The organism is Shewanella sp. TC10 (assembly GCF_009663145.1).
Lineage (GTDB): Bacteria > Pseudomonadota > Gammaproteobacteria > Enterobacterales > Shewanellaceae > Shewanella.
In genome coordinates this window covers 1-49,854 of the sequence record NZ_VKHR01000041.1, presented here as the reverse complement: position 1 = coordinate 49,854, position 49,854 = coordinate 1, and the positions used below count along the sequence as shown (strand labels likewise).

The window sequence follows — 49,854 nt, the reverse complement described above, 5'->3', positions numbered from 1 at the left end:
TACAAAYCGTAACAGATCCGTTAACGGAATTAAAAAATAGGCTTTACCTTAYTCAGAATACTTCGCTGMTAATGCAAAASGCTAAGCAGTCCGATAAGGCTTTAAGCTTGTTGATGATTGATATTGATAAAAAACTCAACTCAGCAAGCAACGGGCAGTTTACCCATTGATGTGCAAACCGAAGGTGTATCGGTTTCAAAAGAAGCATCGGTTGAGTTATTAAAGCTCGCGTTAACCTCAAGTGATGAGCGCTTTGATGAGATTTATTTAAGTAACTACGGCACCATTAATATTGAGTCTGCCCTCAAACGTATCCCTGGTGTTGGTCGAGTCCGTAATACGGGGTCGCGTAGTTATTCAATGCGGGTTTGGTTAAGGCCAGACACGATGGCGGGGTACGGCTTAACCACTGCTGATGTGATCAATGCGGTTAAAGCGCAAAATAAAGAGTCACCAGCAGGCTCTATTGGTTCACAGCCAAACAGTGATTCGTTGAGCATGACGCTACCTATTACAGCCGCAGGGCGCATGAGTAGTGTGCCGCAATTTAAAGAAATTATTGTGCGTGCCAATAATGATGGCTCAATCATTCGTTTGCGTGACATTGCACAAATTGAACTGGGGTCATCGGCTTATACTTTGCAATCACAGTTAAATGGCGCCAATGCGACCATTTTACAGGTTTATCTGTTACCCGGCGCAAATGCACTAGAAGTCACCAAAAACGTTAAAGCTGAGATGGCCAAACTGGCTGAAAAATTCCCCCAAGGAATGAACTGGGAAGTGTTTTTTGACGCATCAGTATTTATCGAAAACTCCATTGATGAAGTAGTGAAAACCTTAGTAGAAGCACTAATACTAGTGATTTTAGTGGTATACCTGTTTTTACAAAATGTCCGCGCGACGTTAATCCCCGCTATTGCAGTACCTGTATCATTAATCGGCACTTTGGCTGCCATGTTAGCGTTTGGCTTTACCATTAATACTGTTAGTTTGCTGGCCTTGGTATTAGCCATTGGTATTGTGGTCGATGATGCCATTGTGGTGGTCGAAAATGTCGAACGTTTGATGAATGAAAATGGCTTATCGCCAATGGATGCTACGCGCTCTGCGATGAAGGAGTTGTCAGGTGCATTAGTGGCGACAAGTTTAGTGCTTGCTGCTGTATTTGTACCTGTGTCATTCCTTTCAGGGATCACCGGTATTATGTACCGTGAGTTTGCGGTGGCGATTACTGTGGCAGTGTTAATTTCAACCATAGTTGCGTTAACCTTATCACCAGCATTATGTGCATTACTGCTTAAACCTGGTGATAAACCCACTTCAGGTTTTTTCAAATGGATGAACGATAAACTTGATGTCAGTACCACCAAATATACAGCATTAGTGGCGCTCACCACTAAGCATGCTAAACGAAGCTATCTTTTGTTTGCGTTAATGGTGGGCGGCGTTTATTTCATTATGTCTACATTGCCGTCAAGCTTCATGCCTGATGAAGACCAAGGCCGATTTTTTATTGATATGACCTTACCTGATGGTGCTACTGTTAACCGCTCTCAAGCTGTGCTTAAAAAAGCTGAAGCCTACGTGTTGTCTCACCCTGCGATTGCTTATTCATTTACTTTAGCGGGTGAAAATAAACGTTCAGGTTCCAACCAAGCTAACGGTCAATTTGAAGTGATTTTAAAACCTTGGGCTGATAGAGCTGAAAGTGATGCAACAGTGCAAAAAGTGATGAAGGATATTCGATTATCACTGCACTCGATTTTAGAAGCTGAATTTAACTTGTACCTGCCATCAGCAGTGCCTGGGCTGGGTAATGGCTCAGGTGTTGAAATGGAGCTACAAGATACCTCTGGCACCAACTTTAAAGGCTTAATGGAAACGGCTGACGAGTTAGTTGAGGCAATGAAATTACAGCCAGAAATTGCATCGGCAAGTTTGTCTTTGCAAAGCGCAATTCCTCAATTACATCTCACCGTTGATGAAGCTAAAGCTATGGCGATTGGGGTTAATGTTGCTGATATATACAGCACTATTAAAACCTTTACAGACTCATCAACGGTCAATGATTTTAATTTATTTGGCCGTGTATACAGGGTAAAAGTGCAGGCAGAAGAGCAATATCGCCAATTCCCTGAACAAATCAAGGATTACTATGTTCGCTCAGCAACTGGGGCCATGGTGCCAATAGGTGTATTAGCTAAATACGACTACACCGTTGGACCTGCTGCTGTGACCCATTACAACTTGTTCAGTAGCGCCTCGATTAATGCCACACCTGCGCAAGGTTATGCATCCGGTGATGTGATTAAAGCCATTGAACGGATAGCGAAACCAATGCTGCCAAATGAATTCAGTTATGAGTGGACAGGGATTACCTTCCAAGAAGTGCAGTCTGCTAATCAAACCAGTATTGCAGTTTCACTTGCGATGGTATTCGTGTTCTTATTTTTAGCGGCTTTATATGAAAGCTGGACGATCCCAATAGCTGTATTGTTAATCGCACCAATTGCGATGTTAGGCGCTTCACTTGGAACATTAGTGAGTGGCATGGAAAGTAATTTATTCTTCCAAGTCGCCTTTATTGCCCTTATCGGTATGGCTGCTAAGAACTCAATTTTAATTGTCGAATTTGCTAATCAATTACATAAAGAAGGCAAGAACCGAGTTGATGCCGCTTTAGAAGCAGCCACCATGCGTTTTAGGCCCATCCTAATGACATCGATGGCGTTTATATTGGGAGTATTACCGTTAGTGTTATCGGTAGGGCCTGGCGCTGTGAGCAGGCAAAGTATTTCGATTCCGATTTTGTGCGGCATGGTATTCGCCACTTCAATCGGTATTGTGATGGTGCCGCTATTTTTCGTCACCACGGCAGGTTGGCTTAAATCTAAAATATCAGCTGATGGCAATACTGATGATAGCTCTAAATCTGAGACTGAAGCTAAACCTCAGACTCAAGCAAAACCAGAGACTAAAGCCAAATCAGACAAAGCGCAGGAGGCAGGAAATGTTTAATTTTAAACTGACACCTTCGCATAAAATGACTCGATTCGGGGCTTCTGTGGGGTTAACTTTATTGTTATCTAGCTGTGCTATGGGCCCTGACTATGAACGGCCTGAAATGGAAGTGCCTGAACAATATCATCAAGACTTAGCTCAAGATTCACAAGCTAATCTTGGGCAAACTAAATGGAAAGCGTTTTATTTAGACCCTGATCTTCAAGTGCTCATATCACATGCACTATCGAAAAATTTAGATTTAGAGTCGGTTCGTTCACGCTTAATTGCCGCTCGCTCAAATGTCACTGTGGCAGATGCTGCTTTATATCCTTCATTAGGTCTTGAAGCTGGAGCTGAGCGTTCAATTGATAGTGCGATTACTAATACCGATCCTACTCACGGTAATGAATTCACCCTTGATGGTGTTGTATCTTGGGAGTTAGATATTTGGGGCGCTAATCGACGTCGAAGTGAAGCTGAATATGCTAATTTTATTTCTGCACAAGATGCGTTAAATCTTGCGGTAATTAGCCTTATTAGTGATGTTGCTAGTCGATATTATGAGTGGCTGGATATCGAACAACGTTATCAAATTGCTTTGAACACAGTAGAAATCCGTTTAAAAGAGCGAGACTTATCCCGATTACGTAAACAAAATGGTGTTATCTCCGGCTTACAAGTTCGTCAAGCTGAGGTGGAATATCAAAGTGCTAAGGTGACTCTGCCTGATTTGGATTTTGAACGCCAAGAAAAGTCTAATCAACTGAAAATCTTACTTGGCGAATTTAATTATCCTTTAGAGGTTAAAACGGGCACCGAGTTACTCAATGATATTCAGATGTTCCCTAATAGTTTTGCTGTTGGAGTACCATCGCAAATGCTGTCGCAGCGCCCAGATGTAAAAGCGGCTGAACAGACTTTAATTGCAGCCAACGCTAAGGTGGGCGTCGCTAAAACCGCATTTTTCCCGCAATTTACTATCAGCGGTAGCTACGGCACAGAAACAGACGATCTAAGCAGTATATTTGATAGCCAAGGAGTGACATGGTCACTGCTTGGGGGAATAACCGCACCTATTTTCAACGCGGGGAGTATTTCTGCTCAATATGATATTGCCAAAGAAGAGTATAAGCAGGCTAACCTTGCGTATCGCAGTACGGTATTACGCGCTTATTTTGAAGTAAATGATGCTATGAATAGTTTCAGGCGCTCTGAACTTGCTATTGAAGCTCAGCAAGATTTAGTTGCAGCATCAAAGGAATATACTCGTTTAGCCATGCTGAGGTACCGAAATGGTGTTTCTAGCTCACTAGATTTAATGGATGCTCAGCGAAGCTTATTCAATGCCGAGCTAACCTTAAGCCAAGTGAGGCGTGACCGCTTGCTATCAATGATTACCCTTTATCGCTCGCTAGGCGGTGGGGTACTTACAGAACAGGAGTTGCGAGATGTGCACAGCCCTGATGAAACCAGCACAAATATAGATTCAATTGCAGACTCAATGAATACCAGTGTTGTGAATAGCGACTCTTAAAAGCCAACTTAAATACTAGACATAAAATATCAGCTAGCAAATTTATCATTGCTAGCTTTTTATCGATATATAAAAATGAGTTTTAATTTACCTTGCTACAAAACCCCTCTCTAGTCGCCTTCTCTATTTCACGATATTTACTTCACCAGCTTACCCTTAGAGATGATTGTTGAAACTCGCTGATACATTTGGATGCAAATGTTGTGTTATTTGCCAGCTTTGATTGCAAATCAATAAACATTAGCTATCCATGTTTTTACATATTTTAAACAGTGACTGGAAAAAGTATTGAGATTCAGTATCACACATTGATATTGGGATCGTGATCGCTATGTGAAATATTCTTCATGGTAGACTCCCGCGCCATTAGAGATGAGATTAATTCCTATTAAGCTTTTATTAAGGTTAGCGTTGATGAAACCATTTTCAGTAAAATTAATTAGTGCAGCAATTACTGTTGCACTATCCCCTCAGGTTATAGCTGATGCTCAAGAAGTCGTGTCGAAAGATGAAATTAAACAATCCATCTCAAACTTCCATGAAGTGATTGTTATTTCAGGCTCTCGTATGGAGCAAACTCTTGATCAAGTTGCTGGCTCTGTTGTTGTCATTGATGAAGAAGCTATTGCTCGCAACATGAGTACGGACTTTTCTACCTTATTTAAAAACGAAGCCGCTGTAGATGTTAAGGGCGGAGCAGGTAAGCCAAGTTCGGTAACTATCCGTGGTATTGGCGGTAACCGTGTGATGATGGTGAAAGATGGTGTTCGTGTGAACAACCAATATGCTTCTCCATTAGGCCCAGGCGCTGAGGGGACTGGCCGTGGTTTAACCGAAGTTGAAGGCTTAAAACAAGTTGAAGTGTTAAAAGCTGCAGCATCGACCATGTATGGTTCAGACGCGCTTGGCGGTGTATTAGTGATGACATCAAAAGATGCTGATGACTATTTACGTGGTGAAGATTATTACTTCTCAGCTAATGCTGGCTATACCGGCATGAATGACGAGTACAGTGCTGGATTTACCAGTGCTTTCTCTGCTGGTAACTTCGATAACCTAGTTTCTTACCAACGCCGTGAAGGTGAAGAACAACAGAACTACAGCGAAACTTTACCTGACAGTGATTTAGTGACCGACAGCTTTTTAATTAAAAGTAAGTATCACTTTAATGATGACACTAACCTACAGCTGACTGTCGATTACATGAACCAGCAGTTAGACCGCTGGGAAAATAGCTTAGATAACTTAAGCTCAATCGATTACGACCGTCAAACACAGTCATTAAATACTTCGCTGCGTTTACGTTCTACTAAAGACCGTGTAATCCATGACAACGTAGATTTTGTACTTTACTACGGTAAGACTGACCAAACTGAAAAGCGTGATTATTATGATGGCGCGCAGGGCGGTGCACGTGATATTACCGAGCACAGAGATTACCAATTTGATGAATACCGTTTTGGTTTTGCCAGTACTTTTAGTAAGTCTTTATCGTTAACGGGTCACAACCACAACATTATCTATGGCGTGGATATTGAGCAGTCTGAAATGAGCCGTCCACGTGATTATCAAGTTGTTGATGACAATGGCAACTGGTCACCTTCAGATACAGATACTTTCTCGTTTGCAGATACTAAGAGTTTACGTGTTGGCGCTTTCATTCAAGATGACATTACTTTCTATGATGGCAAGTTAAACGCGATTTTAGGTCTGCGTTATGACTACTTTAAAAACACGCCAGATCAAAACCAAGCTGAAGAAGCGGGCCGTGACCCTGCCGATTTTGAAGAAATGAGCGATGGTTTTTGGTCGCCTAAGCTAGGCCTTGTATATCACATGACACCAAACGTTAATGTGTATGCTCAGTACGCTTACGGCTATAAAATGCCAACACCTGATCAAAAATGGGGCGAGCTAGAAGTGAAAGATGGCAAAATGCCATTTCCAGTAATGATCCAAGCAAACTATGACTTAGAGTCTGAATCAAGTCATACCATTGAGCTTGGTGTACGTGGTCATCATGGTGATACCCAGTATGAATTCACCACTTTCTATACCCAAGCTAATGATTACATCGATTGGGAGTTTGTTGGTTGTGGTGGCCCATTTGGTTGTGTGATCCCACAGTCTCTTGAATACCAATATATTAACTATGATGAAGTAACCTTATATGGCGCTGAAGCTTCATTCAGTCAGTGGTTTACTGATGAGATTGAACTTTGGGGTAACATTGCTTATACCCACGGCGAAGATCAAAACGGTGACTATTTAAATTCAGTCAGTCCGCTTAAAGGTAACGTTGGGGTTAATTATTATACTCATCTTGCCAATACAGAAATGGACTTTGGCTTAACAGTGCGTTTTGCAGACAGTATGGATCGTACGACTGACCTTGATATTTTCCCTCCTATGCCAGGTATGCCTGATATGGGCTTTAACGAGGTATTTAATACTGCTGGTTATGCCGTGGTTGATATCACCGCTAATTTTGTATTGAGCGATAATTGGACACTGCGTTCAGGTGTATTCAACGTACTCGACAAAGAATATATCGATTATGCCGATGTGGCAGGCCAATCTAAGTTCTTAATGTCTAACTTAGGCGTGACTGAAGAAACTTATAGTCAACCTGGACGTTACTTCAGCGTTAAACTGAACTATACGTTTTAAGCGTTATAATCTTAATCGCTATGGTTAATAAATCATTGCGAGTTTAAGCCTTGCTATGACAATTAAAAAAGCCTTACATTCGAGTGAATGTAAGGCTTTTTTATTTAGATTAATATGCTTTAGGAACTAGCTCATTTAAAGATTTATTAATCTAAATAACTACTCAAATCACTGCCAACAGCAATGACAACTTCTTGTTGTTTGCCATGGAATAAATAAGCTTCTTTATCGCCAACAAGGGTTAAGGTATCGCCGCGGCGCCAAAGGGCTGTGCCTTCCTGAATGCCAATTACTGGAGTGATTGGGTCAACTAAGGTGAACTCTAGTAAACGCTGCGCGCGAGTTTCACCATTATGGCCAGGTGCTTGGTAATTAGTGTAATGAGGATTGAGTTGGAAAGGGAGCAGCTTTAAACCTGTAAATGATGCTGGTTCAACAATAGGCATGTCATTCGTGGTACGAATGCTTAACCCTGTGATGTTTGAGCCTGCACTCCAGCCAATATAAGGCTTACCATTAGAAACTTGTTCATTAATTAAATGAATTAAATCGTAGCGGTATAGCTCGTTCAATAATTGGAAAGTATTGCCGCCGCCAACTAGAATTCCATCAGCGTCTTTTATTGCTTGTTTAGGATCGCTGTATTGATGAATGCTGCTCACGTCAATATTAAGAGGAGCTAAGCCTTCTATAACCATACTAAGGTATTGATCGTAATTAACACTCACGCCGGCATAGGGAATAAAGACCCATTTTTTAGCATGAGTTGTCAGAGGTTTGATGTACTCAATAGCATGGGCTAAATAAGCGGTATTGCCTTCACGAGAGCTGCTTAACATCAATGCATTCATAGCCATGTAAAAATCCTTAACTGGTTAATTATTAACTTTTTATTCTTGTATATATCGATATTAACAAAGATTAATCGCATTCCATAACTTAACTAATGACTTAGACGTAAATGAGTGTAAATTTTAAGATTAGATTAATGCTAGCTACCTAGACTCTGCGGCAAACAAGCGACACATTCAGGTTAGGTAAGGCTTGCTGTGATATCTTTTTCAAATTAGTCGACATTTTATGTCAATTTTTGATCTTCGGCACTTGAAAAACAATTTTTAGGACATATTATGTCATTAAGTGTTCATCGATTGTTTGATTAAGAAATACGAAAAGAATGTAAGCAGTACCGCGATTAACGCGAACTGATTGGTTCAAGCTATTTAAGTTTAAAGCGGCATCTGTGCCAGATAGGAGTTGTAATGTTACGTATTATGTTATTGATTGGAACTAACTTAGCGATTTTGCTAGTAGCTTCGATTGTTATGTCTCTACTTGGAGTGAGTACTTCAAGCATGAGCGGTTTATTAATTTTTGCAGCCATGTTTGGTTTTGGTGGCGCATTCATCAGTTTAGCTATTTCAAAGTGGATGGCTAAAAAGACTATGGGTTGTGAAGTCATCACGGCACCTCGCGATAATACTGAGCGCTGGTTAGTTGAAACTGTTGCCCGCCAAGCTGAGCAAGCTGGTATCAAAATGCCAGAAGTTGCAATTTATCAGTCTCCAGAAATGAATGCTTTTGCAACGGGTCCTAGCAAAGACAATGCCTTAGTTGCTGTGAGTTCTGGATTACTTTATGGCATGACCCAAGATGAAATCGAAGGTGTGCTTGCCCATGAAGTTAGCCACGTTGCCAATGGCGACATGGTCACACTGACACTAATTCAAGGTGTGGTTAATACCTTTGTTATCTTTGCTGCCCGTGTGGTTGCTGGCATAGTAAATAACGTTGTTGCTAACAACAGTGAAGATGGTGAAGGCTTAGGTATGTTTGCCTACATGGCAGTGGTATTTGTCATGGACATGCTATTTGGTATTTTAGCTTCCATGATTGTGGCTTACTTCTCACGTATTCGTGAATTTAAAGCCGATGAAGGCGCTGCAAAATTAGCTGGAAAACATAAAATGATTGCCGCTCTAGAGCGTTTAAAAACTGGCCCAGAAGCAGGTGCAATGCCAGCGCAAATGTCAGCACTAGGTATTAATGGTAAGCGTACTATGGCTGAGTTCTTAATGAGCCATCCTCCATTAGATAAGCGTATTAGCGCTCTTAAGAACAGCTAATATACTAATATAATTAAAAAAAGGAGCCTGATGGCTCCTTTTTTATTACTTTCTTTTTAATCTTGAACGAGTAGAATAATGACCACTTTAATCTTGCGGATACACAAAGTGACGCATATTAAAGGATTGCGCTGATTGTTAAGTGAAGGTAGCTGTATTTGCTGTTGCTAAATTAACCAGTGTTAGCTAAGTTTATAAACGAGCCAAAAATGTCGTGCTGATAACCGATATCATAGATAGTCAATTGATGATGACTTTCTCGATATCACAAATGGAGGGTATTATAGTGAGCAATAAAATTCTTGTAGCATTGTTTGCAGCAGCTCTTGCTGTACTAACTTTGTCATCGAATGCTTTTGCTGCAGATGAAAATCTAGCTGATTTCCACGCTGAAATGGGTGGTTGTGAAAGCTGTCATGCTGATGGCGAACCTTCAGCTGATGGTGAGTATGAGTTTGAGCAATGCCAAAGCTGTCACGGAACACTCGCTGAAATGGACGATAATCACGCACCACATGATGGAATGCTAATGTGTGCAGATTGTCACGCACCTCATGACATGAATGTTGGTGATGTACCAACGTGTGATAGCTGTCATGATGATGGTCGTTCTGCTCAGTAAATGAGATGAGTCGATTACTATTTTCATCGAGATATTCGGTCGGAGATAGTTTAAAAAAGCGCCGCTTATGTCGGCGCTTTTTTTATGTTTTGAAAATATTTAATAGAATCAGTTAGATTTCAACTACCCCTAAAGAGGTATATGTTTTCTTTTGTTTTCAACAGCTTGCGCAAATTTGGTGCGAGATAATGCACTTATGTTGAACACATCTTTATCATTTTCTTATTCAAGAATGTTAAATCTCCGTTAAATCATAACCTTAGTAATTGGCACAAGTTTTGCGATGTTATTGACATAATATTTTGTCAGTAAAGGGAAGTTGCATGTCTAATATCCAATCTAGTTGTGCTTATTGTGGAGTAGGCTGTGGCGTGACTGTGTCGGTCAGCACTAAAACAAGAGTTGATACTAAAGCAGAGACAAAGACTGATATTGATATCCCAAAAGCTGAATATGCGTTAAATGATAAAGCCACCTATAAGCTAGTGGGCGATCAAGCCCATCCAGCGAATAAAGGTCAGCTTTGCGCGAAAGGCGAAAGACTGATAGAGAGTTTAATTCAGCCAAATACCTTGCGTTACCCCAAACTTAAATCAGGTAAACCTGTTTCTTGGGATGCCGCTTTAGCCACAGTAGCTGAAAAGTTCACTCAAACCATTGCTGAACATGGTCCTGATTCAGTTGCATTTTACCTTTCTGGGCAGTTGCTTACAGAAGATTATTATGTCGCAAATAAACTGGCAAAAGGCTTTATTGGAACTGCCAATGTAGATACGAACTCCCGCTTATGCATGTCATCTGCTGTCAGTGGTCATATGCGAGCATTTGGTGAAGATGTAGTACCTGGATGCTATGAAGATTTTGAATTAGCCGATGTGATTGTGTTGGTTGGTGCAAATAGCGCTTGGACGCATCCGGTTTTATTTCAGCGCATGATAAAAGCCCGTGAGCAACGTGGTACTAAAATAGTCGTGATTGATCCCATCAAGACTGCGACATCAAGTCAGGCAGATTTACATTTACAAATTGAACCTGGTAAAGACTGTGAATTATTTAATGGTTTATTGCAGTTTATAGCGGAAAACGATGCCAGTAACATTGACTATATAAAAGCTCATACTCAAGGGTTTGAAGATCTTTTAGCTGAATTATCCCAAGACCAGCTTCAGCTAGATTTAGACAAACTAGCTTCGAGACTAGGGGTTACAACTAGCGAGCTTATCAATTTTTATCAGTTATTTATTGGCAATGAAAAAGTCATGACAGCAAGTTGCCAAGGAGTGAATCAGTCCGTTTCTGGTACTGATACCACCAATGCAATGATTAACTGTCATCTCGCACTTGGTCATATTGGTCAAGAGGGGAGTGGATTCTTTTCATTAACGGGTCAGCCAAATGCCATGGGCGGGAGAGAAGTGGGCGGCTTAGCGACACAGCTTGCATGCCACATGGGGTTCTCTGAACCTGAACGTCAATTATTAGCCGATTTTTGGCACACTGATACTCAACAGGCTGTTATTGCAAAAGATAAAGGGTTAACCGCTGTTGAGCTGTTTGAAGCAATGGCAGATGGCCAAATTAAAGCGGTTTGGATTATGGGAACTAATCCATTAGTTTCTCTTCCGAATACCCAAAAAGTTCAGCAAGCTTTTGATACTTGTCCTTTTGTGGTTGTGTCAGATATTACACAGGATGCCGCCACAGCTAAACAAGCTGATGTGTTGTTACCTGCTTTAGGTTGGTCTGAAAAGTGCGGCACTGTGACCAATAGCGAACGAGTGATTACCCGCCAGCGAGGCTTTAACCCAGTAAAGGGGGAAGCAAAGGCGGATTGGTGGACGCTTGCTGAAGTAGGCAAATTGATGGGGTTTGAAACTGCATTTGACTTCAAAAATAGTGCTGCTGTTTTTAAAGAGTTTGCCCAATTATCAAAAGCTGTAAAACAAACTTTTCCTCATAAAATATTTGATTTATCAGGTATGAGTGAATTATCAGATCTGCAATATGATGAGTTATTGCCAACTCAGTGGCCAGTATCTCAAGCATCGCACCTTGGACAAGTAAATAAGAGAGTATTCGACAACGGTCTATTTTCAACCGTAAGCCGAAAGGCACAATTTATCGGTAGTGCTTTAAAAGAACCGGCGGTTACGGTTGTTAGCCAACATCAAGTTAAGCTCAATAGTGGCCGAAGCCGCGATCAGTGGCATACCATGACCCGCACAGGTCATATCGCCAGTCTTAGAGCCAGTATTCCTGAACCATTTGTGGCAATTCATCCACTTAAAATTCAACAGCTTGATTTAAAAGAGGGTGATCTTGTTCATTTCGAAGCTGTTAATCACTTAATAGAAGATAGCAATAGTGAAAATATCGCAGTGGCCAGAGTTGTTGCTGATGATAGCCAAGCCCCTGAAGTTGCATCTATGTCAATGCATTGGTCTTCGCAATTCTCTACCGGTAAAGGGGTAAACCAAGCGTTAAGTAACGATTATGACCCCATTTCTAAACAGCCTGCGTTTAAATGCCAAACCGTCATCATCAGCAAGATTAATGTTGCCCTTCAAGGCGTCATTTTTGGTGTGCATGATCCTGAATTCAAAAGCACATGTTGGAATGTGCAGCATACCTTATCGAAAGGTGAATGTTTTCATATTGGCTTTACCGATGCTGATAAAGGTTTTGAATTTCAGTCTACTGCTTACTCATTAAAGTGGACGGTTAATTTAGCGACGAAACAATTAATTCATGTGCAGTGCAATATCAGCCATGGGCAGCTTGTGTCGCTTAAATTACTGAGTGATAAACAGGTGCAAGTAGGGCTTGAGCCAATGCATTTATTAATTGGTCAGCATGTAGATGCCAAATTAATGCAGCAACTTCATTTACTTATTAAAGCTGGCAACAGTCCGCTTATTTGTGCTTGTACTGGTGTAACAGAAGCAAAAATTCAAGATGCGATGCTGCAAAAATTAGATGACACAGTATTTCGCAATCTGTCTTCAGAGGGAGAGAGCCGAATAGTGGCTGCTGACTTTGAGCAGGCGCTAGCCCAAACCCAAAGTGATTTAGGCTGTGGTAAACAGTGCGGCAGTTGTCATAGCGAGGTGGTTCAGTGTGCCACTAATATCTGGCAATTAGGTCTTGAAGACATGGCTATTGAAACTTCCGTTAATGAATCGGCTGTTATTGAAACTGAACAAGCGCGGCAAGCGACGGCAGGTAAAACAAAATCAACTCAAGAGGAGGTGGCGTGATGAGCCATTCAATATCGACATTAATCAATTTTAATCGAGCGACAACCTCAGAGAATGATCTAGTGTCGGGTGAAGTTGAGATTGTCGGCGCTGGTTGTGGGCAACTAGACTTAATGACAATTAAAGCGGCGCGCATAGTGTCTCAAGCTGAAGCATTGGTTTTTGACAGTTTAGTGAGCAGCGATATTCTTTCTTTAGTTTCACCACAATGCCAACGTCATTTTGTTGGTAAGCGTTGTGGCCAGCCTAGTTATAAACAAGATGATATTAATGCACTGCTTGCAAAGCTTGCTATGCAAGGCCTGAAAGTTGTCCGTTTAAAAGGTGGCGACCCGCATATTTTTGGCCGAGGGGCTGAAGAGTCGTTATACCTTGCTAAAAAAGGCGTGATCAGTCGATTTACTCCTGGCGTAACTGCAGCATTAGGCTGCGCTTCTACAACGGGTATTCCATTAACTTATCGTGGCACTGCGCGCTCAGTGACTTTAGTCACCGGTACTCGATTTATTAGCGAGGGTAATCACCAAGCACCAACACAATGGAAAGCCTTACTTGCTGCGGAATCGACCCTCGTATTTTATATGGGAAAAGAGCAAGCTACTGCAATTTCGCAAGGCTTACTGGCCGTTGATGCACCAGCTGAATTACCCGTTGCGTTTGTTACCAATGGTGGCAGACCTAATCAGTTAGTCACGTTTGCAACCGTGAGTAATATGGCTGACAAAGCAAGTTTAATTAAAGACAGTGGCCCGACGTTAATTATTATTGGTGAAGTGGTTGCAGTGGGACAAGAGCTGACTGAGTTACTTAATAATATTGATCGCAGTGCAGATGTGTTTGGCCGTTATGACATGGCTGAGGTGGCAAATGGTTGAACAACATACTGCAGCTATGCTTGATGCTGATGACTTTGATAATCGCAAGTTAGTTAAAACCTTAGGTAAGGGGATTAAAGGTAGCCGCAGTTTAAATTTTGCTGAAGCATCGCATTTGATTACCGCATTTGCTAAAGGTGATCTTTCTTCGAATCAGATGGCTGCAGCAATGATGTTAATGCGAGTTCGCGGTGAATCAATTGAAGAATTAGCTGGTGTTGCAGCAGGACTTAAGCAATTAGTACCTGCAGAGTGGCAATCAATTAAAGCTGATATTGATTGGCCTGTTTACGCGGGCAAACGCGAGCAATTACCTTGGTTATTGTTAGCGGCTAAAATTTTAGCTAAAAATGGCCAAACCATAATTCTGCATGGCGATAGTCAGTCTTTACCCCACAGAAGGCATGTGGAAGCTTATATTTCAGCGCTGGATATTCCACGTTGTTTTACCGCTGAACAAGCTAAGGTAAATTTGGCGAGCACCGGCATTATTTATGTTAATTCAGCCGACATAGTACCTGTGTTGAATGATTGCCGTCGGCTACATCAAGAATTAGGACTGCGTAGTTTAATTCAAATGTCAGTTCGCTGTATTAACCCAACGAACGCATCGAACAGTTTACGCAGTTATTTCCATCCAGGCTTAGATAAGCAGCACCAACAAGTGGCACTGTTAATGGCGCAAAAGCAAGCAGGTGAAACATCAACAACCCCGGCTAGTATTGCGATTTTTAAAGGTCTTCAAGGTGAGACAGAGATAAATCCGCGAGTCGCAACTCAAGTCAGTATGCTGCGTTTTAGTGCTATCGGTAATCAGATGTTTCCTGAACAAACGCAAATTGAGATTCCGACACAGCTTGAGGCATTTGTTGGTGCAAAAGTAGGTCATTCAGACTTACCAGCTCATTTGCTTGCACAACTTTGGCACGGTGAGGATATTGAGCAAACTGAATTAACCGATTTGCAGTTACAGCAAGCAATTGGCAGCGTGACGGCCACACTGGCATTAGTTTACGCCTTGTTATCGCCATCGTTACCCATTGAAAAGTCTATAAAAAGAGCCAGTAAAAATTGGTTTTTACGTAATAACAGTGCTTCGTTAAAGAAAAGCTTAAATAAGACAGAAGATACATTTTGGCTTTCTTCTAAAGTCGATACCCACTTTTGTGAGCTGCGAGTATGAAACGAGAGATATCGATTTCTTGCCGCTCGTTTTTGATTTTGTTTTTTAACCAGAAAGTTAGGAGCTAGCCCATGGTTAATTTAGTTTATCGTGACCCTTCGTTTAGCAATGAAGATTTATTTATTGATTGTATGTCTGAGTTAAGTACCTTTGAGCCATGTATGGAAATGACCTCATTGAGTCAACTTGAACGTCAAGCAATGAAAGGGAATGGTTTATGTTTAGTCTTTTTTACAGAAGCACTACAACCATTACAGCAAGTGTTTATTGAACGGTTACTGGCAAGCACTGCATTACCTATTATTGTTAACGCTTACTCTTGGGATGAAAGCCATTTAGAGAGTTTACTTAAGTGTGGCCGAGTGACTTTTGTCCCTGAAAAAATGACGCCTAAGCGATTAAATTCTTTAGTCAGTTTAGCCAAAATTCGTTTTAACAGTGCTTCTAATATGCTTGAAAAAATGAAGTTGCTTGATAAGCAATGCACTGGTTTAAAACAGTTATCTAAAGCTAAGTCTTTGTTACAAAGCCAAGGTATTTCAGAGCCACAAGCTCATGAATTAATTCAGAAGCAAGCAATGGTAAAAGGCATCAGTTTGGGGGAGATGGCGCAGCATATTATGACGGCGGCGCAACAACTTGACGCAACCAGGGTGCATCGTTTTGGTGCAGGCGCTCCTGCGGTGAACAAGGAAGCTTAATTTTATCATGTTTTTGGTAAATAAGTTACATTAAAACAGTTGCTTACCTTTGTGTTGGTGTTGGCATACTCAATGCAACACTCTATACAATAATGTGATAAGAATAGTGAGATAAGTTTGCGTGCAGTTAAGGCTCAATGTGATGAGAAAATAACAGCTGCAATGTTTAGTGAAGCTAATTAGTTATTAATTTGATGTGAGCAAATGCTTAATCATTCGGTGGTTACTTAAGACAATGGCGTCTGAGTAAGCTCAAAAATGATTAACGAATAATCAGATTTAAAAGATTTTCAGTTTATATTTAAAAATTTGAATCATAGGCAATGGCGCCATCTCTGTTAGTCCAGAGATAGGCGCCTTTTTGTTTTTTGAATTCAAAACAATCAAGGAGCCTACGATGGCAAATTCAACAGGAACGTCGAATTCAATAAGCGCAAAACCAAAGCTTGTTGTGATCGGAAATGGCATGGTCGGGCACCACTTTATTGAACAATTATGCAGTCAAGGGTTGCAACAGCAATTCGAGATTGAAGTGTACGGTGAAGAGCCTCGTCCAGCATACGACCGTGTGCAGTTATCTAAGTATTTTGAAACTGGCAGCGCTGATGAGCTGATGCTGACAAGTGCTCAAGATTATCAAGATTGGGGCGTTAAACTTCATTTAGAAACTCGTATTACCGAGCTAGATACTGAAAACAAATCTATTACCACAGAAGATGGTGTAACCAGTCATTACGATAGCTTAGTACTCGCTACTGGTTCGTATCCTTTTGTGCCTCCTATTAATGGCAATAACCGCGAGCGCTGTGTGGTATACCGCACCATTGAAGACTTACAGGATATTGAAGCTGCTGCCAGCCAATCTAAAGTAGGCGTTGTCGTTGGTGGTGGTTTATTAGGTTTAGAAGCTGCGAATGCGTTAATGGCATTAGGGGTTACCACCCATGTGGTTGAATTTGCACCTCAGTTAATGCCTGTTCAGCTTAATGATAAAGCCGGTGATTTACTGAAAAGTAAAATTAATGATTTAGGAGTGTCGGTACATACATCGAAAGCGACCACCGCCATTATTGATGGTGAGTCGGCTATGCACCGTATGACATTCAATGATGATACCTTCCTTGAAACAGACATGATCGTGTTTTCGGCAGGTATTCGACCACAAGATGCCCTCGCTCGTTCAAGTGGCTTAGCAATGGGTGAGCGAGGCGGCATCACTATTGATGATAATTGTTTGACCTCTGCTCCTAATGTTTACGCAATAGGCGAATGTGCATTATGGCAAAATCGTATCTTTGGTTTAGTTGCGCCAGGCTATCAAATGGCCCGTGTAGCGGTTTCACATCTTGCAGCAAGTGCGGGTGATACAGCAAAATCAACAACTTTCACCGGTGCAGATATGAGCACTAAGCTTAAATTGCTGGGTGTAGATGTGGCTGCCATTGGTGAAAGCCGCGGGTTTGAAAATGCCCAGTTTGTTGAGCTGTCTGATAATCAGTCTGGAATTTATAAAAAACTCTGGCTAGATGAAACCGGTAAATATCTAAAAGGTGCGGTGCTAGTTGGAGATAATAGCGACTATAACCGTTTACTCGACTGTTATTTGTCACAAGATGAAATTGAAGGTAATGCAGTTGAACTGCTTATGACCGGAGATGAATCTGCTGTTGAGTTAAAAGACACCTCTATTATTTGTTCATGTCATCAGGTAACTAAAGCTGACATTGTTAATTCAGTGAAAGACGGTAATCACACTATTGCTGAAATCAAGTCATGTACTCGCGCGGCATCAGGTTGTGGTGGTTGTTCGGCGCTAGTTAAACAAGTCATGGATCAAGCATTAATTGCTGAAGGTGTTGAATGTAATACCGGGATTTGTGAGCATTTTGAGCATGATAGACAATCGCTCTACCATTTATGTCAGGTCGAAAATATTACTGACTTTGAAACATTAATTACTAAGCATGGCAAAAAGTCTGCTAGCGGTCAGCATTCAACGTTTGGGTGCGACCTTTGTAAGCCTGCTGCTGCTTCAATCTTTGCTTCATTACAAAACAAATACGTATTGAACCAAGAAAGCAGTCATGTTCAATTGCAAGACACCAATGATGCGTATTTAGGTAACTTGCAAAAAGATGGCACATACTCAGTGGTTCCGCGTATCGCTGGTGGTGAAATTACCCCTGACGGTCTTATTGCCATAGGCGCTGTGGCGAAAGAGTTTGATTTATACACCAAAATCACTGGTGGCCAACGTATCGATATGTTTGGCGCCAAATTATCAGAGCTGCCGATCATTTGGCATAAGTTAATTGATGCAGGTTTTGAGACCGGACATGCATATGGTAAGTCATTACGTACGGTTAAATCTTGTGTGGGTAGTACTTGGTGTCGTTATGGGGTGCAAGATTCTGTTGGCACAGCGATTGATTTAGAAAATCGTTATAAAGGCCTGCGTAGCCCTCACAAGATTAAGTTTGCGGTATCAGGCTGTACTCGAGAATGTGCTGAAGCGCAGAGTAAAGATATTGGTGTGATTGCGACCGATAAAGGTTGGAATTTATATGTTGCAGGTAATGGCGGTATGCGTCCTCGTCACGGTGATTTGTTTGCGACCGATTTGGATACAGAAACCTTAGTTAAGTACATTGATAGAGTTTTAATGTTCTATATTAAAACGGCTGATAAGTTACAACGTACTTCTGTTTGGATGGAATCGTTAGAGGGTGGCCTTGAGTACCTTCAGTCTGTGGTTATTCAAGACAGTTTAGGTATTGCTGCTGAACTAGATAAACAAATGAGTAATGTGGTTGCTACGTATCAGTGTGAGTGGAAAACCAGTTTAGAAAAACCAGAGTTTTTATCTCGCTTTAATGAATTTGTTAATCCAGATGCGATGCCAGAAGGTGAAACTCATTTATATCAAAGAGTACGCGAACAGCGTTTCCCATTAAGCCCTGAATCATCAGGTGCAGGAAATATTGCGATTAAAGATATTACCACTGAACAAAACGAGCAAGCTGCAACGGAGGAATTAGTATGAGTTGGGTAAACGTATGTAATGAGTCAACTTTGCCTCAAGGAACTGGTATTGCAGCTTGGGTTGCTGGTAAAGCAGTCGCTATTTTTGATTTAGGCAAGCATGGTTTATTTGCCATTGATAATGTTGACCCAGCAACTGGTGTGAGTTTATTGGCGAGAGGATTAATTTGCGATATGGAAGGGGTTTTATGTGTCGCATCGCCATTATATAAACAGCATTACAGTCTTGAAACTGGCGTGTGCATTGAAGATGAAGCGCTAGTCGCTTCTCCATATCAAATTAAAAAGGAAGCTGGCCAAGTATTTATTTTGGCTAAGTCATAAGGATTTGAAGTATGAGTTCTGAAAAATTTAACTTATTGTCGTTTTCGGGAAAGATGAAAACGCTGCATTTAAGCTGGATTGCATTTTTTATTACATTCGTTGTTTGGTTTAACGCTGCGCCTTTACTGAGTGTTATTGCAGATAGTTTGGGATTAACTAAATCTCAAATAAAAACCTTACTTATTTTGAACGTGGCATTAACGATTCCCGCTCGGATCATTATCGGTATGGTGACCGATAAATATGGCCCTAGATTGACTTACTCAGTGTTAATGGGGGTGTGTTCGATACCGTGTTTTATGTTTGCGGTAGCGGACACGTTTGAGCAATTAGCATTGGCGCGATTTTTAATTGGTTTCATTGGCGCAGGCTTTGTTATTGGTATTCGAATTGTCAGTGAATGGTTTCCAGCTAAAGAGCTTGGTACTGCTGAAGGTATTTATGGTGGTTGGGGTAACTTCGGTTCAGCCGCTGCTGCCTTTACGCTGCCTGCAATAGCTATCTTTTTTGGTGGTGAAGATGGCTGGCGCTATGCTATTGGCTTAACTGGGTTAATGAGCTTAGTGTTTGCCTTTGTGTATTACTTTAATGTCACTGATACGCCAAAAGGTTCTACCTATTTCAAACCTAAAAAAGCAGGCGGGTTAGAAGTAACGAGTAAGGGCGACTTTGCTTTACTTATTTTTATGAAAATCCCAATGTATGCCACGCTCGCTTTACTTGCTTGGAAGCTATCTCCTGCAGGAGTAAGCATGCTAGATGAGCAAATGACGAACATTATTTATGTCGGCTTAGTTGCTATTTTCTTTATCGACCTTTATCAAACCTACCAAGTTAACAAAGACATTTTTGTTAAAGAAGTACCTGAGTTTGAGCGTTACCCATTTAAACAAGTTGCCGTATTAAATGTGCTGTACTTTACCACTTTCGGCTCAGAGCTTGCTGTTGTGTCAATGTTGCCGTTATTTTTTGCTGAAACCTTCGGCTTAGGTATGGCGCAGGCAGGTATGGTGGCTTCGAGTTATGCCTTTATGAATTTAATGTCTCGTCCAGGTGGTGGTTGGTTAAGTGATAAATTTGGCCGAAAAAATACCTTGTTGATTTTAACGGCTGGCTTAGCGATTGGTTACTTTTCAGTTGGGCAAATTGATGGCACTTGGTCATTACCTCTTGCGGTTGTGGTTGTAATGGCATGTTCATTCTTTGTTCAAGGCGGAGAAGGAGCGGTATTTGCTGCTGTGCCTTTAATTAAACGCCGTTTAACGGGCCAAATCGCCGGTATGACAGGGGCTTATGGTAACGTTGGCGCGGTATTCTTCTTAACGGTTTATTCCATGGTACCCACATCTGTATTCTTTTATGTGATTGCAGTGAGTGCGGTACTTGGCTTCATTACCTTATTATTTATGTCAGAACCCAAAGGGCATATGGCTGAAGTGAATGAGAAAGGTGAAGTGACGCTAATTAGCGTAAATTAATAAATCAGATATTGAATAAATCGATTTAATTTACTCAATTTATTAGAAAACACTGATAGCTAACACCGTATAGTTTTGACTCTACGGTGTTAGTTTTTCAAAAGGGGTGTGATGCAATCAAATGATATTGACAGTTTAAAGTTCACTGAGAAGGATATTTCTTCAGTTAATACTGTTACGCTCCAAAAATCAGCTAGAGCGATAGCGATAAATAAAAATCAGGAGCATTTGCCTATTTCGGGGACGCTGGAGGTATATGCAGGGCAAGTATCAGATAAAGGCCGTAAAGCTGAAAATGAAGATGCCATCGGGATAAAAATTCCAACAGGTTTGATGTTAACGACAAAAGGGATTGTGAGTGTCATTAGCGATGGAGTGAGTGCGGCTGAAGGTGGTGCTAAAGCATCAGCGATAAGCGTGTCTAACTTCATCGCTGATTACTATTCAACACCAGAGTCATGGAGCGTGCTGACTTCAAGTACGCGGGTATTAACCGCACTTAATCGTTGGTTGTATGGCTTAGGTCAGGATTATCGCGATGTCCGTAAAGGCTATGTGTGTACTTTTAGTGCGCTGGTGTTTAAATCTTGTTCAGCACATATGCTACACGTGGGCGATTCACGAATTTACCGTTTCAGACAAGGCCAATTGGTTAAATTAAGTCGCGATCACAGCACATCGGTCAATGACTTTACCAGTTACTTAACTCGTGCATTGGGTATGGATGTCAATCTAAAAGTCGATTACAAGCAGCTTAATATTGAAGTCGATGATTTATATTTAATGACCACAGACGGTATCCATGATGTTGTTACTGATCATGAACTTGCTAATAGTTTACTTAACTTTCAACAGTCTAACCCTTCTTTATCCGACGATGTTTGTGAAGTATTCTGTCAAAAATTACTTGATAAAGCATTTAGGTTAGACAGCAAAGATAACTTAAGCGCTCAACTCATCGCGATAAAGCAACTTCCTACTCAAGCCATTGATGATGTATACCATAAACTTGCTAGCCGTCCTTTCCCACCGCCCCTATCAATGGGGATGAAGTTGGATGACTATGAAGTCACTAAGGTGCTACATCAAAGTCAGCGAAGCCAGGTGTATATCGTAAAAAATAAACTTGGTGATGTACGGTGTATGAAAACACCGTCAGTCAATTACATTGATGATGCGGCCTATATCGAACGTTTCATGCTTGAAAGTTGGATAGGGCATCGAATTAATAGTCAGCATGTGGTCAAAGTTGTTGATCATCATATTAATAAATCGGCGTTATATTATTTAACTGAGTATTTAGAAGGCTTGAGTTTGGCTGACTGGATGGAGCAGCATCAGCGAGGGCCTGTAGAGGATGTATTACTGTTACTAAAACAAATAGAAACAGGTATTCGGGCCTTTCATCGTAAAGAAACACTTCATCAAGATTTAAAACCAGATAATATTTATATCACTCGTACAGGCGTGGTTAAAATTATTGATTTTGGTGCTTGCCATATTAAAGGTATTGCTGAAATTTCTACGCCGCTTAAACGTGACCAAATACTTGGTACAGCTGACTATACCTCGCCAGAAGTGATATTGGGTTATCAGGCAGATGGTCGAGCCGATTTATTTTCGTTTGCAGTCATTGCCTATGAAATGCTCGCTGGTGAACAGCCTTTTAAAGGGCTGCTAGCTAAATGTCATAGCCGAAATGACTTCTTAAAACTCACATATACCCCAGTTTTTAAAACTAATCCCATGGTGCCTGAATGGATGGATAAAGCATTACAAAAAGCCTTATCTGTTGAACCTTCATTACGCTTTGCTGACACCAATGAATTTATTCACGCATTAACTACGCCTAGTCAAACCGACTCTAAAACCTTCATTCCTTTTATTCAAAGAAACCCAATTAAATTTTGGCAAAGCCTTAGTGTTGCCTTATTGCTTTGCTGCCTTTATTTACTATTGAGTTAACCTAAAAACTTCAGCAATAAAATTCAAAAAGTCTCACCTTTAGTCAACTCCTCATTCTTTCGTTATATGTCACTTTACTGACGCTTTCTGGATAACCTATTTATTATCAGTGGTTTATGGTGAATAGTTTGATTTGTTACTCTAGTACAAAAGTGGGGGGTAGTACTTTTTTTAGCCTATTGGTCTAAGCGCCTTTAATACTCGGGGTGGATTCATTGTTTTTAATATAATCGCATAATTATCACACGATTAAAAAGCAAGGGAGCAGGAAGCATGACCTTGAATAAGCTCACAATCTTTACAGAGATCAAAGTGATGGTTAGCAAAACTTGTTTAGCAAGCCTATATGCTGTTGGATTGTGCTTATTATCAATTCCAAGCTTTGCTGGAGAAGATTTAAGTGATTTCGATGAATTAGGTGGTGGCTTTAATACCGTTTCGATGACGCAAAATGGTGTTAATAATGATGCATTAGTTTATCAAACAGGATTTGAAAACGAATTGTCATTAACACAAATCGGTTCACGCAATACGGCGAACATTCAGCAGCAAGGGGTATCAAACTCAGCAGAAATTGGGCAATTAGGTGACAACTTAGAGGTTAATTTGACACAAATTGGAAATGGAAATACTGCTGAAATAGGTCAGCTTGGTGTGGGGTCTTCCATTGATTTACATCAGGAAGGTGACTTTAACCAAGCATCATTATACCAAATCGGAATATACAACGATATCACTGTTAATCAGTTTGGAACTGGTAACACTATTGAATTTTTACAAGTGGGTGCTTTTAGAAGTTATGAAGTAACCCAATTTAATCCATAAATTATTTTTTAATTAGTAAAGGGAAAGACGAAGATGAAATATTCAAAATTAGCATTGTTAATATCTACTGCTGTTCTAGCTACTTCGGTTCATGCTGGTGACAATACTTCTACTGTTAACCAATCTGGCACTAATCAAACTGCTACAGTTAATCAAACTGTAAATAGTGACTTCAATGTATCAACCGTTGATCAAATGGGCGATTCAAATGTTGCAACTGTAGATCAAACTGAAACGGCATACTCTACAGCTTTGTTAACCCAAGATGGTGTTGGAAATATTGGCTCTATTTCTCAACATGATACTGCAGATACATCAACTGCGACCATTAACACTGTCGGTGACAATAACCTAGCAGGAATTGAACAGGGTGTTAATAATGGCGATTTTGCTCAAGCAATGATTTTTCAAAACGGTTCAGATAACGAAGCTGGTGTACTTCAAGACAGTGCTGACGGTTCTTATTCAAACATTACTCAGTCAGGGGATATGGACGGAGCGGTAACATTTAACGTGCAGTCTGATTATGCCGTTGCAACTATTACTCAAAACGGTGGTGGTGCGGGTATGAATCGTGGTGCGATTGTTCAAGTCATTTCAAACTCCGCTTCGGCAAGCATAGATCAAACTGGTACCTCAAATGATGCCTTCATTGGTCAGCGAACTGATAACCACGATGTTGGTGTAGGTACAGATGATACTATGGCTATGATTGTTCAAAATGGTGAAGGTAATGTCGCAGCCGCAGCACAAGAATTTTCATTATCAAATTATGCATCTATAGACCAAACTGGTTCTAGCAACTTAGCTGGTACATACCAAGCTGCTGACAATAATGATGCGGTTGTAATGCAGGATGGTATGGGTAACGAAGCTGGCGTTGAGCAGACCGGTCCAGATAATGATACTTATGTTTCTCAAACTGGTACTGATAATGTTGCTATCTCGATTCAAGCTGGTATGAATGACGAGGTTGATATTGTCCAAACTGGTGATTTCAATATGGCTGATGTTTACACGGAAGATATGGACACTGTTGTTTCAGTCACTCAAGATGGCGAAGGTCATGAATCATATGTCGACTCAAGCTTTGGCGATACCAACGACGTTATGGTATCACAAGCGGGCGAAGGTCACTATTCTGATGTGTGGGTTGATGCAGGTTCAGGTAACATGGTTTCTGTGACACAAACTGACATGTATAACAGCTCCATGGTTTACTCAACAGGTTCAGGTAACACAGCAACTGTTGTTCAGGGGATGTAGTACTTTAGTGTATTTTAGAGGGTGAAAACACCCTTTTGACTAATTGTTAACACCTTTGTTGCTTGATAATATTTATAAAGAGTTAGTGCAGTGAAGTACTAACTCTTTATTTTTTCACAGGTAATGTATATCTAATACTTGAGTTAAGTTAGGTAAACTTGTGAAAAAATATTATTGCATCTTCTCTTTTTATTCATCTAGTCACATGGAGTGTAATTAATGTTTAAAGTTGTTAATTGGATGATTGTCTCACGCTCTCAGTTATTAATTGATTTACTCGATTGTCGTTGGCCACAAGAGTTTCTTGTAAAACTTGCTAAAGCGTCACCAGCGACTATGAGTTCATTGTTGTCTTCTCAACAAATTACTCTAGTTGTGTTCGATTTAGCGACAATTGATTTACAGCAAGCTTATCAGTTACAAAAATTGATTGAACGTGAGCATTACACAGTGAAAACAGTTTTTCTTAACTTTCCCAAACAAGTTGATGCAAAGTTTCTAGTGCACCCTGCAACAACCTCTGGCGTTTTTTATAGTGACTCAGATTTAGCCGCAATCAGTAGTGGTTTTAACGAAATCTTGAAGGGAAGGAGTGTTATTCCTACAGATTTACATAAGTCCTTGATGAATGAAGTGACCGAAGATGAAAGCGAGCACCTTACTATTCGTGAAAGAGAAGTGCTTCAAGCTCTTTTATCTGGAAGTACTAACTTGGATATCGCAAATCAACTTTTTGTTAGTGAAAGCACGATTAAGACACATCTATATCGCGCTTTTAGGAAGATAGGTGTTTCTAGCCGTGGACAAGCAATTGCCTGGGCACAAACTCATATGCATGAGGTTAGAGTATGAGAAACATCAGTCTGATGTTTTATTTAATACTTATTTCAGCAGTTGTAAATGCTGAAACTAATGTTGTGGTTCAACCTTCAGTTAATAAGGTTAGTGTTAGCCAGAATGAAGGTAGAAGTGATAGCGCTATTGATCAGACTCAAGTTGAAAGACTAGAGAATGCTGACGCTCCAAAAACATCAGCAACTGATAAAAATTTACAAAAAAAAATACAAGCTAGGCCAATAGATATTAGTGATGCTATTCCAAGAACAGAAAATGACTTGATTGATGGACTTATTCTTAACAGAGCTATGACTAGGCTTGGGCACAGGTTTTACCGTGATTTTGTTAGCTCATATAGAGATATCGGCGGAGATACTAAACATTCAGGCATTACTGTAATAGAGCAAGCGACTGCAAGAAGTGGTAGCAAAATTTTAATTCAACAGAATCGTAAGACAATTTTCGTCACCTTCGTTTCTCCAATAAGCAGAAACATTGATGCTCAAGCAAGTTATGCAGCAAAGAAAGTGAACGCCACGATTAAAAAAGTTAATGAACGAGCATTATTAGGGAATTTTTTCGACCCAGATCTTGCTCCTGATGAAATATAGGCAGGGAACGCATAATGAAAAAACTATTGTTTATCTCAGCAACATTAATGTTTTCAGCTAATACAGTTGCAACACAACTCGTTTATACGCCAGTTAATCCAGCATTTGGTGGAAGCTATCTAAATGGTCAATATTTACTTAATAATGCTATCGCACAAAATGACCATACACCAGATGTTTCAGGAAGCTCCGGCTATGTTGCACCAACTGCTTTAGAGCGTTTAGCCAGTTCTTTAGAGTCGAGACTAATGACTCAGCTGTTTAATGATGCGGCAAATGGTAACGAAGGCTATTTAAAAACGGATGACTTTGAAATCAACGTTGTTAATGAAGACGGAACGCTATTAGTCCATATCACCGATGTTTTGACTGGCGAAACAACAGTGATTGAAGTCGGCGGCTTGGTGTCGACAGGAGGATAATTATGAAACGGATTTTATTAGCTGGATTAATATTAGGTTTGTCAGCATGCTCATCGGTTGATGATGAATTTGAAAATATTGATGCAACAAGCAGTTTAATGCCGAAAAGCGAAACTTATTATGATTTAACAAGTTTACCTTTTCCTCAAGGGGCCATGATAGCAGCTGTTTATGATTTTCGCGATCAAACCGGTCAATATAAACCAATCCCATCAAGTAACTTCTCAACTGCAGTTCCTCAGTCTGGCACCGCATTTCTCGCACAGTCACTGAATGACTCAGCTTGGTTTATTCCAGTTGAACGTGAGGGACTTCAAAATCTGTTAACTGAACGTAAAATCGTCAGGGCTGGTTTAAATGGTGATTCAAGTAAGTTGCCTCAATTAAACAGTGCTCAAGTGTTAATGGAAGGGGGGATAGTTGCTTACGATACCAATATCAAAACTGGTGGTGCTGGCGCTCGTTATCTAGGGATTGGTGCATCGGGTCAGTATCGTGTAGATAGCATCACAGTAAACCTTCGTGCGGTAGATATAAGAACTGGACGCTTATTAAGTAGTGTAACGACAACTAAGGCCGTAATTTCAAAAGAAATCACAGCAGGTGTGTTTAAGTTCATAGATACTCAAGATTTATTAGAAGCAGAAGTGGGTTACACCTCTAATGAACCTGTTAGCTTATGTGTAGCATCAGCTATTGAAAGCGCAGTGGTTCATTTAATTGCTGATGGTATTTGGAAAGGGGCTTGGAATTTGGGAGACCCAACCACAGGAATGCAAAACGAAACTCTGCAAAAGTATTGGTTAGAAGCACACAGTGAGTCTAAAGTCAGCGCGAGAATTAAACGCGGTTAAACATCACTGTATAAGTAAATTAAAAATAAAAGGTGCCATTAGGCACCTTTTTGTTTTGTCCGTATTAATGCTTGAGAGCTTTAATCTAGACGATGAGCATTTTCTAAATACTTTTTAGTCGTAATTCTCATAACCAGATTTTGAGTTTCTCTTGGTCTTGAACATCAAGACTTATTGTATCTTCAGTGGCTGCATGTATTGGCATTATTCCCTGCATTAGCTCATCACGTCTAAACCAGTGTAATAACACTTCATCACCTAAAGTCATTGTCTGCAGCTGCTTTTCGAATTGAGCATCTACCTGCAAATGATTAGCTGAAATTAATAAGTCGCCAGCACTTAATCCCGCTTGATGTGCAGGACTTTCTTGAGCAACAGTAAGAACTTTAAGGCCTATTGATTCAGGTTTGATTTTTGCGCCAAATGCAATTTCATAACCTTTAGTACCACCGCCGCCTAAATCCGTATTTCCGGCACTTGCTCTTAAGCGCATCGAGATACCTATTTTTTCCAGTAAAGGCGCTAGTGGGATATCTTGAGTATTTTCAAGGTAAGCAAATAAATCATCGCAATTTCTGTTTAACACGCTTTCGATAATTTGTTGGTGGGTATTCACCTCAGTACCAATGTCCTTAGCACCATGTTCGTTCCAAAGTGTTCGCATAACATCATCTAAGCTTTTTTCACCGTCTGTTTCTAAGCGGATTGTTAAGTCTAAAAAGAGTGCGAACAGTGCCCCTTTAGTGTAATAGCTGACGATGGCATTATTGGCATTTTCATCCTGTTTATAAAACTTGGTCCAAGCATTAAAACTTGATGATTTAAGAGTTTGCTTGAATCGACCTTGAGAGCGGTAAACCCGCGTCATGATCTCACTTAGCATGGTCAAATATTGCGTTTGGTCAACACAACCGCTGCGATAAGTCAGGAAGTCATCAAAATATGATGTAATGCCCTCATAAGCCCAAAGTTGCTCGGTGTAGGCTTCTTGAGATAAATCAAATGGGGTGAATTCAGCTGGTTTGATGCGCTTTACATTCCAGCTGTGAAAATACTCGTGGCTACATAGCGACAGATACACGCGATAATCTTTATTTACTTCGTGATCCATATCTGTTGGTAAATCTTTGCGTGAACACATAAGCGCAGTGCTTGAACGATGCTCTAAACCACCAAAACCGTTACCTAATACGGTGGTAAGAAATACATAGCGCTCAAATGGCGCAGTGCCACCAAACAGATTTATTTGATATTCGCAGATGGCTTTTAAGTCTTTGCATAAGCGTGGCATGGACGCACGATGTTTACCACTGAGGACAATATCGTGAGTGACGCCGCAAGCTTCAAAACTCTCGATTGTCAGGTCGCCCATTTCTACTGGGTGATCAATAAAGTCATCATAACTGTCAGCATAAAACTCACCAAAACCAAATTGCTCACCAGAAGTTCTTTTCATGCTGGTGGCTAATTTCCATTGACTCAACTCTTCTAGTGCTGGCTTATCAATGGTTAATGAGTGCTTGGTGTGTTCAAGTCCTTTAGCACATAAAAACACACTACTGCCGTTAAAAAAGCCATGGGTGGTGTCTAAATGGGCAGAACGAACCGATAAATCCCAAGCATAAACTTGATAGCTAACTTTAATGAAACTGTCATTGTTGAGACATTGCCAAGTTTGCTTATCTAACTGGGTTAACTCAATCTGTTGTTCATTTTCATCAACTGCTTTTATATCGATGAGATTTCTAGCGAAATCACGGATCATATAGCTGCCAGGTAACCAAGAGGGCAAAGAAAGAATTTGTTGTGGTGTTGCGGTGCTAATTGTTTGAGTAACTTCAAATAAATGCGCTTTAGGATCGATAGCAATGATGTGATAATGCATGAACAATTTCCAAGTAAGTTGGTGTTGCTAAAAAGAAATGCAAGCTAGAAGAGTGTTAATGCTGCCAAAATCACTGCCAATGTGCAAATGCATCTGTACAAGATGACAAATTCTAAAATGCATATTCACTGGAGTGACAAAGGGAGGAGTTGATACTATAAGATAATCTAGCTTGAGCTCACAGTGACAGGCTTCACCCTACAAATAATGATAAGGATGATTACCCATGGCCGAAGAAACCATTTTCAGTAAAATTATTCGCCGCGAAATACCTGCCGATATTTTATTTCAAGACGAGTTAGTGACAGCTTTTCGTGATATTTCACCTCAGGCTCCGACACATATTTTAATTATCCCTAATCATCTAATTCCTACCGCCAATGACATCAAAGCATCAGACGAGTTAGCCTTAGGCAGAATGATGACTGTAGCTGCAAAGTTAGCCGATGAAGCAGGTATTGCAGAAGATGGTTATCGATTAATCATGAACTGTAATACACATGGCGGACAAGAGGTTTACCATATTCATATGCATTTAGTGGGCGGCAAACCATTAGGTCCAATGCTTAACCATGCAGGATAACGCTGGCGAAATGAAAATAAATAGTGATTTTTTCCCACTGACAGAAGTGGCGACTCGCTTCGTTAATCAATTGGCACAATGCCGCCGGTTAAATATCAGTGTCCTTGAGGCAAGTGAGCACCATGTCCTACTTGAACTGCCATATAGCCAAGATATTATTGGCGATCCTGACACTGGTGTCATTCATGGCGGGGTAGTGACAACCCTAATTGATACGGCTTCTGGCACTTGTGTGGTCAGCGCCATTCTAGAGAAATACCAGTCTCTTGAAATATCGCCAACATTGGATTTGCGTGTTGATTACATGAAGCCTGCTGACCCCAATAAACCTGTTTATGCTATTGCTGAGTGCTACCGATTATCAGCCAATGTTGCTTTTACAAGGGCTATTGCCTATCAAGACAGTGTCGATGATCCAATTGCCCATGCAGTGGGTTCATTTATGCGCATTAGTCCTGAAATGGTCGGTGAAGAATTTCGCCAGGCTTTAATGGGGGACTCTAAAACTATAGCTGAGCCAACCTGTAGTATTAACAACACTTGTGAATCAATCACGCCAATTGCAGATTCGTTTGCGGCGGATGATTTAAATGTTCATGATATTGTGAAACGCGCCATTGATCTCAATGACTATAGTTATTTATTGGCAAAAGTACCTTACACTCAATTTATAGGCATGAGTGTTAACCGTTTCGGCGATGAAATGGTGTTTAAATTACCTAAAAAAGACGACAATATTGGCAACCCTATTTTACCTGCGATTCATGGTGGAGTGATTGCAGGTTTTATGGAAATGTCGGCTATTGTGCAGTTAATGGTATTTATGCAGGCTAAAAAAGTACCTAAGATAATCGATTTTTCAATTGATTATTTACGAGCGGGTCTACATCAGGATACCTTTGCTGAATGTAAAATCACTCGTCAGGGGAGAAGAGTTGCTCACGTTACTATTAACTGTTGGCAAACCAACAGAAAGCAATTAATCGCCACAGCCAGAGCACACTTTTTGTTGGATCAGTAGACTGGTTGTAAATCTATACTGTGCTCAATATTGCAATTACATTATCAAGAGGATGAATGATGAAGCTTTCAATAGTCGTCGTAACGATAGTATTAATGATGTCTGCATGTGCTAATCACACTGCAGGCGTATCCGCGGGTTCAAATGGAGAAACCCGAATAGATAATTCCTCTTTTGCTAGAGAAGTTGCTGTTGAACAAGTTAAAGTGCGCACTCAGGGCGATTTATTGCAAGGTTCTGCGCTAATACTTAGTAAAGTGGGATCTGATTTACGACTGCAGTATAAATTCACTTGGTATGATGTCAGTGGATTTACCATTGAAGATGAAGCAACAAGCTGGAAATCATTAAAGCTTCACGGCATGCAGCAGATGCAAGTGTCGGCCGTAGCACCTAATGCCAATGCAACACGATTTGAAGTTTATGTTCGTAAAGCTTTTTCGAATTAAACTTAAAATGATTAGGGCCTGTTGATCTTCCAAGGCTATTTAAAACCCGAAGAAAATCAACCAGCAAAGTTCAATTTACGCTAATAAAAACACCCTCATTTGGGTGTTTTTTTATGCCTCAGTGACAGCGACTCGCGTGTGATGCAATTTTGTACTCAAATAGTTAATGAAAAGTTTTCAGTAATAGTGTCGTACTTAAGTTGAATCGTTTATAATCCGCCTCGCCAAGGGGTGTTAGCTCAATAATGAGCTAACTGAGATGTTTAATTACAAACCCTTAGAACCTGATCCGGCTAATACCGGCGTAGGAATGGGCTGCATTATTCATCGTTAAGACAATATTTTGAAAGCGCGATTATACAAGCGTGAATACACAAAATAGTCACTAATGCACATCACTAATTCACTATGCTTGCCGGATCTCAAAATTATTATTTGAGGTCCTATGTCTTTATTTAAATCTAAATCGCCCGTTGCGATTGCCATTTTAGCTGCTTTGTCTTCTTCAGCTGTTGCACAAACTGAAAATCTTGAGCGTGTTTCCCAAACTGAAGAAAAAATGGAAGTGATTGTTGTTAATGCAGATTTTGGCAACATTGAGCTTGAAAAAGCGCCTTCTAGCGTGACAGTTATTGATAGCCAGCAATTACAAGACGAAGGCGCTCAACATTTTGAAGATGTGTTGAACTCTATTGCCAACTTTAACTGGTCTGGCGGCAGCTCTCGCCCTAAATATTTCCAAATTCGTGGTGTTGGTGAGCAAGAGGAATATCAAGGTGCACCGAACTCCTCAGTTGGCTTTATTGTTGACGATATTGATTTATCTGGCATCGGCATGGTTTCAAGCATGTACGATATGCAACAAGTTGAAGTATTACGTGGACCGCAAGGCACGCAATACGGTGCTAATGCTTTAGCGGGTTTAATTTATTTAAAAAGTAATGATCCAACTGATGTGTTTGAGCACGGTGCTCAAGTGTCAATGGGTGATGACGACTTACAAACTTTCTCTGGTTTTAGTTCTGGTCCCTTATCTGACTCAGGTAAATTGTTATACCGTGTATCTCTAGAACAGCATTCTCAAAATGGTTATCGCGACAATACCTACCTGGAGCGTGAAGACACTAATGCACGCGATGAATTTACAGCTAGAGCCAAATTACGCTGGTATGCAACTGATGATGTTCAACTTGATTTAACCTTATTACACGCGAATTTTGATAACGGCTATGACGCATGGACGTTAGATAATAATGGTTTCGAAACGATAACAGATGAGCCTGGTGTTGATAGCCAGAAAACTACTGGCGTTGGCTTAAAAGCGATTTTTACTCAGTTCGAGAAATTTGAACTCACGTCATTAACCTCATTTGCACAAACAGATCATCACCATAATTACGATGGCGATTGGGCTAACCCTGATTACTGGGCTTCAAAAGAATGTCCTGCTTATGATGAAAATTGGGTTGAGGTTGGTACAGAGCCATGTGTTTATGATTACACATGGGATAAAAAGGGCGATCGTAAAACGATTTCTCAAGAATTTCGTATTAGCTCAAATGAAGCAGGCAGAATCTTTAATGATTCGACTGATTGGTTAATGGGCTTATATGGCATGAACCTTAAAGAAGATAACAATTTGTATTCTGAATACAACGGCTGGCCAGATGAAGTTTTACAATCAGAATATGAAGCAACTAACTATGCCATTTTTGCTCAAACTGATACTCAGTTTGGTGATGGTTATGTATTCTCTGCAGGTGTTCGTTTAGAACGTCGTGAGAGTGAATACTCAGATAGCAATGGTGATGAGTTCGACCCAACTGAAAATATGTGGGGTGGTCATCTAGCTATTTCAAAAAGTCTAAATCAAGATCATAACGCCTACTTCAGAGTTGCACGAGGTTATAAAGCGGGTGGCTTTAACATGACCTTGCCGCCAGAACTGGCTGACAAGAAAGAATTTGATACCGAAATCTTATACAACTACGAGTTAGGTCTTAAATCATCTTGGCTAGATGGTGTTGTATCAACCAATATGGCGCTGTTCTACATGGACCGTCAAAATCAACAAGTGTCCGCATCCCAACAAGACCCAGACGATCAACAACGTTTCATTCTTTATACAGAGAATGCAGGCAGCGCCAAAAACTACGGTGCTGAGGCAGATTTTAAATATTACGCCACTGATAACGTACAATTCTATGGCAGTGTTGGCTGGTTAGAAACTGAATATGGTGATTATCAATATAATGATAAATACGGCAATGTCATCGACTTAACTGGTCGTGACCAAGCTCATGCGCCTAACTTTACTTACAGTGCAGGTATGAGTTATGTGAGTGACTCCGGTTGGTTTACAAACTTAAATGCTAGCGGTAAAAGTGACTTCTATTACTCAGATAGCAACGAGTCAAAATCAGATGCATATACTATATTTAATGCCCGTATCGGTTACGAGTCGCAAATGTGGTCAGCTTATTTATGGGGTCGTAACTTATTCGATGAGCAATACGGCGTCAGAGGCTTTTACTTTGGTAATGAGCCAGACTTAGATTGGGCAGACAAGCAGTATGTGCGTTTTGGTGATCCACGTCAGTTAGGTATTACACTTGATGTGAAGTTTATGTAGCGTTTACTGGTTATTGATAAAGCATAATTTCTTTAACAATAACAACAGTTTTAACAATATATAACACTGAAATACCGTCATGGTTTGCTATTTATTTGCTAAACTATGGCGGTATTTTTAATTCAAGATCCACAAAGGAAATCCTAATGAAACTAACCGCTGAAATCAGTATGTATCCGTTTAACGAAAACTATTTAGATCCTATTAAATGGTTTATTGGCCGAGTTGATAGCTATTCAAATATTGAAAGAAAAACCAACGCTATGGCAACCCAAGTTTGTGGCGAATATGCTGATGTGATGTCTATGCTTGCCGTTGAAATGGAAGCAGCACACCAAAAGTGGGGTAAAGCTGTTTTTGTGTGTAAGTTTATCGGTGGTGAATTAGATTTAACCCATACTGAGTAGTTCGCAAAGCACATTATTCAAACTCGTTCGAATAATGTAAGAAGATTAAAATCATCCAGTTCCAATAAGCCATTAGGATAATTCGTTAACCTATTTTTTGATTAAAAAGAAACCATTAATATGCTTGCAGAGATTTTTCAATCTATTCAAACCGCAATATCAGAAGCTTCAGCCATGACAGGGTGGGAAGCGATTGCAGTCATACTGGCCATTGCTTACTTAGTATTAGCGATGAGGACCAATATCTGGTGCTGGGCTGCAGCTTTTGTCAGTACTGCAATTTATACGGTGTTGTTTTGGAAAGTCTCATTATTAATGGAGTCAGTGCTTAACGTATATTACATGGCAATGGCCGTATATGGCTTTTGGTTGTGGCGTTATGGTCCTGCAAGTATTAATGGTTCTGCAAGTGTTAATAGTCCTGAAAGTGTTAGTGGTTCTGCAAGTATTAATGGCGCTGGCAATGAAAAAGAGACTGGTAATGTTAAAACTGCAGAGTTACCCATTATCAGCTGGTCGCTTAACAAGCATTTGATCATCATTGCAGTAACCACAGCGATATCACTTCTAGTTGGCTATTTTATGTCAACAAAGACAAGTGCGTCTTTTCCGTACCTGGATGCGTTAACCACTTGCTTTGCGGTAATGACTACCTACTTAGTCGCGAAAAAGGTAATTGAGAACTGGTACTATTGGATGGTAATTAATTCATTATCTATTTATTTATACCTTCAAAAAGGACTTATGCTGACCTCTGGTTTGTTGATTCTATATCTCTTTATGGCAGTCAGTGGCTACTTTATGTGGCGTAAAAAGATGCAGCAAGATAACCTTAATGAAGGCTTATCCCTTGCCAAGCAATAGTCATAAAAAGAAATAAATGTTGAGAAATCAATGAATAAAAATAGCCAATAAAGATTACATGAAACGTTTTAACCCTTGGTCTTTGCTACCTGCACAATTTAAAAACCTGTTACCCGCTAAACTGGTGATGGTGATAGCTGAAGAGTGCCTAGGAATTGAGAAGTTATCGGCAGGGTTAAGTAACACCAATTACCATCTTAAAATGGCCCATCAAGATTGGGTGCTTCGTGATAATAAAGATATTCAACAATGGTGTGATAGAGATAATGAGGTCACTTGCTGGCTAAGAGTAGAGTCGATTGGGTTAGCCCCTAAACTAATTTGGCAAAGTGATAACAAGCAGTTTTATTTAAGTGAGTACGTAAATCAGCAACCGATTGATTGGGCATCGAATTATGGTGAATTTGGGTTTAATACTCCGCAAAGACCTAGTGAAGATAAAAATCAAAAAATCGATAGCAATCATACAAAGCTTGAGCCAGTCGACCTATTATTGAACATGCTAAATCAGCTTTCGACTTTAGCATTACCACCAAAAGAGATTAGCCTAACGGCGCAATGGCTGGTTTATATAGAGTCACTAACTGAACTTTCCTTATTGCAATCAAGCTCTCTGCTGCAAACTAACTTGCAAAAAAAGAGCCCGCAACAAAATTGTCAGTCACAAAAAAAGCACTCACAATCCCTGCAATGGCATGAATGCTTTAAACAACTCACTAAGCTGCAATCTTCCATGGAGTCATGGCTTGCAGATCTTGAGTCTTGCTTGGTCAAACCTCAGTTCTGTCACCGTGATTTATCACCCTTTAATTTATTATTACATGAAGATAAATTGCACTGTATTGACTTTGAATATTGCGCAGCAAGTCATCCAATGTTTGATTTAGCCTCAGTTTTAGCCACACATCAATTAACAGATAAACAAGCTAATGAACTGAGTGAACAGTACTTATTTAAGCACCCAAACCTTAAACCTAATTCTATTCAGTACTTACCACAAATATATAACTGCTTTTGGGCGTTTGGCGCAGCGTGGGCATTAATGATGGCAGCAGAAGCTGAACCTTTTGATAAAGCCTTAGTTATTAATACTGATATCGCTGACGCAAAAAATTCATATTTTATCTTATTCAACAAATACCTATCTTTAATCTCATAAGGCTATTATTCTAAATCAATACACTTGGTTTAGGAGAACGTCAGTTGAAGAAGTCATTCGTTCCATTATTACTAGTGGTTTTTTTAGTTGGTTGCTCAACTAAATTTAGTTATTTCTTTCTCGATTGGGCCATTGAATGGCGGGTTGAGGAGTATGTAACTTTTGATAAACAGCAACAAAAACAGTTTGATGTCCTGCTGGACAAGTTTCTTATATGGCATCAAAAAGATGAGCTGCTCAGATATAGTCAACAACTGAAAACATTATCCAATGCCATCGAAACACAAACAGTCACTCCTGAACTGTGGCAGCAACAAGTCACGGATGCCAAAGCACATTGGTTTCGTATTTTTGACTTTGTTTTACCTGATTTGCTTCCCATTCTTGCAAGCCTTTCTGATGAACAAGTCAAAGAAATGATCGGACAATTAACACAAGATAATAAAGATTTGAATAAAAAGTATGCCGGTAAAACTCAGCTACAATTATTAGAAGATTCAAATGAAAAAGTGTTAGATAACATCGATGACTGGTTAGGTAGCGTAAGCCCCGAGCAAGAAACACTCGTAAAAAAATACAATAAGCAACGTATTGCGACACTTGATATGTGGCTTGAATATCGATTGGAATGGCTAAGACAGTTCCAGCAAGCAATTGAAATGCGCTCTGACACTGAGCTATTAGAAAAGCGTATGCGCTTACTGATGACATCACCAGATGAATTAAAGTCAGCTATTTACCAGCAGCATGTTGATCAGAATTCTAGATTGTTTGGTCAATTAGTCATTGATATCAACAGCAGTTTAAGCCCTAAACAAAGACAGCATTTCACCAACAAAATGGACGAGCTAATAACTGATCTAAGTGATCTTTCAAAAGAGATTAAGTAACCCCTGCGCTAATCAACACGTTTTGAAAGATTTATTCGCTTTGCTTGGTCTAGTAACGTAATGAACAGTATTTAAGGAATAAATATGAGCAATCTTTACCAGCAGTTTTTAAATTTTTTAAAACAAATTGAGGGTTTAGCTCCTTTAGCATTACGTGTTTACCTCGCGCCTGTGTTAATGCAGGCAGGCTATAATAAGTTATCTCACTTTAGTGATACGGCTGCTTGGTTTGGTAACCCTGACTGGGGGCTAGGTTTACCTATGCCTGAGGTAATGACGGCATTGGCTGCGGGTACTGAATTGTTTGGTGGATTCTTATTACTGATTGGCTTAGCAACTAGATTGGTTGCAATTCCAATGATGTTTACCATGTTAGTTGCTGCATTTGCAGTTCATATTGATAATGGCTGGCTAGCTATAGCAGATGCCAGCTCTTGGTTAGCGAATGATAATGTTGCTGCTTCAGCTGAAAAGCTGGCTGCAGCCAAGTCTATTTTACAGCAACACGGTAATTATGAATGGCTGACGAGTTCTGGTAATTTTGTTATTTTAAATAATGGTATTGAATTCGCCATTACATACCTATTTATGCTACTCGCCCTATTAATGCTAGGTGGTGGACGTTATACCAGTGTGGATTATTTTATCCGAAAACGGTTTATGTCATAAGATAAATAACGTAAAAATCCCACTTCTATGTGGGATTTTTGTTAATATCAGTCAGAACTTAATAAATGTGATTGGTATAAAAGGACATTACATTGGACGCATCAGAATTATTACTCACTAGACAATCCACCCCAAGATTAACCCTGCCAGCACCTTCAGAATCTCAGCTAGATTTTATTCTTAATGCAGGAGCAAGAGTGCCTGATCACGGTGCACTAACACCATGGGAGTTCATTATCGCGACCGGGGAGGGGCTTGATAAGTTAGGGGGTCTTTTTGTAAAAGCCGCTATTTCAAATGGCGCAGATGATGCTTTCATTACCAAAGCTAAAGGAATGCCACATCGGGCGCCAATGGTAATCACTATTGCCACTAAGCATCAACAACACCCTAAAGTGCCTTTGCTTGAGCAACAAATTGCAGCAGGTTGCGCTACAATGGCGATGCAACAAGCCGCGTTTTCTATTGGTCTTGGGGCTGTTTGGCGTACTGGTGACTTTGCTTTTAATCAAGAAGTGAATAAAGGCTTAGGCTTAGCAGAGGATGAACAAATTGTTGGCTTTTTATACGTAGGAACTCCAGCAGTTAAAGCGCCAGTGAAACCTTTAAAGCCAGGACGTCAGTTTGCCCGTTTTCTTTAAGTTATGAGCGGTTAGTTATGAGCGGTAAATTATTAGCGGTGAATGATGCTGAGGTTTACTGAGGTTAATTGAAACTGTAAATATGACGCTGCAAAGGTTAGCAGCGTCGGTATTGTTTATGTACCTTAAAAATTAAACTTATTTACTCACTTGGGTCTAATGAGTCCAGAGGCAATAAGTTTTGATAAATATAGTATCCCAAAGGCCCAAAAAACAGGCTAATTGTTCCCCATAAATATCTTCGTACATTATTGATATGGGCAGCCGTTGTTATTGCCCGATGACAAAACATGATATGTAAAATACTTAATAACAGTATTAGTAACATCACCAAATCCATTTGTTCCATGTCTACATCCTTGATTACTGCAAAGAGGCTTAATTAAGCTTAATCTCATTTTGGAATTTAGCAGTAAAAACAATAAAAAATCCATCTTATAGTTGACGTAACATACTTCAATTACACTTATTAATTCAATGGTTTTATTGAATATTTATACAAAAGTGTGAATCTACGCTTATTAATTAAGCACCTGCTTAACTAATCTGATCACTTTAACTTAGTTTGTAGCTCAATATTATCCAGCCATAATGGGTATTTACACATAACTGCTTGAAATAAATTGCTTTCAATATGTTTTGCAAGCCACAGCCTAACTCTTGGGTAGGGACTTTTTTCAAACCAGCTTTTATTAACGTGGGCGAACTGTCTGACAAACGGAAAAATGGCAAAGTCTGCATAGCTGGGTGAATCAGCAAATAAATGTAGTGATTGAGCTAACTTACTTTCAAGTAGTGCAATGAATTTGCATGCTTTTTCTCGGTAATATTCTTCACTATATTCAAGGTGCCTATCGGCATATTTATATTTATCTAACCAAGATTTAAACTCAGAATCGTTTTTTTCAATCAATGCGCGTGCTTCACTATTATCTAAAGAATCAATCAATACTTGATAATCTTGTTTGCATAAATATTCGTAATGAGAAGCTGGATATTGCTTTAGCGCGAAATTAAAAATATCTAAACTTTCTTCCAATACTTGCTCACTCGAATTATTGCTGTTGATTGGGTTTTCATTTTGCGGATTGACCACTAATACAGGCACGGTACCTTTAGGGGATGTTTCCAACATTTGGGCAGGCTTATTTTTAAGGATAATTTCGCGCACATCAGGGTTTAACGAAGACAAATGTAGGCCTAACCGGGCTCTCATGGCGTATGGGCAACGTCTAAAGCTATATAGGATCATAAGGTGAATTTTGTTTAATAATTAAATCAATATAGGTGCCATTCTAATGTGTTCATCAAAGGATTGTTAGTGGTAAATAACTAACGAGAGACTGCTTAATGTGATCAAGCTCAAATTGAATTGCCGTGAAGACTGTGATTAAGGTACAATTCTGCGCCTTTATTTGATACCAGTCTCGCTAAAAGCTTTTGCTAAGAACTCAAGCTTGGTGCTCTTAATGAATTGAGGCCGTTATCAGAATATTTTTTAACTAAATGCACTGGAAGTTAAGTTTCAGCTAGCGGAGAACCCCATGTCACAAGTTGTTGTTTGTGCGTTATACAAATTTGTCGCTTTACCTCATTTCGAAACCATTAGAGCCCCATTGCTAGCGCACATGGAAGATGCTGAAATCAGAGGTACCTTATTACTTGCTAAAGAAGGCATTAATGGCACTGTAGCAGGCAGTCAGCAAGCCATTGATGGTTTATTGCAATGGTTAGCGACTCAAGAAGGCTTAGCCGACATTGTGTGTAAGTTTTCGTTTGATGTAGACATGCCTTTTTATCGCACTAAGGTAAAACTTAAAAAAGAAATTGTGACCATGGGTGTAGAGGGGATAGACCCTCGTGAAGTCGTTGGTACATACGTTAAACCAAAGGATTGGAATGCACTTATTTCCGACCCTGAAGTATTATTGGTTGATACGCGTAACGATTACGAAGTCAAAATTGGTACCTTTAAAGATGCCGTTAACCCAGTAACAGAAACATTTCGAGAGTTTCCTGATTACGTCAAAGAAAACCTAGACCCTGCAAAACACAAAAAAGTGGCAATGTTTTGTACCGGTGGTATTCGCTGCGAAAAATCGACAGCTTATCTAAAAGAGCAAGGCTTTGAAGATGTTTATCATCTTGAAGGCGGCATTTTAAAGTACCTTGAAGAAGTAAAGCCTGAACAAAGCATGTGGGAAGGTGAGTGCTTTGTGTTTGATAACCGCGTCGCAGTGAATCATCAGCTTGAAAAAGGTATTTACGATCAATGTAATGCTTGCCGTATGCCTATTACTCAAGAAGAAATGCAGACAGAAGCATATGTACAAGGTGTAAGTTGCCCGCACTGTATCGATAAAATTTCTGATGAGCAGCGCCAACGCTTTATCGAACGTGAACGTCAAGTTCAGCTAGCAAAACAACGTGGTGAAGCGCACATTGGTAGCGAAGTAAAGCAAGTGATTGCGCAGCGCCGTAAAGATAAAGAGTCACTAAAACAAGCACAAAACGAAAGTTAGTTAGACAGAGCTTAGGCTGAATTTCATCTTGAGCATAGTGCGAAATTTGAAACTGAGCTTAGTGCGAAATTTGAAACTGAGCTTAGTGCGAAATTTGAAACTGAATTGTGAAAACGTACATACTATTTATTAGTGTGTACGTTTTTAAATGCAACTCTGATATTGAGAAGTGTAACTCTGATATTGAGATGAGCAGTTCTGATATTGAAATGCGATTCTGGTCAGTTAACAAGCCTTGTCTCAACAACATTTATACTGTGGTTTAAATTTTGATCTATAAAGTAAAAATACAAATTGTATAAACGCCAAAAAACTTTATTAAGCTTGTAGGCTTATGATAGTGCGGTATGTAATTGTTTTACTTGATGCTCAAAAATGGCATTCATTTTATCGATAGCGTCGCTTGCTAAATTAAAGTAGTGATTATTGTCGACTGATACTTTATCAACTTTAATCAAATCATTTTCAATCATCGTAATAAGTGTTGTCACATTTTCTGTCGCGTACTCTATTAATTTTTGGTGATTTTTCTGTTCTTCGGGTAAGCATGAAAGCTGTTTAAATGTGTTATCTGTAGTATCAGACATGGTTGTTATGAGGAAATTCAACCGTATTTTTTCAACACTCGAGCAAGCTTTTTTTACTGCAATCCCAGTTCCAAGCGCCCTTGATTGACCAATACTTTCAGTGGCCAATACTAGCTCTCGCCATACAAAGCCAATATGATTTAAAGTGGGTAAATGGTCTGCGGTGAGGTAGCACTCTTCTGCTATATCTTCGAGTAAATAACAAAGGTTTTTTATCATGACAGTATGCTGCTCAAAGCTGTTAGCTACCGACATATTTTTGCCTTGCACCGTGAGTCTTGACCAATGGTCGGTGAACGAAAGCCAACGCTCATTTTGATGGAGTAATGGCACCTTTAATTGTTGAGCTTGCGCAACAATCTTTCGATTGAGTATCAATAACTTTTCCTGGGTGGTGGTATCACCATTCAACTTAGCGGCTGATATACCACGGTGCTGCTGAACTAGGGTTATAATATTTTTTAATAACTGTATATATTGCAAGCCATTTTTTTGTTTTTTCTTGGTGCTGTTAGACTTTCTAATCTTGAGAAAAATAATCATCATAAGTACCAATGTAATACTCGATATCACGAAAACTTCCATATCAATTTATCCTTCTATTGATTAGGGTCTGTTAATCTTTCAAGGTTGTTTTTGCAGCGAATTGTTGGCCATTTATACAAGGCAGAGACTTTGTGGTGTAGTTATTCTACATAAAAAGTCGATAACGCAGTAAAAATGGACAACAAACCCTGCCCAAAGGGTTCGACTAAAAGCGTTTTACTCTTTGTTGGATGAATTTCGCTTAGATGACTAGGCATCAACTCATCCGCCTCGATTAAAACGCTTTTATTTCGAACAAAACTTAACCAGCAAAGATCAACAGGCCCTAGCCTGAGTTAATTCTCTTAGATGATTAGCGACTAATTCTGATTGTAATGCGACCTCAGCATTGGCACGCGCGCCAATAACAACTTTTTCAATATGCATGGAGATCTCATTGGTGGCAGCGGCTTGTTGCGTTGCGACGCCGCTGACTATTTCCATTTGATATTTAACCTGTTCAGTGGCTTGTTTTATATCGTCAAAGGCATCATCTACTTCTGTTACATTACCTATACAAAGGTTTGCCTGCTCCACCACTCCCGCCATGGTGATGACGATTTCGCCACTTTCTTTGAGAACCTCATTTATATTAGTGACTATGTGTTCGGTAGAGCATTGTGTCCGCTCTGCCAATGCTCTTACTTCTTCAGCAACAACTGCAAAACCACGACCAAACTCACCTGCACGAGCTGCCTCTATAGATGCATTTAAAGCTAATAAATTAGTTTGTTGTGAAATGTGAGCAATGGACTCGGTAATACTTTCTACGTTAGTGACCAGTTTATTTAATGACACCATTCGCTGTTGTGTTTTATCTGCTTTTTCACTGACATCTGCTACCGCTTCATGTAGCGACTTCAAAGCGTTCTGACCTTGAAGGGCAATTTCAGCAGCGTGGCAGGACGACTTATGGGTGTTTGATATTTCATTATTCACTTCAGCTAAAGACTGACTCATTTGAGTAATTGCTGCTGCAGTAGCGTTAGTCGCATCAGATTGCGACTGTACGTTATCTTTCACTTTTGCTGATGTTTCAATGACCTGTACGGCAGAATATTCGACTTCTTGATTTCTTTGTTGATGGTGAATATTAACTCGGGATAATTCTCGGTAAGTTTTTAATAAGGTATCTGTAAGGGGGGATTGAATTTGATTGCTAAAATGAATATCTCGATGGTCAAATTGATGGGTATTTATATCGCTGACGACGGCTTTAATTTGTTCTAATTGTTCGTTAATGACATAAAGAAACCCAATAAATAAATACAAAAAAATCGCATGAGAGATGAAAACAATATGATGACTAATGGTGCTTGTGAAAACAACAAATGAGTAAATTAAAATCGTTAAAATACAGCTTCCTTTAAAACCTAGTGCGTTAACTATTAAGTTAACAGGCATAAACATCGCGTTCATCGTTAAGTCCCTATAACCATTATTACTTTCTTAAAAGCAAGATGTGTTCCAATAACAAAAACGCATCTCATATTGGCTTTTAGACTTTAAACACTAAAAGTTGCTCCATAGTGGGGAAGGGGGTAAAAGAGCTTGCCTCATTTTGGGGAGGGTTTATAGAAGATTAACTGAGTATATTGTGTTAAAAGCAGAATTTAACAATCATTGCACCGTTCTTAGCATCGCACTTTGCACCATATATTGAACCGTAGATTGCACTATATATTGAATCCATACTATTTTTTGCATCAAAGCAGCGATTAAAGCCCTATGATTCCAAGCTTGACTCTAAAGATCAGTCTAAACATCAGTCTAAACATCAAGGCTATAGTTTGTTTTATCTATTCATAAAACGTCCTTGTTTTATTTCATATATTAAACTCAAGATTCAAAGATTTTAAACCCGAGCTTATTTAAAACTCAAATTAATACCTATAGTCGCTAGCTTCTTTTGTTCGGCATCTAAATCCTGTAGCAACAAATCGTTATGCTTTGATTGTTGTTGACGTTTTGTTTGTGGCAATTTGACCATAAATTCAGCCTGCTGGGCTTTAACTGTGATTTGTTGGTCATTATTAGACGTTCGGCCTAAGTTAAACAGTACAGCTAATCGCAGTATGGTTAATAAGCGAGTGAACGCTTGGCGCTGGCTATCGTCTGCGATGGTGATTGATAGATAATTCAGTTTCTTGCGATGATTGCCCACCAGTAGCGATAGCATTTGCTGCTGTTGTTGGTTAAAGCCAGGTAAGTCGCTGTTTTCTAATATATAGCTACCGTGCTTGTGGTGAGACTTAGAGTTGATGGATATGCCGATTTCATGAAGCTGACAGGCGCCTTCGAGTAACCAGCGATAATCTGCTAATCCCCATGGCTTATTAACTTGTTCAAACAGAGCTAAGGCCGTTTGAGTGACCTTATTCGCTTGGTTTGCATCAGTATGATAAAGCTGAGCCAAACTGGTTAATGTTCGTTGTCTTATATCATCTTGTTGTTCAATCTTAGCAAGCTCATAAAGGACACCTTCACGCAGAGCACCTTTTGCAGCTTGTAAATGCTTAATTTCTAACTGTCTAAAAAAACTGATTAAAATAGCTAGTCCTGCTGCGAGTAAAGGGATCCTTCTTTCATCTAGCTGCTCGAACTCTAGCTTTTCGATGCTGCCAATATTGATAAGGTATTTTTTCAAAATAAGCAGGTTTTTACTGGTTATGCCTTCACCATTATCTGTGATCTCACTAATGGCTTGTGTAATCGCTTTAGCTGAGCCTGAGCTGCCTAATACAAGAGACCAATCTTGATTAAAATACACTTGGCTTAAGCCTGAAAACTGTTTATCTGCCGCTTGAATTGCGTGTTTAAAAGCCTCTTTTGATAAAAGGCCATTAGCAAAAAAACGTTTGTTATAGCTGACACAACCACATTTTAAGCTAGCTAAATGTTTAGCGCGCTTTTCATTGCCGACAATAACTTCAGTAGATCCGCCGCCAATGTCGATGACGATATTTTTCTTCTCCAGCACTTGGCTATGAGCAATACCGGTATAGATTAAACGTGCTTCTTCATGCCCTGAGACCACATTAATTGGGTAGGGCAGTACTTTACGGGCTGCGGTTAAAAATGATTGACGGTTTTTAGCGACACGTAAAGTATGTGTCGCCACGATTCTGACTTGGGTTTTGGCAAGGTTTGAAAAGCGTTGACTAAAATCTTTAAGACATTGGACGCCGTTTTCTATTGCTGTCTCGCCAAGTACATTTTGACTGTCTAAATATTTGGCCAGTTGAACTTGGCGCTTTTCTTTATGCAATACCTGTAACAGCCCGTCTTGTTCGCGGGCTATGACTAAATGGAAACTATTAGACCCCATGTCGATAGCGACAAAATGTTGCGAGTCTTCTGCAATAACATCAGCCAAATCTAAGCCTCTTGTGGTAAATCTTGCGGTTTTTTGTTGTTATTTTTATTGGCAAGCGCATTGTTCACTTTCTTTTCATAACCATTGAGATATTGATGAATGGCCACTTGACTACGAAGTTTACGCTTATTACCTCTAGGGTGATAACGGTTATCTTGTTGCTGGTTAATGACCCTAGACTTTGTATTATCTTTAAATTGTAATGAAAGTATAGCAATAACCATTTGTTTTAACTGTTTTTCATAAACTGGAGTTGATACTTCAATGCGTTCGTCGATATTACGGGTCATCCAATCGGATGAACCAATAAACAGTTTCTCTTCACCAGCAGCATGAAACAGCATGACCCGTGAATGCTCTAAATAGCGGTCAATAATACTATAAACTTTAATGTTTTCACTTTGGCCAGGAATTTGTGGGATTAGGCTGCACATACCGCGAATAAGCATAGTAATTTTAACGCCAGCATTTGATGCTTCGTATAGCTTGTTGATCATCACATCATCTACCAAGTTATTCAGCTTAAGCTGAATACTGGCAGGTTTTTTTTGTTGTGCCTGTTTAATTTCATCGTCGATTAAGCCTAAAAACTTAACTCGCGAGTTATAAGGGGAAACGATTAAATGGTTAAATTCATCTTTTCGATAAGGTCGCTCAATTAAGTCAAATACTTGCTTCACTTCACCAGCGATATCTTGATTAGCAGTAAATAGCGAAAAGTCGGTGTAAAAACGTGCTGTGCCTTCGTTAAAGTTACCTGAGCCGATATGGCAGTAATATTGAGTCTCACCTTGTTCTTTACGACCAATTAAACATAGCTTTGAATGGACTTTTAAGCTTGGGATCCCATGATGAACTTTAACGCCAGCTTCGGCTAAACGGCGCGTCCAGTTAATATTAGATTCTTCATCAAAACGGGCTCTGAGTTCAATGACCGCTGTGACTCGTTTACCATTTTTTACAGCATCAATAAGGGACTGCATAATGTGACTTTTTTTAGCCACTCGATACAGGTTAATTTTAATAAACTTAACAGCAGGATCGTATGCGGCTTGTCTGACTAATTCAGTAAAATGCGAGAACTTATGATAAGGATAATTGAGCATAATATCTTTATGCCTAATGGCATCAAAACTGTTATCAAATGCTAAAAACTGTGAACTATCAATAGGGTGAAGTTTCTCGTTGACAAGCTTTTTACGACTCGGGTTAGGAAAGTCGATGAAATCTTTAAAGCTGTGATAACGACCGCCTGGGACTAAGCATTCTGTTGAGCTGATATGCAAGTGAGACTTCAGCATCTCTAACATTTCTTCAGGCATATTACGGTCATATACCAATCTAACTGGCTGAGCATTTAACCGTTTTTGAATACCTTTTGTCATCCGTTCAAGGGTGGTTTGCTCTAACTCGTTACTGATATTGTAATCCGCATCACGGGTCATTTTCATTGAGAAAACTTGGATGGTGTCAAACTCAAAAAATGGTCTAAATAAATCGTCTATGCAGTGGCGAATAATATTATCGAGTAATATTAAATGCTTAATCTTAGATGTTTTTTCAGTCGGCAGTTCTAAAAAACGCGGTACGTTTTTATTAGGTACTTCAACAAGTGCATATTCTTTTTTATCACCGCTTTGTAGGTTAGCCACAAGATAAGTCGTGCCATCGACTAAGTGCTGCACTAAGTCGCTATCTTCAGTGATAATATGTGGGGCAATATGACGTTTTAGCTGGTTTTTAAAATATTTTTTTAACCACGCACTGTGGAATTCACTCAATTGAGTTTCGTTAATTAAAAAGATATTACAACGAGCGAGCTCCTTCATTAAAACAGGATAAATTTGATCAAACTTATCTTGTAAATCTAAAACTTTATCCTGGATCTTTGTCATCAATTGTTGATATTGAAGCTGCTTTGCACTGATCCCTGAGACCAATATTGCTCGTCTCACAGCGGCGACTCTGACCTGAAAGAATTCATCCATATTACTGGAAAAAATACCTAAAAATCTCACTCGCTCAATTAACGGCACTGAAGCATCATAAGCTTCTTGTAATACCCGTTCGTTAAATGACAACCAAGAGAGTTCTTTATCGATGAATTTAAGATGACGGGATTCAGTCACAATTTGCTCCTGCAAAGCAATCTAGTGTGATTCTCACACTATCACTAAATAGGTAGTATGAAAATGATACTATAGGGTGGATATTGGTAATTAACTGTTTAATATGAACAAAATTCGAAATGTATTTTACTGCAGTAATATGACATTTTTGTGATTTTATTGAGTCGAACTCTGTTTTCTGCAAACTCAAAAGCGCAACAATTTGATTAAGCAAATTAAACCTTCTGATGAAATTGTCCGCTAAACAACAGTTAACGCTAAACTTTATAAGATCCACATTTAAGCTTGTGTTATTTTGAGCATTGATTTGAATTTTTGAGTGGTAAGTGATGTTTATTGGGTTTGATTACGGTAGTGCTAATTGTTCAGTTGGTATTGAAAAAAATGGTGAAGTTAGATTAATTCCGATCAATGGCGATAGTAATTTCTTATCATCCACTCTTTATGCACTGGACAGAGAGTTAATTGCCGAGGCTGTTTACCAACGTATAGCCCCAGAATTTAAAGTCGAATATGGCAAGTTACGCTCTGCACAATTAAGCCGCGCCAGAATGGTTCGCCACGATTTAGATATTTACCCAGATGAACAGGTTGTGTTTGTTGGCCCTGAAGCCATTGAAGCGTATTTAGACTTACCCGATGAAGGTTTTTATGTCCGGTCGCCAAAATCGTTTTTAGGAGCCAGTGGATTACGACCTGAACAAGTGGCTCTATTTGAAGATATTGTTACCTTGATGATGTTAGAGGTGATGTCCCGCGCTAACAAAATTATTGATGAGCCAATCACTCAAGCTGTTATTGGGCGTCCAGTAAACTTTCAGGGTATCGGTGGCGAATTAAGTAATCAGCAAGCACAAGCTATATTAGAAACTGCAGCGAAACGAGCAGGGTTTAAACAAGTGAGCTTTTTGTTTGAACCAATGGCCGCTGCTATGGATTTCGAATCTACCATGACTCGCAATCAAACCGTTCTGGTGGTGGATGTTGGCGGTGGTACCACAGATTGCTCGATGGTTAAAATGGGGCCAGATTTACAACACAAAACTGATCGTAGTGACGATGTACTCGGTCATAGTGGCCAGCGCGTTGGCGGTAATGATTTAGATATTGCCGTGGCGATGAACTGTTTTATGCCGCATTTAGGCTTAGGCTCACAACTCAAAACCAACTTGACGGTTCCAAGGCAACCGTTTTGGAATGGCGTGGCGGTAAATGATATTAGTGCTCAACGTGATTTCAATTCATTATCAACGGCAAAGTTAATTGATGAGCTAATCAAAGACTCGTTAAAGCCAGCGTTATTAACCCGTCTAAAGTCATTAAGACAGCATCAAATGAGTTACCAGTTTGTGCGTCAAGCTGAGCAATCTAAAATTGGTTTATCAACTGAGGCTGAGTTTAATGCCGATTTATCATTTATTGAGTCTCAATTTTCAGTTGCTGTAACGCAAACTGATTTCGAAATAGCCGTTGACCAGCCTATCGCCAAACTCGTCACCATAATGCAGCAAGCAGTTGAGTCGGCAGGGGAAATGCCTGATGTGGTTTATGTCACTGGCGGCACGGCTAAAAGTCCGGTAATTCATCAATGTATTGCGGATCAATTTACTCAGGCGGAAATTGTAGTTGGCGACCATTTCGGCAGTGTTACTAGTGGCTTAGTTCGCTGGGCTGGTAAAGTATTTAATTCTTAAGGAAAAGTAGATTTATGTTTTCTCTATCAAAGTTAGGTTTTAGCAAAAAAGTGTCATCTGCTTTACTCATTGTGGCAACKAGCCATGGGCAGGTTGAAGGTTGAGTAACATCAACTGGAGGACCGAACCGACTAATGTTGAAAAATTAGCGGATGACTTGTGG

The 49,854-nt window shown here is 39.8% G+C and carries 40 protein-coding genes, 1 rRNA gene and 1 riboswitch; of the genes, 33 read left to right on the top strand and 8 right to left on the bottom strand.

From position 1 onward, the window contains the following. Nucleotides 1-65 precede the first annotated feature (65 nt). The 4 genes from FNZ24_RS21960 to FNZ24_RS14385 all read left to right on the top strand — a co-directional run bounded on the left by FNZ24_RS21960 (nucleotide 66) and on the right by FNZ24_RS14385 (nucleotide 7,210). Nucleotides 66-170, top strand: coding sequence for a hypothetical protein (locus tag FNZ24_RS21960; RefSeq protein ID WP_416384844.1), 105 nt, complete (start codon nucleotides 66-68; stop codon nucleotides 168-170). Beyond that, entirely contained in the window at nucleotides 124-3,021 is a 2,898-nt protein-coding gene (locus tag FNZ24_RS14395; protein ID WP_228768499.1) for an efflux RND transporter permease subunit, read from the top strand. Before FNZ24_RS21960 ends, FNZ24_RS14395 begins: the two co-directional genes overlap by 47 nt. After that, complete coding sequence (locus FNZ24_RS14390) at nucleotides 3,014-4,540, top strand: efflux transporter outer membrane subunit (protein ID WP_153915431.1); 1,527 nt, start codon at nucleotides 3,014-3,016, stop codon at nucleotides 4,538-4,540. The genes FNZ24_RS14395 and FNZ24_RS14390 overlap by 8 nt, the downstream gene beginning before the upstream one ends. A 414-nt stretch (nucleotides 4,541-4,954) precedes the next feature. After that, entirely contained in the window at nucleotides 4,955-7,210 is a 2,256-nt protein-coding gene (locus FNZ24_RS14385; RefSeq protein WP_153915430.1) for a TonB-dependent hemoglobin/transferrin/lactoferrin family receptor, read from the top strand. Between the two features lie 146 nt (nucleotides 7,211-7,356). On the opposite strand, the gene pepE is transcribed toward FNZ24_RS14385, so the two are convergent. Next, complete coding sequence (gene pepE, locus FNZ24_RS14380) at nucleotides 7,357-8,067, bottom strand: dipeptidase PepE (RefSeq protein WP_153915429.1); 711 nt, start codon at nucleotides 8,065-8,067, stop codon at nucleotides 7,357-7,359. A gap of 405 nt (nucleotides 8,068-8,472) precedes the next feature. Here pepE and htpX point away from each other — a divergent pair, with 405 nt between their 5' ends. From htpX to FNZ24_RS14300, 16 genes are all read left to right on the top strand, one after another. After that, nucleotides 8,473-9,336 (top strand): protease HtpX, encoded by an 864-nt coding sequence (gene htpX, locus FNZ24_RS14375; RefSeq protein WP_153915428.1) that lies wholly within the window; start codon nucleotides 8,473-8,475, stop codon nucleotides 9,334-9,336. Nucleotides 9,337-9,622: 286 nt separating this feature from the next. Next, complete coding sequence (cctA, locus tag FNZ24_RS14370) at nucleotides 9,623-9,958, top strand: tetraheme c-type cytochrome CctA (protein WP_102529272.1); 336 nt, start codon at nucleotides 9,623-9,625, stop codon at nucleotides 9,956-9,958. A gap of 323 nt (nucleotides 9,959-10,281) precedes the next feature. After that, nucleotides 10,282-13,215 carry a nitrate reductase gene (locus tag FNZ24_RS14365; protein WP_153915427.1) on the top strand — a complete coding sequence of 978 codons (2,934 nt, stop codon included), beginning with the start codon at nucleotides 10,282-10,284 and terminating at the stop codon, nucleotides 13,213-13,215. Further along, complete coding sequence (cobA, locus tag FNZ24_RS14360; RefSeq protein WP_153915426.1) at nucleotides 13,215-14,090, top strand: uroporphyrinogen-III C-methyltransferase; 876 nt, start codon at nucleotides 13,215-13,217, stop codon at nucleotides 14,088-14,090. The genes FNZ24_RS14365 and cobA overlap by 1 nt, the downstream gene beginning before the upstream one ends. Further along, a complete protein-coding gene (locus FNZ24_RS14355) occupies nucleotides 14,083-15,273 on the top strand; it encodes a glycosyl transferase (RefSeq protein WP_194945069.1) in 1,191 nt (396 codons plus the stop codon). The genes cobA and FNZ24_RS14355 overlap by 8 nt, the downstream gene beginning before the upstream one ends. Nucleotides 15,274-15,344: 71 nt before the next feature. Then, a complete protein-coding gene (locus tag FNZ24_RS14350) occupies nucleotides 15,345-15,974 on the top strand; it encodes an ANTAR domain-containing response regulator (RefSeq protein WP_153915424.1) in 630 nt (209 codons plus the stop codon). A gap of 397 nt (nucleotides 15,975-16,371) precedes the next feature. Then, nucleotides 16,372-19,017: a nitrite reductase large subunit NirB gene (nirB, locus tag FNZ24_RS14345; protein ID WP_153915423.1), complete on the top strand. Its 2,646-nt coding sequence runs from the start codon at nucleotides 16,372-16,374 to the stop codon at nucleotides 19,015-19,017. Further along, on the top strand, nucleotides 19,014-19,340 hold the full coding sequence (gene nirD / locus FNZ24_RS14340; protein ID WP_153915422.1) for a nitrite reductase small subunit NirD: 327 nt from the start codon (nucleotides 19,014-19,016) through the stop codon (nucleotides 19,338-19,340). Before nirB ends, nirD begins: the two co-directional genes overlap by 4 nt. A gap of 11 nt (nucleotides 19,341-19,351) precedes the next feature. Continuing rightward, entirely contained in the window at nucleotides 19,352-20,818 is a 1,467-nt protein-coding gene (locus tag FNZ24_RS14335; RefSeq protein WP_153915421.1) for a NarK family nitrate/nitrite MFS transporter, read from the top strand. 111 nt (nucleotides 20,819-20,929) lie between these two features. After that, nucleotides 20,930-22,783 carry a bifunctional protein-serine/threonine kinase/phosphatase gene (locus FNZ24_RS14330; protein WP_153915420.1) on the top strand — a complete coding sequence of 618 codons (1,854 nt, stop codon included), beginning with the start codon at nucleotides 20,930-20,932 and terminating at the stop codon, nucleotides 22,781-22,783. Between the two features lie 273 nt (nucleotides 22,784-23,056). After that, a complete protein-coding gene (locus FNZ24_RS14325; protein ID WP_153915419.1) occupies nucleotides 23,057-23,608 on the top strand; it encodes a hypothetical protein in 552 nt (183 codons plus the stop codon). Between the two features lie 33 nt (nucleotides 23,609-23,641). Beyond that, entirely contained in the window at nucleotides 23,642-24,874 is a 1,233-nt protein-coding gene (locus tag FNZ24_RS14320) for a hypothetical protein (RefSeq protein ID WP_153915418.1), read from the top strand. Between the two features lie 219 nt (nucleotides 24,875-25,093). After that, entirely contained in the window at nucleotides 25,094-25,726 is a 633-nt protein-coding gene (locus FNZ24_RS14315; protein ID WP_153915417.1) for a LuxR C-terminal-related transcriptional regulator, read from the top strand. Beyond that, nucleotides 25,723-26,322 (top strand): curli production assembly/transport protein CsgE, encoded by a 600-nt coding sequence (locus tag FNZ24_RS14310; RefSeq protein ID WP_228768498.1) that lies wholly within the window; start codon nucleotides 25,723-25,725, stop codon nucleotides 26,320-26,322. The genes FNZ24_RS14315 and FNZ24_RS14310 overlap by 4 nt, the downstream gene beginning before the upstream one ends. Nucleotides 26,323-26,336: 14 nt before the next feature. Continuing rightward, complete coding sequence (locus FNZ24_RS14305) at nucleotides 26,337-26,744, top strand: curli assembly protein CsgF (protein ID WP_153915416.1); 408 nt, start codon at nucleotides 26,337-26,339, stop codon at nucleotides 26,742-26,744. 2 nt (nucleotides 26,745-26,746) lie between these two features. Next, nucleotides 26,747-27,598 carry a CsgG/HfaB family protein gene (locus tag FNZ24_RS14300; protein WP_153915415.1) on the top strand — a complete coding sequence of 284 codons (852 nt, stop codon included), beginning with the start codon at nucleotides 26,747-26,749 and terminating at the stop codon, nucleotides 27,596-27,598. A gap of 127 nt (nucleotides 27,599-27,725) precedes the next feature. Here the strand turns inward: FNZ24_RS14300 and FNZ24_RS14295 are convergent, their stop codons facing one another. Then, complete coding sequence (locus FNZ24_RS14295; RefSeq protein WP_153915413.1) at nucleotides 27,726-29,483, bottom strand: M61 family metallopeptidase; 1,758 nt, start codon at nucleotides 29,481-29,483, stop codon at nucleotides 27,726-27,728. Nucleotides 29,484-29,709: 226 nt separating this feature from the next. On the opposite strand from FNZ24_RS14295, the gene hinT reads away from it, so the two are divergent. From hinT to FNZ24_RS14245, 10 genes are all read left to right on the top strand, one after another. Then, nucleotides 29,710-30,066, top strand: a complete 357-nt coding sequence (gene hinT / locus FNZ24_RS14290; RefSeq protein WP_153915411.1) for a purine nucleoside phosphoramidase — start codon at nucleotides 29,710-29,712, stop codon at nucleotides 30,064-30,066. 10 nt (nucleotides 30,067-30,076) lie between these two features. Further along, nucleotides 30,077-31,087: a PaaI family thioesterase gene (locus FNZ24_RS14285; RefSeq protein WP_153915409.1), complete on the top strand. Its 1,011-nt coding sequence runs from the start codon at nucleotides 30,077-30,079 to the stop codon at nucleotides 31,085-31,087. Between the two features lie 59 nt (nucleotides 31,088-31,146). Further along, complete coding sequence (locus tag FNZ24_RS14280) at nucleotides 31,147-31,536, top strand: YcfL family protein (RefSeq protein WP_153915407.1); 390 nt, start codon at nucleotides 31,147-31,149, stop codon at nucleotides 31,534-31,536. A gap of 217 nt (nucleotides 31,537-31,753) precedes the next feature. Beyond that, a riboswitch (TPP riboswitch) is annotated at nucleotides 31,754-31,864 on the top strand. 117 nt (nucleotides 31,865-31,981) lie between these two features. After that, nucleotides 31,982-34,168: a TonB-dependent receptor gene (locus tag FNZ24_RS14275; protein ID WP_153915405.1), complete on the top strand. Its 2,187-nt coding sequence runs from the start codon at nucleotides 31,982-31,984 to the stop codon at nucleotides 34,166-34,168. A 146-nt stretch (nucleotides 34,169-34,314) separates the two neighbouring features. Continuing rightward, nucleotides 34,315-34,575 carry a YkoF family thiamine/hydroxymethylpyrimidine-binding protein gene (locus FNZ24_RS14270; RefSeq protein WP_153915403.1) on the top strand — a complete coding sequence of 87 codons (261 nt, stop codon included), beginning with the start codon at nucleotides 34,315-34,317 and terminating at the stop codon, nucleotides 34,573-34,575. A 120-nt stretch (nucleotides 34,576-34,695) separates the two neighbouring features. Continuing rightward, complete coding sequence (gene pnuC / locus FNZ24_RS14265; RefSeq protein WP_153915401.1) at nucleotides 34,696-35,439, top strand: nicotinamide riboside transporter PnuC; 744 nt, start codon at nucleotides 34,696-34,698, stop codon at nucleotides 35,437-35,439. Between the two features lie 58 nt (nucleotides 35,440-35,497). After that, nucleotides 35,498-36,598 carry a phosphotransferase gene (locus FNZ24_RS14260; RefSeq protein WP_153915399.1) on the top strand — a complete coding sequence of 367 codons (1,101 nt, stop codon included), beginning with the start codon at nucleotides 35,498-35,500 and terminating at the stop codon, nucleotides 36,596-36,598. 44 nt (nucleotides 36,599-36,642) lie between these two features. After that, nucleotides 36,643-37,488: a DUF6279 family lipoprotein gene (locus FNZ24_RS14255; protein ID WP_153915397.1), complete on the top strand. Its 846-nt coding sequence runs from the start codon at nucleotides 36,643-36,645 to the stop codon at nucleotides 37,486-37,488. 84 nt (nucleotides 37,489-37,572) lie between these two features. Next, on the top strand, nucleotides 37,573-38,157 hold the full coding sequence (locus FNZ24_RS14250) for a DoxX family protein (RefSeq protein ID WP_416384843.1): 585 nt from the start codon (nucleotides 37,573-37,575) through the stop codon (nucleotides 38,155-38,157). A 92-nt stretch (nucleotides 38,158-38,249) separates the two neighbouring features. Then, nucleotides 38,250-38,798, top strand: a complete 549-nt coding sequence (locus FNZ24_RS14245; protein WP_153915393.1) for an NAD(P)H nitroreductase — start codon at nucleotides 38,250-38,252, stop codon at nucleotides 38,796-38,798. A 142-nt stretch (nucleotides 38,799-38,940) separates the two neighbouring features. On the opposite strand, the gene FNZ24_RS21725 is transcribed toward FNZ24_RS14245, so the two are convergent. After that, nucleotides 38,941-39,147 (bottom strand): hypothetical protein, encoded by a 207-nt coding sequence (locus FNZ24_RS21725; RefSeq protein WP_153915391.1) that lies wholly within the window; start codon nucleotides 39,145-39,147, stop codon nucleotides 38,941-38,943. 201 nt (nucleotides 39,148-39,348) lie between these two features. After that, complete coding sequence (locus FNZ24_RS14235; RefSeq protein ID WP_153915389.1) at nucleotides 39,349-40,050, bottom strand: glutathione S-transferase; 702 nt, start codon at nucleotides 40,048-40,050, stop codon at nucleotides 39,349-39,351. A 292-nt stretch (nucleotides 40,051-40,342) separates the two neighbouring features. Between FNZ24_RS14235 and FNZ24_RS14230 the strand changes: the two genes are divergently transcribed. After that, nucleotides 40,343-41,320, top strand: a complete 978-nt coding sequence (locus FNZ24_RS14230) for a rhodanese-related sulfurtransferase (RefSeq protein WP_153915387.1) — start codon at nucleotides 40,343-40,345, stop codon at nucleotides 41,318-41,320. 332 nt (nucleotides 41,321-41,652) lie between these two features. Here the strand turns inward: FNZ24_RS14230 and FNZ24_RS14225 are convergent, their stop codons facing one another. The 4 genes from FNZ24_RS14225 to ppk1 all read right to left on the bottom strand — a co-directional run bounded on the left by FNZ24_RS14225 (nucleotide 41,653) and on the right by ppk1 (nucleotide 47,997). After that, on the bottom strand, nucleotides 41,653-42,492 hold the full coding sequence (locus FNZ24_RS14225; protein ID WP_153915385.1) for a nitrate- and nitrite sensing domain-containing protein: 840 nt from the start codon (nucleotides 42,490-42,492) through the stop codon (nucleotides 41,653-41,655). Nucleotides 42,493-42,768: 276 nt separating this feature from the next. Continuing rightward, a complete protein-coding gene (locus FNZ24_RS14220) occupies nucleotides 42,769-43,911 on the bottom strand; it encodes a methyl-accepting chemotaxis protein (RefSeq protein WP_153915383.1) in 1,143 nt (380 codons plus the stop codon). 448 nt (nucleotides 43,912-44,359) lie between these two features. Continuing rightward, nucleotides 44,360-45,868, bottom strand: a complete 1,509-nt coding sequence (locus tag FNZ24_RS14215) for a Ppx/GppA phosphatase family protein (RefSeq protein WP_228768496.1) — start codon at nucleotides 45,866-45,868, stop codon at nucleotides 44,360-44,362. Between the two features lie 2 nt (nucleotides 45,869-45,870). Next, nucleotides 45,871-47,997, bottom strand: coding sequence for a polyphosphate kinase 1 (ppk1, locus tag FNZ24_RS14210; RefSeq protein ID WP_153915381.1), 2,127 nt, complete (start codon nucleotides 47,995-47,997; stop codon nucleotides 45,871-45,873). A gap of 329 nt (nucleotides 47,998-48,326) precedes the next feature. Here ppk1 and yegD point away from each other — a divergent pair, with 329 nt between their 5' ends. Together yegD and FNZ24_RS14200 are read left to right on the top strand one after the other, a co-directional pair. Continuing rightward, a complete protein-coding gene (gene yegD / locus FNZ24_RS14205) occupies nucleotides 48,327-49,691 on the top strand; it encodes a molecular chaperone (protein ID WP_153915433.1) in 1,365 nt (454 codons plus the stop codon). Nucleotides 49,692-49,769: 78 nt separating this feature from the next. Further along, nucleotides 49,770-49,854: ribosomal RNA gene (locus FNZ24_RS14200) — 23S ribosomal RNA — on the top strand; the annotation flags it as partial.

What these genes read in the sequence shown, in the direction of transcription:
- FNZ24_RS14220 (WP_153915383.1), bottom strand. Translation starts at nt 43,911, where the DNA reads ATGAACGCGATGTTTATGCCTGTTAACTTAATAGTTAACGCACTAGGT.
- FNZ24_RS14315 (WP_153915417.1), top strand. Translation starts at nt 25,094, where the DNA reads ATGTTTAAAGTTGTTAATTGGATGATTGTCTCACGCTCTCAGTTATTA.
- FNZ24_RS14230 (WP_153915387.1), top strand. Translation starts at nt 40,343, where the DNA reads ATGTCACAAGTTGTTGTTTGTGCGTTATACAAATTTGTCGCTTTACCT.
- FNZ24_RS14325 (WP_153915419.1), top strand. Translation starts at nt 23,057, where the DNA reads ATGACCTTGAATAAGCTCACAATCTTTACAGAGATCAAAGTGATGGTT.
- FNZ24_RS14310 (WP_228768498.1), top strand. Translation starts at nt 25,723, where the DNA reads ATGAGAAACATCAGTCTGATGTTTTATTTAATACTTATTTCAGCAGTT.
- yegD (WP_153915433.1), top strand. Translation starts at nt 48,327, where the DNA reads ATGTTTATTGGGTTTGATTACGGTAGTGCTAATTGTTCAGTTGGTATT.
- FNZ24_RS14250 (WP_416384843.1), top strand. Translation starts at nt 37,573, where the DNA reads ATGAGCAATCTTTACCAGCAGTTTTTAAATTTTTTAAAACAAATTGAG.
- FNZ24_RS14235 (WP_153915389.1), bottom strand. Translation starts at nt 40,050, where the DNA reads ATGATCCTATATAGCTTTAGACGTTGCCCATACGCCATGAGAGCCCGG.
- FNZ24_RS14285 (WP_153915409.1), top strand. Translation starts at nt 30,077, where the DNA reads ATGAAAATAAATAGTGATTTTTTCCCACTGACAGAAGTGGCGACTCGC.
- nirD (WP_153915422.1), top strand. Translation starts at nt 19,014, where the DNA reads ATGAGTTGGGTAAACGTATGTAATGAGTCAACTTTGCCTCAAGGAACT.
- pnuC (WP_153915401.1), top strand. Translation starts at nt 34,696, where the DNA reads ATGCTTGCAGAGATTTTTCAATCTATTCAAACCGCAATATCAGAAGCT.
- FNZ24_RS14390 (WP_153915431.1), top strand. Translation starts at nt 3,014, where the DNA reads ATGTTTAATTTTAAACTGACACCTTCGCATAAAATGACTCGATTCGGG.
- FNZ24_RS14335 (WP_153915421.1), top strand. Translation starts at nt 19,352, where the DNA reads ATGAGTTCTGAAAAATTTAACTTATTGTCGTTTTCGGGAAAGATGAAA.
- FNZ24_RS14305 (WP_153915416.1), top strand. Translation starts at nt 26,337, where the DNA reads ATGAAAAAACTATTGTTTATCTCAGCAACATTAATGTTTTCAGCTAAT.
- FNZ24_RS14320 (WP_153915418.1), top strand. Translation starts at nt 23,642, where the DNA reads ATGAAATATTCAAAATTAGCATTGTTAATATCTACTGCTGTTCTAGCT.
- FNZ24_RS14365 (WP_153915427.1), top strand. Translation starts at nt 10,282, where the DNA reads ATGTCTAATATCCAATCTAGTTGTGCTTATTGTGGAGTAGGCTGTGGC.
- hinT (WP_153915411.1), top strand. Translation starts at nt 29,710, where the DNA reads ATGGCCGAAGAAACCATTTTCAGTAAAATTATTCGCCGCGAAATACCT.
- nirB (WP_153915423.1), top strand. Translation starts at nt 16,372, where the DNA reads ATGGCAAATTCAACAGGAACGTCGAATTCAATAAGCGCAAAACCAAAG.
- FNZ24_RS14270 (WP_153915403.1), top strand. Translation starts at nt 34,315, where the DNA reads ATGAAACTAACCGCTGAAATCAGTATGTATCCGTTTAACGAAAACTAT.
- FNZ24_RS14330 (WP_153915420.1), top strand. Translation starts at nt 20,930, where the DNA reads ATGCAATCAAATGATATTGACAGTTTAAAGTTCACTGAGAAGGATATT.
- FNZ24_RS14260 (WP_153915399.1), top strand. Translation starts at nt 35,498, where the DNA reads ATGAAACGTTTTAACCCTTGGTCTTTGCTACCTGCACAATTTAAAAAC.
- FNZ24_RS14385 (WP_153915430.1), top strand. Translation starts at nt 4,955, where the DNA reads ATGAAACCATTTTCAGTAAAATTAATTAGTGCAGCAATTACTGTTGCA.
- pepE (WP_153915429.1), bottom strand. Translation starts at nt 8,067, where the DNA reads ATGGCTATGAATGCATTGATGTTAAGCAGCTCTCGTGAAGGCAATACC.
- cobA (WP_153915426.1), top strand. Translation starts at nt 13,215, where the DNA reads ATGAGCCATTCAATATCGACATTAATCAATTTTAATCGAGCGACAACC.
- FNZ24_RS14225 (WP_153915385.1), bottom strand. Translation starts at nt 42,492, where the DNA reads ATGGAAGTTTTCGTGATATCGAGTATTACATTGGTACTTATGATGATT.
- FNZ24_RS14350 (WP_153915424.1), top strand. Translation starts at nt 15,345, where the DNA reads ATGGTTAATTTAGTTTATCGTGACCCTTCGTTTAGCAATGAAGATTTA.
- FNZ24_RS14300 (WP_153915415.1), top strand. Translation starts at nt 26,747, where the DNA reads ATGAAACGGATTTTATTAGCTGGATTAATATTAGGTTTGTCAGCATGC.
- FNZ24_RS21725 (WP_153915391.1), bottom strand. Translation starts at nt 39,147, where the DNA reads ATGGAACAAATGGATTTGGTGATGTTACTAATACTGTTATTAAGTATT.
- htpX (WP_153915428.1), top strand. Translation starts at nt 8,473, where the DNA reads ATGTTACGTATTATGTTATTGATTGGAACTAACTTAGCGATTTTGCTA.
- FNZ24_RS14355 (WP_194945069.1), top strand. Translation starts at nt 14,083, where the DNA reads ATGGTTGAACAACATACTGCAGCTATGCTTGATGCTGATGACTTTGAT.
- FNZ24_RS14295 (WP_153915413.1), bottom strand. Translation starts at nt 29,483, where the DNA reads ATGCATTATCACATCATTGCTATCGATCCTAAAGCGCATTTATTTGAA.
- FNZ24_RS14275 (WP_153915405.1), top strand. Translation starts at nt 31,982, where the DNA reads ATGTCTTTATTTAAATCTAAATCGCCCGTTGCGATTGCCATTTTAGCT.
- FNZ24_RS14280 (WP_153915407.1), top strand. Translation starts at nt 31,147, where the DNA reads ATGAAGCTTTCAATAGTCGTCGTAACGATAGTATTAATGATGTCTGCA.